Origin of the sequence: Nonomuraea sp. ZG12 (genome assembly GCF_052068115.1) — a bacterium.
Taxonomy (GTDB): domain Bacteria; phylum Actinomycetota; class Actinomycetes; order Streptosporangiales; family Streptosporangiaceae; genus Nonomuraea.
On record NZ_JBQHCW010000016.1, the window covers coordinates 1 to 54187 of the forward strand.

60 protein-coding genes, 2 tRNA genes and 1 other RNA gene (1 of these 63 cut by a window edge) are annotated in these 54187 nt (G+C 69.1%); 38 read left to right on the forward strand and 25 right to left on the reverse strand.

Features of this window, described 5'->3' with window-relative positions; genetic code table 11:
- Nucleotides 1-105 precede the first annotated feature (105 nt).
- Nucleotides 106-690: a PadR family transcriptional regulator gene (locus ACTMTF_RS32720; RefSeq protein ID WP_189137536.1), complete on the reverse strand. Its 585-nt coding sequence runs from the start codon at nucleotides 688-690 to the stop codon at nucleotides 106-108.
- A gap of 254 nt (nucleotides 691-944) precedes the next feature.
- On the opposite strand from ACTMTF_RS32720, the gene ACTMTF_RS32725 reads away from it, so the two are divergent.
- The 4 genes from ACTMTF_RS32725 (at nucleotide 945) to ACTMTF_RS32740 (ending at nucleotide 6254) form a co-directional block, all read left to right on the forward strand.
- The gene (locus ACTMTF_RS32725; protein WP_441114294.1) at nucleotides 945-1037 is read left to right on the forward strand and encodes a hypothetical protein; all 93 of its coding nucleotides are present in this window, start codon (nucleotides 945-947) and stop codon (nucleotides 1035-1037) included.
- Between the two features lie 150 nt (nucleotides 1038-1187).
- A complete protein-coding gene (locus tag ACTMTF_RS32730) occupies nucleotides 1188-3866 on the forward strand; it encodes a transglycosylase domain-containing protein (protein ID WP_441114155.1) in 2679 nt (892 codons plus the stop codon).
- Nucleotides 3863-5185, forward strand: coding sequence for a glycosyltransferase family 87 protein (locus ACTMTF_RS32735; protein WP_441114156.1), 1323 nt, complete (start codon nucleotides 3863-3865; stop codon nucleotides 5183-5185). Before ACTMTF_RS32730 ends, ACTMTF_RS32735 begins: the two co-directional genes overlap by 4 nt.
- Before the next feature lie 4 nt (nucleotides 5186-5189).
- On the forward strand, nucleotides 5190-6254 hold the full coding sequence (locus tag ACTMTF_RS32740; RefSeq protein WP_441114157.1) for a mannosyltransferase family protein: 1065 nt from the start codon (nucleotides 5190-5192) through the stop codon (nucleotides 6252-6254).
- 63 nt (nucleotides 6255-6317) lie between these two features.
- Here ACTMTF_RS32740 and ACTMTF_RS32745 read toward each other — a convergent pair whose 3' ends face one another.
- Nucleotides 6318-7061: a deoxyribonuclease IV gene (locus ACTMTF_RS32745; protein ID WP_441114158.1), complete on the reverse strand. Its 744-nt coding sequence runs from the start codon at nucleotides 7059-7061 to the stop codon at nucleotides 6318-6320.
- Between the two features lie 72 nt (nucleotides 7062-7133).
- Between ACTMTF_RS32745 and ACTMTF_RS32750 the strand changes: the two genes are divergently transcribed.
- The gene (locus ACTMTF_RS32750; RefSeq protein ID WP_397015610.1) at nucleotides 7134-7313 is read left to right on the forward strand and encodes a hypothetical protein; all 180 of its coding nucleotides are present in this window, start codon (nucleotides 7134-7136) and stop codon (nucleotides 7311-7313) included.
- Nucleotides 7314-7357: 44 nt separating this feature from the next.
- On the opposite strand, the gene ACTMTF_RS32755 is transcribed toward ACTMTF_RS32750, so the two are convergent.
- Nucleotides 7358-7669: a hypothetical protein gene (locus ACTMTF_RS32755; protein WP_441114159.1), complete on the reverse strand. Its 312-nt coding sequence runs from the start codon at nucleotides 7667-7669 to the stop codon at nucleotides 7358-7360.
- A 191-nt stretch (nucleotides 7670-7860) separates the two neighbouring features.
- On the opposite strand from ACTMTF_RS32755, the gene rpsF reads away from it, so the two are divergent.
- The 7 genes from rpsF to ACTMTF_RS32790 all read left to right on the forward strand — a co-directional run bounded on the left by rpsF (nucleotide 7861) and on the right by ACTMTF_RS32790 (nucleotide 12175).
- Entirely contained in the window at nucleotides 7861-8151 is a 291-nt protein-coding gene (gene rpsF / locus ACTMTF_RS32760; protein WP_106242878.1) for a 30S ribosomal protein S6, read from the forward strand.
- Nucleotides 8152-8240: 89 nt separating this feature from the next.
- Nucleotides 8241-8825: a single-stranded DNA-binding protein gene (locus tag ACTMTF_RS32765; protein ID WP_441114160.1), complete on the forward strand. Its 585-nt coding sequence runs from the start codon at nucleotides 8241-8243 to the stop codon at nucleotides 8823-8825.
- A 79-nt stretch (nucleotides 8826-8904) separates the two neighbouring features.
- Nucleotides 8905-9141, forward strand: coding sequence for a 30S ribosomal protein S18 (gene rpsR, locus ACTMTF_RS32770; protein WP_020543048.1), 237 nt, complete (start codon nucleotides 8905-8907; stop codon nucleotides 9139-9141).
- Between the two features lie 14 nt (nucleotides 9142-9155).
- Nucleotides 9156-9602: a 50S ribosomal protein L9 gene (gene rplI / locus ACTMTF_RS32775; RefSeq protein WP_397015614.1), complete on the forward strand. Its 447-nt coding sequence runs from the start codon at nucleotides 9156-9158 to the stop codon at nucleotides 9600-9602.
- 124 nt (nucleotides 9603-9726) lie between these two features.
- Complete coding sequence (locus ACTMTF_RS32780; RefSeq protein WP_441114161.1) at nucleotides 9727-10590, forward strand: ABC transporter substrate-binding protein; 864 nt, start codon at nucleotides 9727-9729, stop codon at nucleotides 10588-10590.
- Nucleotides 10587-11435 carry an amino acid ABC transporter permease gene (locus ACTMTF_RS32785; RefSeq protein WP_441114162.1) on the forward strand — a complete coding sequence of 283 codons (849 nt, stop codon included), beginning with the start codon at nucleotides 10587-10589 and terminating at the stop codon, nucleotides 11433-11435. Before ACTMTF_RS32780 ends, ACTMTF_RS32785 begins: the two co-directional genes overlap by 4 nt.
- Entirely contained in the window at nucleotides 11432-12175 is a 744-nt protein-coding gene (locus tag ACTMTF_RS32790) for an amino acid ABC transporter ATP-binding protein (protein WP_441114163.1), read from the forward strand. Before ACTMTF_RS32785 ends, ACTMTF_RS32790 begins: the two co-directional genes overlap by 4 nt.
- A 20-nt stretch (nucleotides 12176-12195) precedes the next feature.
- Here ACTMTF_RS32790 and ACTMTF_RS32795 read toward each other — a convergent pair whose 3' ends face one another.
- On the reverse strand, nucleotides 12196-13689 hold the full coding sequence (locus tag ACTMTF_RS32795) for an APC family permease (RefSeq protein ID WP_441114164.1): 1494 nt from the start codon (nucleotides 13687-13689) through the stop codon (nucleotides 12196-12198).
- 255 nt (nucleotides 13690-13944) lie between these two features.
- Here ACTMTF_RS32795 and ACTMTF_RS32800 point away from each other — a divergent pair, with 255 nt between their 5' ends.
- Nucleotides 13945-15195 carry an RNA-guided endonuclease InsQ/TnpB family protein gene (locus ACTMTF_RS32800; RefSeq protein WP_441114165.1) on the forward strand — a complete coding sequence of 417 codons (1251 nt, stop codon included), beginning with the start codon at nucleotides 13945-13947 and terminating at the stop codon, nucleotides 15193-15195.
- A gap of 62 nt (nucleotides 15196-15257) precedes the next feature.
- On the opposite strand, the gene ACTMTF_RS32805 is transcribed toward ACTMTF_RS32800, so the two are convergent.
- On the reverse strand, nucleotides 15258-16559 hold the full coding sequence (locus ACTMTF_RS32805; RefSeq protein ID WP_441114166.1) for an MATE family efflux transporter: 1302 nt from the start codon (nucleotides 16557-16559) through the stop codon (nucleotides 15258-15260).
- 375 nt (nucleotides 16560-16934) lie between these two features.
- On the opposite strand from ACTMTF_RS32805, the gene dnaB reads away from it, so the two are divergent.
- On the forward strand, nucleotides 16935-19430 hold the full coding sequence (gene dnaB / locus ACTMTF_RS32810; protein WP_441114295.1) for a replicative DNA helicase: 2496 nt from the start codon (nucleotides 16935-16937) through the stop codon (nucleotides 19428-19430).
- 31 nt (nucleotides 19431-19461) lie between these two features.
- Here dnaB and ACTMTF_RS32815 read toward each other — a convergent pair whose 3' ends face one another.
- Entirely contained in the window at nucleotides 19462-20397 is a 936-nt protein-coding gene (locus ACTMTF_RS32815; RefSeq protein ID WP_441114167.1) for a cupin domain-containing protein, read from the reverse strand.
- Nucleotides 20398-20526: 129 nt separating this feature from the next.
- On the opposite strand from ACTMTF_RS32815, the gene ACTMTF_RS32820 reads away from it, so the two are divergent.
- On the forward strand, nucleotides 20527-21270 hold the full coding sequence (locus tag ACTMTF_RS32820) for an SDR family oxidoreductase (RefSeq protein ID WP_441114168.1): 744 nt from the start codon (nucleotides 20527-20529) through the stop codon (nucleotides 21268-21270).
- Between the two features lie 124 nt (nucleotides 21271-21394).
- Entirely contained in the window at nucleotides 21395-21838 is a 444-nt protein-coding gene (locus tag ACTMTF_RS32825) for a universal stress protein (RefSeq protein ID WP_441114169.1), read from the forward strand.
- Here the strand turns inward: ACTMTF_RS32825 and soxR are convergent.
- From soxR to ACTMTF_RS32845, 4 genes are read right to left on the reverse strand one after another with little or no spacing between them, the layout of a single operon-like run.
- The gene (gene soxR / locus ACTMTF_RS32830) at nucleotides 21835-22317 is read right to left on the reverse strand and encodes a redox-sensitive transcriptional activator SoxR (protein ID WP_441114170.1); all 483 of its coding nucleotides are present in this window, start codon (nucleotides 22315-22317) and stop codon (nucleotides 21835-21837) included. The two genes, ACTMTF_RS32825 and soxR, sit on opposite strands and share 4 nt — an antisense overlap.
- Before the next feature lie 10 nt (nucleotides 22318-22327).
- Entirely contained in the window at nucleotides 22328-23047 is a 720-nt protein-coding gene (locus ACTMTF_RS32835) for a metallophosphoesterase (protein ID WP_441114171.1), read from the reverse strand.
- A gap of 24 nt (nucleotides 23048-23071) precedes the next feature.
- Complete coding sequence (locus ACTMTF_RS32840; protein ID WP_441114172.1) at nucleotides 23072-23806, reverse strand: ABC transporter permease; 735 nt, start codon at nucleotides 23804-23806, stop codon at nucleotides 23072-23074.
- Nucleotides 23803-24708: an ABC transporter ATP-binding protein gene (locus ACTMTF_RS32845; protein ID WP_441114173.1), complete on the reverse strand. Its 906-nt coding sequence runs from the start codon at nucleotides 24706-24708 to the stop codon at nucleotides 23803-23805. The genes ACTMTF_RS32840 and ACTMTF_RS32845 overlap by 4 nt, the downstream gene beginning before the upstream one ends.
- A 109-nt stretch (nucleotides 24709-24817) precedes the next feature.
- Between ACTMTF_RS32845 and ACTMTF_RS32850 the strand changes: the two genes are divergently transcribed.
- The 3 genes from ACTMTF_RS32850 (at nucleotide 24818) to dnaN (ending at nucleotide 28067) form a co-directional block, all read left to right on the forward strand.
- Complete coding sequence (locus ACTMTF_RS32850) at nucleotides 24818-26221, forward strand: sensor histidine kinase (RefSeq protein ID WP_441114174.1); 1404 nt, start codon at nucleotides 24818-24820, stop codon at nucleotides 26219-26221.
- A gap of 29 nt (nucleotides 26222-26250) precedes the next feature.
- Nucleotides 26251-26904 carry a response regulator gene (locus ACTMTF_RS32855; RefSeq protein ID WP_441114175.1) on the forward strand — a complete coding sequence of 218 codons (654 nt, stop codon included), beginning with the start codon at nucleotides 26251-26253 and terminating at the stop codon, nucleotides 26902-26904.
- Between the two features lie 65 nt (nucleotides 26905-26969).
- A complete protein-coding gene (dnaN, locus tag ACTMTF_RS32860; protein WP_441114176.1) occupies nucleotides 26970-28067 on the forward strand; it encodes a DNA polymerase III subunit beta in 1098 nt (365 codons plus the stop codon).
- Here dnaN and ACTMTF_RS32865 read toward each other — a convergent pair.
- On the reverse strand, nucleotides 28050-28502 hold the full coding sequence (locus ACTMTF_RS32865; RefSeq protein ID WP_441114177.1) for a MarR family winged helix-turn-helix transcriptional regulator: 453 nt from the start codon (nucleotides 28500-28502) through the stop codon (nucleotides 28050-28052). The two genes, dnaN and ACTMTF_RS32865, sit on opposite strands and share 18 nt — an antisense overlap.
- Nucleotides 28503-28565: 63 nt before the next feature.
- On the opposite strand from ACTMTF_RS32865, the gene ACTMTF_RS32870 reads away from it, so the two are divergent.
- Entirely contained in the window at nucleotides 28566-28865 is a 300-nt protein-coding gene (locus ACTMTF_RS32870; RefSeq protein ID WP_441114178.1) for an antibiotic biosynthesis monooxygenase family protein, read from the forward strand.
- Between the two features lies 1 nt (nucleotide 28866).
- A complete protein-coding gene (locus tag ACTMTF_RS32875; RefSeq protein ID WP_441114179.1) occupies nucleotides 28867-29703 on the forward strand; it encodes an SDR family oxidoreductase in 837 nt (278 codons plus the stop codon).
- Here ACTMTF_RS32875 and ACTMTF_RS32880 read toward each other — a convergent pair whose 3' ends face one another.
- The 5 genes from ACTMTF_RS32880 to upp form a co-directional block, all read right to left on the reverse strand.
- Nucleotides 29704-30378, reverse strand: coding sequence for a FadR/GntR family transcriptional regulator (locus tag ACTMTF_RS32880; protein WP_441114180.1), 675 nt, complete (start codon nucleotides 30376-30378; stop codon nucleotides 29704-29706).
- A gap of 103 nt (nucleotides 30379-30481) precedes the next feature.
- Nucleotides 30482-31825, reverse strand: coding sequence for a helix-turn-helix domain-containing protein (locus ACTMTF_RS32885; protein ID WP_441114181.1), 1344 nt, complete (start codon nucleotides 31823-31825; stop codon nucleotides 30482-30484).
- Between the two features lie 96 nt (nucleotides 31826-31921).
- Complete coding sequence (locus tag ACTMTF_RS32890; RefSeq protein WP_397015658.1) at nucleotides 31922-32455, reverse strand: PH domain-containing protein; 534 nt, start codon at nucleotides 32453-32455, stop codon at nucleotides 31922-31924.
- Between the two features lie 251 nt (nucleotides 32456-32706).
- Complete coding sequence (locus ACTMTF_RS32895) at nucleotides 32707-32931, reverse strand: hypothetical protein (RefSeq protein ID WP_189137508.1); 225 nt, start codon at nucleotides 32929-32931, stop codon at nucleotides 32707-32709.
- Between the two features lie 132 nt (nucleotides 32932-33063).
- Entirely contained in the window at nucleotides 33064-33702 is a 639-nt protein-coding gene (gene upp, locus ACTMTF_RS32900) for a uracil phosphoribosyltransferase (RefSeq protein WP_441114182.1), read from the reverse strand.
- 156 nt (nucleotides 33703-33858) lie between these two features.
- Here upp and ACTMTF_RS32905 point away from each other — a divergent pair, with 156 nt between their 5' ends.
- The 4 genes from ACTMTF_RS32905 (at nucleotide 33859) to ACTMTF_RS32920 (ending at nucleotide 35409) form a co-directional block, all read left to right on the forward strand.
- On the forward strand, nucleotides 33859-34368 hold the full coding sequence (locus ACTMTF_RS32905) for a tRNA adenosine deaminase-associated protein (protein WP_441114296.1): 510 nt from the start codon (nucleotides 33859-33861) through the stop codon (nucleotides 34366-34368).
- 15 nt (nucleotides 34369-34383) lie between these two features.
- Complete coding sequence (locus tag ACTMTF_RS32910; RefSeq protein WP_441114183.1) at nucleotides 34384-34857, forward strand: tRNA adenosine deaminase-associated protein; 474 nt, start codon at nucleotides 34384-34386, stop codon at nucleotides 34855-34857.
- Nucleotides 34854-35309, forward strand: a complete 456-nt coding sequence (gene tadA / locus ACTMTF_RS32915; RefSeq protein WP_441114184.1) for a tRNA adenosine(34) deaminase TadA — start codon at nucleotides 34854-34856, stop codon at nucleotides 35307-35309. The genes ACTMTF_RS32910 and tadA overlap by 4 nt, the downstream gene beginning before the upstream one ends.
- Before the next feature lie 10 nt (nucleotides 35310-35319).
- Nucleotides 35320-35409: transfer RNA gene (locus ACTMTF_RS32920), tRNA-Ser, on the forward strand.
- Nucleotides 35410-35447: 38 nt separating this feature from the next.
- Here the strand turns inward: ACTMTF_RS32920 and ACTMTF_RS32925 are convergent.
- Genes ACTMTF_RS32925 through ypfJ form a run of 3 tightly spaced genes read right to left on the reverse strand, consistent with a single transcriptional unit; the run spans nucleotide 35448 to nucleotide 37049 of the window.
- Nucleotides 35448-35849, reverse strand: coding sequence for a TIGR03668 family PPOX class F420-dependent oxidoreductase (locus ACTMTF_RS32925; RefSeq protein WP_441114185.1), 402 nt, complete (start codon nucleotides 35847-35849; stop codon nucleotides 35448-35450).
- 30 nt (nucleotides 35850-35879) lie between these two features.
- A complete protein-coding gene (locus tag ACTMTF_RS32930; RefSeq protein WP_189137501.1) occupies nucleotides 35880-36176 on the reverse strand; it encodes a type II toxin-antitoxin system VapB family antitoxin in 297 nt (98 codons plus the stop codon).
- Between the two features lie 48 nt (nucleotides 36177-36224).
- Complete coding sequence (ypfJ, locus tag ACTMTF_RS32935) at nucleotides 36225-37049, reverse strand: KPN_02809 family neutral zinc metallopeptidase (RefSeq protein WP_441114186.1); 825 nt, start codon at nucleotides 37047-37049, stop codon at nucleotides 36225-36227.
- Nucleotides 37050-37202: 153 nt separating this feature from the next.
- Here ypfJ and ACTMTF_RS32940 point away from each other — a divergent pair, with 153 nt between their 5' ends.
- The 3 genes from ACTMTF_RS32940 to ACTMTF_RS32950 all read left to right on the forward strand — a co-directional run bounded on the left by ACTMTF_RS32940 (nucleotide 37203) and on the right by ACTMTF_RS32950 (nucleotide 39431).
- Nucleotides 37203-37802, forward strand: a complete 600-nt coding sequence (locus ACTMTF_RS32940) for a LysE family translocator (protein ID WP_441114187.1) — start codon at nucleotides 37203-37205, stop codon at nucleotides 37800-37802.
- Nucleotides 37803-37880: 78 nt separating this feature from the next.
- Complete coding sequence (locus tag ACTMTF_RS32945; RefSeq protein ID WP_441114188.1) at nucleotides 37881-38633, forward strand: DUF4097 family beta strand repeat-containing protein; 753 nt, start codon at nucleotides 37881-37883, stop codon at nucleotides 38631-38633.
- Nucleotides 38634-38663: 30 nt separating this feature from the next.
- Nucleotides 38664-39431, forward strand: a complete 768-nt coding sequence (locus tag ACTMTF_RS32950) for a phosphotransferase family protein (RefSeq protein ID WP_441114189.1) — start codon at nucleotides 38664-38666, stop codon at nucleotides 39429-39431.
- Between the two features lie 34 nt (nucleotides 39432-39465).
- On the opposite strand, the gene ACTMTF_RS32955 is transcribed toward ACTMTF_RS32950, so the two are convergent.
- The 3 genes from ACTMTF_RS32955 to ACTMTF_RS32965 all read right to left on the reverse strand — a co-directional run bounded on the left by ACTMTF_RS32955 (nucleotide 39466) and on the right by ACTMTF_RS32965 (nucleotide 41537).
- Nucleotides 39466-40305 (reverse strand): class I SAM-dependent methyltransferase, encoded by an 840-nt coding sequence (locus ACTMTF_RS32955; RefSeq protein ID WP_441114190.1) that lies wholly within the window; start codon nucleotides 40303-40305, stop codon nucleotides 39466-39468.
- A gap of 74 nt (nucleotides 40306-40379) precedes the next feature.
- The gene (locus ACTMTF_RS32960) at nucleotides 40380-41438 is read right to left on the reverse strand and encodes a hypothetical protein (protein ID WP_441114191.1); all 1059 of its coding nucleotides are present in this window, start codon (nucleotides 41436-41438) and stop codon (nucleotides 40380-40382) included.
- A gap of 11 nt (nucleotides 41439-41449) precedes the next feature.
- Nucleotides 41450-41537 (reverse strand) — tRNA-Ser (locus ACTMTF_RS32965).
- A gap of 118 nt (nucleotides 41538-41655) precedes the next feature.
- On the opposite strand from ACTMTF_RS32965, the gene ffs reads away from it, so the two are divergent.
- Both ffs and ACTMTF_RS32975 read left to right on the forward strand, forming a co-directional pair.
- Nucleotides 41656-41751, forward strand: an RNA gene (gene ffs / locus ACTMTF_RS32970) — signal recognition particle sRNA small type.
- A gap of 30 nt (nucleotides 41752-41781) precedes the next feature.
- Nucleotides 41782-44430, forward strand: coding sequence for a DNA polymerase III subunit gamma and tau (locus tag ACTMTF_RS32975; protein ID WP_441114192.1), 2649 nt, complete (start codon nucleotides 41782-41784; stop codon nucleotides 44428-44430).
- Nucleotides 44431-44754: 324 nt separating this feature from the next.
- Here ACTMTF_RS32975 and ACTMTF_RS32980 read toward each other — a convergent pair whose 3' ends face one another.
- A complete protein-coding gene (locus tag ACTMTF_RS32980; RefSeq protein ID WP_441114193.1) occupies nucleotides 44755-45675 on the reverse strand; it encodes a helix-turn-helix domain-containing protein in 921 nt (306 codons plus the stop codon).
- Nucleotides 45676-45801: 126 nt separating this feature from the next.
- Between ACTMTF_RS32980 and ACTMTF_RS32985 the strand changes: the two genes are divergently transcribed.
- Nucleotides 45802-46527, forward strand: a complete 726-nt coding sequence (locus tag ACTMTF_RS32985) for an alpha/beta fold hydrolase (RefSeq protein WP_441114194.1) — start codon at nucleotides 45802-45804, stop codon at nucleotides 46525-46527.
- Between the two features lie 16 nt (nucleotides 46528-46543).
- Here ACTMTF_RS32985 and ACTMTF_RS32990 read toward each other — a convergent pair whose 3' ends face one another.
- Entirely contained in the window at nucleotides 46544-47974 is a 1431-nt protein-coding gene (locus tag ACTMTF_RS32990) for a GAF domain-containing protein (RefSeq protein ID WP_441114195.1), read from the reverse strand.
- A gap of 321 nt (nucleotides 47975-48295) precedes the next feature.
- Here ACTMTF_RS32990 and ACTMTF_RS32995 point away from each other — a divergent pair, with 321 nt between their 5' ends.
- From ACTMTF_RS32995 to ACTMTF_RS33015, 5 genes are all read left to right on the forward strand, one after another.
- Nucleotides 48296-48646: a YbaB/EbfC family nucleoid-associated protein gene (locus ACTMTF_RS32995; protein WP_101787598.1), complete on the forward strand. Its 351-nt coding sequence runs from the start codon at nucleotides 48296-48298 to the stop codon at nucleotides 48644-48646.
- A 3-nt stretch (nucleotides 48647-48649) separates the two neighbouring features.
- The gene (recR, locus tag ACTMTF_RS33000; protein WP_441114196.1) at nucleotides 48650-49249 is read left to right on the forward strand and encodes a recombination mediator RecR; all 600 of its coding nucleotides are present in this window, start codon (nucleotides 48650-48652) and stop codon (nucleotides 49247-49249) included.
- Nucleotides 49242-49772, forward strand: coding sequence for a DUF5063 domain-containing protein (locus ACTMTF_RS33005; RefSeq protein WP_397015692.1), 531 nt, complete (start codon nucleotides 49242-49244; stop codon nucleotides 49770-49772). The genes recR and ACTMTF_RS33005 overlap by 8 nt, the downstream gene beginning before the upstream one ends.
- An 85-nt stretch (nucleotides 49773-49857) precedes the next feature.
- The gene (locus ACTMTF_RS33010; protein ID WP_397015694.1) at nucleotides 49858-51132 is read left to right on the forward strand and encodes an aspartate kinase; all 1275 of its coding nucleotides are present in this window, start codon (nucleotides 49858-49860) and stop codon (nucleotides 51130-51132) included.
- Nucleotides 51129-52187, forward strand: a complete 1059-nt coding sequence (locus ACTMTF_RS33015; protein WP_441114197.1) for an aspartate-semialdehyde dehydrogenase — start codon at nucleotides 51129-51131, stop codon at nucleotides 52185-52187. The genes ACTMTF_RS33010 and ACTMTF_RS33015 overlap by 4 nt, the downstream gene beginning before the upstream one ends.
- A gap of 21 nt (nucleotides 52188-52208) precedes the next feature.
- Here the strand turns inward: ACTMTF_RS33015 and ACTMTF_RS33020 are convergent, their stop codons facing one another.
- Nucleotides 52209-53108, reverse strand: coding sequence for a hypothetical protein (locus tag ACTMTF_RS33020; RefSeq protein WP_441114198.1), 900 nt, complete (start codon nucleotides 53106-53108; stop codon nucleotides 52209-52211).
- A gap of 35 nt (nucleotides 53109-53143) precedes the next feature.
- Between ACTMTF_RS33020 and ACTMTF_RS33025 the strand changes: the two genes are divergently transcribed.
- Together ACTMTF_RS33025 and ACTMTF_RS33030 are read left to right on the forward strand one after the other, a co-directional pair.
- Nucleotides 53144-53812 (forward strand): TetR/AcrR family transcriptional regulator, encoded by a 669-nt coding sequence (locus ACTMTF_RS33025; RefSeq protein WP_397015700.1) that lies wholly within the window; start codon nucleotides 53144-53146, stop codon nucleotides 53810-53812.
- Between the two features lie 32 nt (nucleotides 53813-53844).
- Nucleotides 53845-54187, forward strand: partial view of an LLM class F420-dependent oxidoreductase gene (locus ACTMTF_RS33030; protein WP_441114199.1) — the 5' end (the start) only. It continues 620 nt past the right edge of the window; 343 of the gene's 963 nt are visible here — the first part of the coding sequence; the start codon lies at nucleotides 53845-53847; its stop codon lies off the right edge, out of view.

The following is a 54187-nucleotide window of genomic DNA, read 5'->3' on the forward strand; positions in this document are numbered from 1 at the left end:
GCCGGGTCGGCGTCCCTGTAATAGTGAACGCCCTGGACCAGCGACGACGCGCAGTTGCCGACACCGACAATGGCCACGCGAACCGAACCCATCGCACTCGCTCCCTTACTCATCACTTGACGTGGTATCTCTCTCAGGCCCTTGTGAGGCCTTTCTCTCCGTTGCGATCAACTCGTTCAGCCACCGGACCTCGCGCTCGACGGATTCGAGCCCGTGACGTTGCAGCTCGAGCGTGTAGCTGTCGAGCCGCTCCCTGGTGCGGGCCAGGGCGGTGCGGACGCTGTCGAGGCGCTCTTCGAGGCGGCTACGGCGGCCTTCGAGGATGCGCAGGCGGACTTCGGCCTCGGTGTGCCTGAAGAACGCGAAGTGGACGCCGAAGCTCTCGTCCTCCCAGGCTGAGGGACCGGCCTGGGTGAGCATGTCCTGGAGGCGCTCCTTGCCCTCCGCCGTGAGCTTGTAGACGATCTTCGATCTGCCGCCCACGATCGTGGTGGGAGCCGGCTGCTCCTCCGCGATGAGCCCTTGCTCCAGCAGCGACCGCAGGCAGGGGTAGAGCGAACCGTAGGAGAACGCACGGAACATGCCCAGCAGGGCGTTGAGCCGTTTGCGCAGCTCATAGCCGTGTAGCGGCGTCTCGTGCAGCGACCCGAGCACGGCCAGTTCCAGCACTCTGCCCTGTCCGCTGGCCAATGGAACCGCCCCCTCTCGCGTCGATGTATCGAGCCGATACATCTTGAGGATACGTCGCGCCGCTATATGCCGCAATCGACGACTTCCCCAAGTCGTTGGGATGAATCCGTAAAAAGCCGTAGTCTGGCGCTCATGTGGTCACAGAGAAGGGTGGTGGACGACGGCCTGACGAGGCAGGCGGTGGTCCGATCCACCCGTTCACGTGGTGACTCTCTGGCGACATGGCGCAGGATTACGAAGAGTTCCGGGTGAACATGGTCGAGGTCTGCCAAGGTTGTTCCTGGAATCGCTTGACGGCCTCGTTCGTCCTCGGTAACGGGCCGCGATCAGTTGCCAGCCTTCAGTAGGCGCGACACAGCAGTCACCGAGGACGGCGAGGAGTCACACCCCAGAACCGCCGTGCTATTCCGACGACGATGTGAGGACGTGTGAGTTACAGCAGCAATGAGGGGGCGGCCCGCCCGGGAAGGCGCCGCCGCTCCAACTCATCCCGCTCCATGCCCCAGGCGCCGCAGACAGGCGAGTCCGGCTGGGGTGAGGCGCCGCCGCCCTCCCGTCGTCCCGAGGCCGCCTACGAGCAGACCGGCGCGATGGCCGCCCACGCGTACAACGAGCCGACCCCGTACAACGAGGCGACCTCGCGCAACGAGCCTCCCCGACGCAACGAGCCGACGCCGTACAACGAGCCCGGGCCGCGCGGAAATCCGCGCCCGCCGGGCCCGGTGCCGTCCCACGGCCCGGCGCCCTCCCCTGGGCCCTCGCCGGAGCACGAGCCCCGCAGGCGCGCCCCCCAGGGCTCCCGTCGGCGCGGCAGCGGTGAGCAGGAGACCCGCTCGCGCAGCAACCAGGAGACCATGGTCAGCGACGGCCCCCGGCGCGCGCGCAGGAGCGGAGGCGGCCCCGGCGGGCCGGCCGAGCCGCCACGCCCGCCCGAGGACGGCGACAGGCCCAGGTGGCGGCGGTTCATCCCCAGTTGGAAGATCGTCGTGGCCAGCTTCGTCGTGCTCTCCGCCGGCATCTTCGGCATGATCGCGGTCGCCTACGCCAACACGCCCGTGCCGACGCAGAGCCAGGTGCAGGACGGCGTCAAGGACCAAGAGAGCATCATCTACGACGCGCACGGCAAGGAGCTGGCCAGGCTCGGCACCAAGCGCGTCCCCCTCGAACTCCAGCAGGTGCCGCGCGCGGTCCAGGACGCCGTCATCGCCGCCGAGAACGACACCTTCCGCGAGGACGCCGGCATCTCCTTCAGCGGCATGGTGCGCTCGCTCTGGAGCACCGTCTCCGGCGAGCAGGTGCAGGGCGCCTCCACGATCACCCAGCAGATGGCGCGGGCCTACTACGACGGCCTCTCCCAGGAGCGCACCATCCAGCGCAAGGTCAAGGAGATCTTCGTCGCGGTCAAGCTGAACAAGCAACTGCCCAAGGAGCAGATCCTCGAGCAGTACCTCAACACCATCTACTTCGGCCGGGGCGCCTACGGCATCGGCGCGGCGGCCGACGCCTTCTTCAACAAGAAGGTAGAGAAGCTCACCCCGGAGCAGGGCGCCTACCTCGCGGGCCGGATCCAGAACCCCGACGCCTTCGACCTGGCCGAGAAAGCGGGCAAGCTCGAGGCGACCGAGTTCCGCTACGACTACGTGATCCGCCAGATGGCCAAGCTCAACCCGCAGGCCTACGGCGGCCTGGCCGCGAAGACCCCCACGGCGCCCAAGCGGATCAAGTACAAGCCCAAGGACTACTTCCAGGGGCTCAGGGGCTACATGGTCGAGGCGGTGCTCAACGAGCTCGAAGCGCGCAGCATCAGCAGGGAAGACGTCGACAAGGGCGGCTACCGGATCTACTCGACGCTGGACATGAAGCTCATGCGGGCCGCCAAGGCCGCGGTGAACCAGCACACGGGCAGCCTCACCCCCGAGATCAACGCCATGCTGGCGGCCGTCAACCCGACCAACGGCCGGATCCTGGCCTTCTACGGGGGTGACGACTACGCCAAGGACGCGTGGAACGACGCCTTCCTGTCGCAGAAGCAGGCGGCCTCGGCGTTCAAGCCGTACGTCCTGGCCGCGTGGCTGGACGTCGGCTACAGCCTGCGCAGCTGGGTGCCCACCAAGGGCCCGGTCAAGCTGCCCGGCACCACGCCCATCGACAACGACCACTCCATGAAGTCCTCGGCCGTGGACGTCGTCGCCGCCACGGCCAGCTCCGTCAACACCGCCTATGCGAAGATGGGGGAGAAGGTCGGGCTGGACAAGGTGATCGACATCGCCTCCAAGGCCGGGCTCAGCGAGACCAGGCTCAAGGACGCCGAGTCCCGTCACCACTACCTGATCACCATCGGCAGTAGCCAGGTGACGGCCGTGGAGCAGGCGGGCGGCTACTCGATCTTCGCCAACGGCGGCAAGCACTTCGACAACCACGTCATCATCAAGGTCGAGGACAAGTCCGGAAATATCGTCTTCACCGAGGACAAGACGGCCACGCAGGTCATCTCGCCCGAGGCCGCCGCCGACGCCACCGCAGCGCTCCAGGCCGTGGTCAAGTCCGGCACCGGCCGCAGCGCCGCGCTGTACGATCGGCCGACGGGCGGCAAGACCGGCACCAACAACGAGAACAAGGAAGCCTGGTACGTCGGTTTCACCCCGCAGATCTCCACCGCGGTCGGCATGTTCCGCCAGGAGTGCAGGACCAAGGGCGGCAAGATCGTCAAGCCGGTGAACGACACCTGCCCGTGGGCCAGGGGCAAGAGCAAGAAGTACACCATGCAGAACCCGTACAGCACCGCGTTCGAGGTCACGCTGGGCGCCGGATTCCAGGGCGCCACCTACCCGGCGGCCATCTGGAAGACCTTCATGACCGAGGCCACCAAGGGCCAGAAGGTCGTGCCGTTCCCGCCGCGCGCCGACACCGGCATCTCCGAGGACCTGGTCCCCAAGCCGGAGCCCACCTCGACGCCGACCCCGACGCCGGACCCGGACAACCTCGACCAGGGACCCGACGAGTCGTGCGGCTTCGTCGAGCCGTGTGACGAGGACAGCAACGTCTCCGTCGACCCCAACGTGGACGACTTCCCCGAGAACGGCGAGGAGGACACCGGCTTCCTGGGTGACCAGGACGGTGCCGGCCAGGCGACCATGCCCGAATCGTCGATGCCGAGCAGGCGCGAGCAGCAGTGACCACGACGACGCGGGCGCGCCTGCCCTTCATCGCGCGCGCCGTGCCGTATCTCCCCCTGGGGCTGTTCGCGGCCCTGGGGGCGACGCTCGCCTACCTGGTGCGGCTGCCCTGCCGCAGCGGCGGCTGGAACGACCAGGTCACCACCTACACCAACTTCTGCTACTCCGACATCTACCCGCTCTACTTCGACAGGCAGCTCGCCACCCAGAACCCGTACTTCGCCGACGTCCCGTTCGACAAGCACGTCGAGTATCCGGTGGTGCTCGGCGAGGTCATGCAGGCGATCGGCTGGCTCGTCCGCAACCTGGAGCCGTCGGTGCCGGCGCAGGGGGTCCTGTTCTACGACCTCACCGTCATCCTGATGGGCGTCAGCCTTGTGGCCGGCGTGCTGCTGATGGCCGCGGTGGCAGGCCCGACCAGGCGCTGGGACGCCGCGTGGTACGCGCTCGCGCCCGCCGTGATCCTTGCCGCCTACATCAACTGGGACCTGGTCGCGGGCGCGCTGAGCATGGGCATGCTGCTGGCCTGGGCCAGGCAGCGGCAGGTGCTGGCCGGGGTGTTGCTGGGGCTGGCGATCGCCACCAAGTTCTACCCGCTGATGTTCGTCGGCGCGCTGTTCCTGCTGACGCTGCGCACCGCGCGCTGGCGGCCGTTCCTCGTCACGATGGGCTCGGCCGCGGCGGCGTGGCTCGTGGTCAACCTGCCGTTCATGATCTTCGCCTGGGACGGCTGGCGGCGGTTCTACGTCTTCTCCCAGGAGCGCGGCGTCGACTGGGGCTCGCCCTGGCTGTTCTTCCAGACCAAGGGCTGGCCGGTGCTCGGCACCTCGGACGTCAGCCTGCTGGGCATGGTCTCGCTGGCGCTGCTCTGCCTCGGCATCGCGGTCCTCACCCTGGCGGCGCCACGCCGGCCGCGCCTGGCGCAGATCTGCTTCCTCGCGCTGGCCGCCTTCATGATGACGAACAAGGTGTGGTCGCCGCAGTTCGTGCTGTGGCTGGTGCCCCTCGCCGTGCTGGCCAGGCCCAACTGGAAGCCGCTGGCGCTGTGGCAGATGGCCGAGGTGTGGTACTTCTTCGCCATCTGGCTCTACCTGCTGGGCCAGCCGCCGGTCAGCCGGGCGGACCTCGGCATCGGCGACGACACCTACTTCACCGCCGTCTGGGGGCGCATCATCACGATCGCCATCATGATGGCCTTCGTGGTGCGCGACATCCTGCGACCGGACAAGGACGTGGTACGGCAGGCCGGTGTGGACGACCAGGTCGGCGGGGTCTTCGACGAGGCTCCTGACCGGTTCACGCTGAGGGCCGCCACCTAGCCGCATGCTCACCCGTTCCCCGGCCAGGGACGCTCTGGTGGTCTGGCTCGGCTCGCGTGCCGGGCTGCTGCTGATGACGTTGCTCGGCGTGTCCTTCGGCCAATACCTGCACAGGTGGAGGCAGTGGGACGCCGGGCTGTTCGTCACGATCGCGGAGTACGGCTACGACGGCGAGCCCGGCCGGCAGCCGGACGCGGGGCTGCCCGCCTTCTTCCCGGGCATGCCGCTGGTGCTGCGGGCGGTCCACCTCGTGGTGCCGGACTGGTCGGCCGCCGGGCTGATCGTCTCGCTGGTCGCCGGGGCGGTGGCCATGGTCGCGCTGGCCAGGCTGGCGGAGCTGGAGGGCGCGCGCGGCTGGGCCGCGGTGCTGGCGCTGGTGCTCTTCCCGGTGGCCGTGTTCCTCACCGCGGGCTACAGCGAGTCGCTCTTCCTGGCGTTCGCGATCCCCGCCTGGCTGGCCGCCCGCCGGGAACGCTGGGCGGCGGCCGCCGTGCTGGCGGCGGGCGCGTCGTGCGTGCGGATCACGGGGCTGTTCCTGGCGGCGGCCCTGATCGTGGAGTTCTGGAGGAGCGGTCAGCCGGTACGCCGGGCGCCCTGGCTGGTGGTGCCGTTCCTGCCGCTGGCGGCGTACTCCTTCTATCACTTCACCCGTACCGGGGACTGGCTGGCGTGGAAGAGCGCTCAGGAGGCCGGTTGGGGGCGGGAGCTGGTGTGGCCGTGGGACGCCTGGACGATTACCTGGCAGGCGGCCATGGGCGAGGGCGAGGCGGCGGCGCCCTTCCGCATGGAGATCGCCGGGGCGGTGGTCGCGGTGGCGGCCCTGGTCTGGCTGCTGGTCCTGCGCAGGTGGAGCGAGGCGGTCTACGTGGGGCTGCAGGCGGCGGCGCTGATGACGTCGGCCTACTATCTGTCGCTGCCACGCTCGCTGCTGCTGTGGTTTCCGCTCTGGGTGGCGATCGCCGGGCTCGCGACCAGGCGGCCGTGGGTGATCGTCGTCTACGCGCTGGTGTCGGGGCCGCTGATGGTGCTCAACACCGTCCGGTTCCTGTCGGGCGCCTGGGCGGGGTAAGGCCTCTACCCACTTTCGGTCATCGGTAATCCAGGGAAGTTATCCACAGGCTGTGTGTATTGGCTAGAGGTTCTTCCGCAGGAAGGCGATGTCGTCCGCCTGGCCCTCCGCCGGGGTCTCCACCACGATCGGCGCCCCCGCCGCCCGGCACACCTCCAGGATCAGCTCCGGGTCGATCCTGCCCTTGCCCAGATTGGCGTGGCGGTCGGCGCCCGTGCCGAAGTCGTCGCGCGAGTCGTTGCAGTGGACCAGGTCGATCCGGCCGGTGATGGCCTTGACCCGGTCGACGATGCCGGACAGGTCCTCGCCGCTGGCGTGCGCGTGACAGGTGTCGAGGCAGAAGCCCACGTCGAAGCCGTCGAGGGCGTCCCAGAGCCGGGCGAGCCGCTCCAGGCTGCGGGCCATCGCGTTGTCGCCGCCCGCGGTGTTCTCGATCAGCACCGGGATGGGGCACTCCAGGCGCTCGAAGACCTTGCGCCAGTTGTCGAAGCCCGCCTGCGGGTCGTCGCCGGCGTTGAGGTGGCCGCCGTGCACGATCAGACCCTTGGCGCCGATGCCCGCCGCCGCCTCCAGATGCTGGGCGAGCAGCTTGCGGCTGGGGATTCTGATGCGGTTGTTGGTCGAGGCCACGTTCACCAGGTAGGGGGCGTGGATGAAGATGTCGACGCCCTCGACCGGCACGGTGGGCAACTCCGGCTTCTTGTAGCCCTGCGGGTTGCCGAGGAAGAACTGCACCACCTCGGCGCCGATCGCCGCGGCGTGGGCGGCGGGGTCGTCCTGACCGACGTGAGCTCCGATGCGCACCATGCCAGGAGCCTATCCGTTTGCCGGCCCCGTGCTCGGGAAGTCGCCTTGCACCCCCTACGCGAGGAGAACGATATGAGCCGCTGGCGGCTGCGCTCCTTAATCATCCTGATCTACGTGGTCATCGGCCTGTACGTGGCCTGGGTGTACGACTACATCACGCCGGCGATCCTCAAGGACATCGCCGAGGCGCTGCTCGCGGTCTTCCTCTGGTTCCTGGTCCTGCTCGGCGTGGACCTGCGCATCGGCGGTTGACCGATATCCCGGACGGCCCCGGGCGACGACCGGGGCCGCCGGTGTCACGGCAGGAAGCCGCCTCTGGCGATGCCCAGGGCGGCACCCACGAACGACGCCACGAGACCGATGATGTTGAGCGAGCGCTGCGGCGTGGTGGCCGAGACGTACTGGGAGTAGAGCCCGATGCCGAAGCCGAGCGCGCCGAACCAGGACGAGACGACGTGACCCCCGGGGAAGAAGGTCCCCGCGAAGGCGGCGAGTCCGCAGACCAGCGTGCTGATCGCGAGGATGTTCTCGACCGGGTGGGATCTGCCGTCGGTGTTGAGTGTGAGCCTGAACCGCTCGTTCTGTGAGGGTTGGAGCAGGTGCGGCACAGCGAAAGCACCCCCTAGGTTTCCTAGGTGCCTTCCCACCTTTGCGCGACTGGTAACCTGGACACGCTGCGTTGTGATGGATGATCCGTCACCCCGAGGGGCCGAAATAGGCGCCCCGGGATCCGCGCAGCGTCCTCCTGTCACGGCAGAGTGTCGTGACCGCAAAAGTCCAGAGGAGGTTGGAGTCCCGCATGCGTCGTTACGAAGTAATGGTCATTTTGGACCCTTCGCTCGATGAGCGCACCGTGGCGCCGTCCCTCGACCAGTTCCTCACCGTGGTCCGCAATGACGGCGGCACTGTGGAGAAGGTCGACGTCTGGGGCCGTCGCCGTCTTGCCTACGACATCGACAAGAAGTCCGAAGGCATCTACGCCGTCATCGACCTGTCCGCGCAGCCCGCGACGGTCAAGGAGCTCGACCGCCAGATGAACCTCAACGAGGGCATTCTGCGCACCAAGGTCCTGCGTCCCGACGTGCACTAAGCAGTTCGTTGCCCGGCTTTTTGTCGGGCGGCGGCCGTACTCTGAGCCGTAACCGAAGACGAAGGCGTGCAGGAAGGCGAGCGCTAGCCATGGCAGCAGGCGACACCGTAATCACCATCGTCGGCAACCTTGTCGACGACCCGGAGCTGCGCTTCACCCCCACGGGGCAAGCGGTGGCTCGATTCCGCATCGCGTCCACTCCGCGGTTCATGGATCGTCAGACCAACGAGTGGAAGGACGGCGAGAGCCTCTTCCTGACCTGCAACGTGTGGCGGCAGGCGGCGGAGAACGCCGCCGAGAGCCTCCAGCGCGGCATGCGGGTCATCGTTCAGGGGCGGCTCAAGCAACGGTCTTACGAGACCAAGGAAGGCGAGAAGCGCACCGTCTACGAGGTCGAGGTCGACGAGGTCGGCCCGTCTCTGCGTAACGCCACGGCCAAGGTCAACCGCACCTCCCGTCAGGGCGGCGGCGGCGGCGGTGGTGGCGGCGGCTTCGGCGGCGGTCCGGCCGACGACCCGTGGGCCTCTGCCACGCCTGCCTCGCCCCAGGGGGGCGGCGGCTTCGGCGGCGGTGGCGGCGGTTTCCAGGGGGGCGGCGGCGGCCAGCAGCAGGGCGGGTCCTCGTCCGGCGGCTTCGGCGGCGGCGGCGACTTCAGCGACGAACCGCCTTTCTAACCGGAAGATCCCTTTCCGATCCACCTGTCCACCTCGGCCCATTCCCGCTTGACGGCGGGGCTCTGAAAGGAGCACCACGATGGCAAAGCCGGCACTGCGCAAGCCGAAGAAGAAGGTTTGCCTGTTCTGCCACGACAAGATCTCCTACGTCGACTACAAGGACACCGCGCTGCTGCGGAAGTTCATCTCCGACCGCGGCAAGATCCGTGCGCGTCGGGTGACGGGCAACTGCACCCAGCACCAGCGCGACGTGGCGACCGCGATCAAGAATGCCCGTGAGGTGGCTCTGCTGCCCTACACGAGCACCGCGCGCTAAGGAGGCCTGTCGATATGAAGCTCATCCTCACCAACGAGGTCTCCGGCCTCGGCACCCCTGGCGACGTCGTCGAGGTCAAGGACGGTTTCGGCCGTAACTACCTCATCCCGCGCGGCTACGCCATGCGCTGGACGCGTGGCGCCGAGAAGCAGATCGAGTCCATCAAGAAGGCTCGTGACGCCCGCGAGATCCGCGACATGGGCACGGCCAAGGAGGTCGCCGGCCAGATCGGCGCGCTCCGCGTCCGGCTGACCACCCGCGCGGGCGACTCCGGCCGCCTGTTCGGCTCGATCACCACGGGCGACATCGCCGAGGCCGTCAAGGCCGCCGGCGGTCCGACCCTCGACCGCCGCCGCATCGAGATCGTCAACCCGATCAAGAGCGTCGGCTCCCACAAGGTGACCGTCAAGCTGCACCCCGAGGTCTCGGCGTCCGTTGACGTCGAGGTCGTCGCCGGCTGACGATTTCCGGCTTGGCCGCGGCCCGCCTCCCTTTCACGGGGAGGCGGGCCGCCGCACTTCACCCGCAGGTCGGAGCGTACAATTCCTACGTTCTTCCCCTGTATTTCCCCCTGGAGGCTCAGCCATGGCCCGTCCCTCGATGCTGCTCGCGCTAGGCGCGCTCGCGGCGGCGGCCGTCGCGTGTGCGCCCGCCGACAACACGGCGAGCACCTCGGCCGCCCCGGCGGCGTCCACCGCCTGCACCAAGGAGCAGCTCAAGCTGATCACCCCGGGGAAGCTGACGATCGGCACGGACAAGCCGGCCTTCGAGCCGTGGTTCAAGGACGACGACCCGGCCAACGGCCAGGGCTTCGAGAGCGCGGTGGCGCACGCGGTGGCGGGGGAGCTCGGCTTCGACCGCACCGAGGTGCAGTGGAACACGGTCAAGTTCGACACGGCCTTCGCGCCCGGCCCCAAGCAGTTCGACTTCGACATCAACCAGGTCTCCATCACCCCTGACCGGGCCAAGGCCGTCGACTTCAGCCACGGCTACTACACCGTCAAGCAGGCCGTCGTGGCCCTCGACGGTGGCAAGGCCGCGTCCGCCACGTCGCTGGCCGAGCTCAAGGACGCCAAGATCGGCGTGCAGGTCGGCACCACCGCGTTCAACGCCGTGCGTGAGGTGATCAAGCCCGACAAGGACCCGAACGTCTACAACGAGCAGATCGACAGCATCAGCGCGCTGAAGAACAAGCAGATCGACGCGCTGGTCCTGGACCTGCCGACGGCGTTCTACGTCACGGCCGCGCAGGTCGAGGACGCCAAGATCATCGGGCAGTTCAGCGCGACGGGCGGCACGCCCGAGGAGTTCGGCCTGGTCATGGAGCGGGGCAGCGCCCTCAAGTCGTGCGTCGACAAGGCCGTCGACGCCCTCAAGACCAAGGGTGAGCTGGCCAAGATCGAGCAGCAGTGGCTGAGCGAGGCGGCGGGCGCGCCGGAGCTGAAGTGAGCCCCGGCCCCACCCGGGTCAAGAGCGAGCGGCAGCACGAGCGGGAGCGGATCCGCAGGTCCCAGGGGCGCCGCATGGCCTCGATCGCCACCGCCTCGACGTTCGTCTTCGTCGTCCTGGTCGTGTGGATCGTCACCAACGCGCCCGGCTGGCCCCGGGTGCGGGAGAAGTTCTTCGACGGGGAGATGTTCGTCAGGGCGCTGCCGGACGTGCTGGACGGCTTCCTGCTCAACATCAAGATGTTCCTGATCGCCGAGCCGCTGATCCTGGTGGTCGGTCTGCTGGTCGCGCTGGCCCGCAACATCCGCACGCCCGCCTTCTTCCCGGTCCGGGCGCTGGCCACGCTCTACACCGACGTCTTCCGCGGCGTGCCGACGATCCTGGTCATCTACCTGGTCGGCTTCGGGCTGCCCGCGCTCAACCTGCAGGGCGCCCCCACCGACCTGGCGACCCTGGGCATCATCGCGCTGACCCTGTCGTACGGCGCGTACGTGGCGGAGGTGTTCCGGTCCGGCATCGAGTCCATCCACCCGAGCCAGGTGGCCGCCGCCCGCTCGCTCGGCCTGAGCCACGTCAAGACGATGCGGTTCGTGGTGCTGCCGCAGGCCACCCGCCGGGTGGTGCCGCCGCTGCTGAACGACTTCATCTCGCTGCAGAAGGACACCGCGCTGGTGGCCACCATCGGGCCGCTGGAGGCGCTCCGGCAGGCGCAGATCCACACGATGGACACCTTCAACTACACCCCCTACCTGGTCACGTCGTTGCTGTTCATCCTGCTGACGATCCCGATGGCCCGGTTCACCGACCATCTGGCCGAGCGCACACGGAGGAGGCGGGGGGCATGAGCTTGCTGACCATCGACGGGGTGTGGAAGGACTTCGGCGACCACAGCGTGCTGCGCGGCATCGACCTGGAGGTCCGCCCGCACGAGGTGGTGAGCCTGATCGGCGCGTCCGGGTCGGGCAAGTCGACGCTGCTGCGCTGCGTGAACCTGCTGGAGACGGTCGACGACGGCGCCATCCACCTCGACGGCCAGGAGATCACCGACCCGCGGGTGAACGCGGACGACGTGCGCAAGCGGCTCGGCATGGTCTTCCAGGCGTTCAACCTGTTCCCGCACATGAACGTGCTGGACAACATCACCCTGGCCCCCCGGCAGGTGCACAAGGTCGCCAAGGAGCAGGCCGAGGAGCAAGCCGTCGAGCTGCTGGGCAGGTTCGGGCTGGCGGACAAGGCCCGTGCCTATCCCGACCAGCTCTCCGGCGGCCAGCAGCAGCGGGTGGCCATCATCCGGGCCCTGGCCACCGGGCCCAGGCTGATGCTGCTGGACGAGGTCACCTCCGCGCTCGACCCCGAGCTGGTCGTCGAGGTGATCGCGCTGATCAGGGAGCTCAAGGAGTCGGGCATGACGATGATCGTGACGACCCACGAGATGTCCATCTGCCGCGACATCTCCGACACCGTGTGCTTCCTCGACGACGGGGTCCTGCTGGAGAAGGGTCCGCCGGAGAAGATCTTCACCGAGCCGGAGCACGACCGCACCCGCAGCTTCCTGCGCAGCGTGCTCGGCTCGGGCCGCCTCTGAGGCTTCGGCGCCGCAACGCGCTAACGCCGATGCCGGCCCCGGCCACCGGCCTCCGGCGGGGGCCGTTCGGCCAGGGACAGCAGGCTGCGCCGCCTGCCGTACACGAGATAGACCACCAGGCCGAAGGCCATCCACAGGGCGAACCACGCCCAGGTGAGCAGTTGCAGGTTGACCATGAGCCAGAGGGTGGCGACGAGCGAGGCGATGGGCAGCAGCGGTGAGAGCGGCACCCGGAAGCCCCGCTCCAGGTCCGGCATCGTCCGGCGCATCGCGATCACCCCGGCCGCCACGAACAGGAACGCGAACAGCGTGCCCATCACCACGAGCTCCTGCATGGTGAGCACCGGCACGAACACCGCCAGCACGATCGCGACCGCGCCGATCACCAGCGTCGCCCGCTGCGGCGTGTGGTAGGCGCGGCTGATCGCGCCCAGCTGCCTGGGAAGCAGCCCGTCGCGGGCCATCGAGAACAGCACGCGCGTCTGGCCCACGATCAGCACCAGGATCACGGTCGTCAGGCCGAGCACCGCGCCGACGTCGATGACGTGCCCCATCCAGTCCACGCCGACGTCCTGGAAGGCGCTGGACAGCGGGGCGTCCAGGGAGATGCTGGTGTACGGGATCATGCCGACCATGACCACGGCCACCGCGATGTAGATCACCGTGGCCACCACCAGGCTGCGGATCATGCCCTTCGGCACCATGGCGCGAGGGTTGACGGTCTCCTCGGCGGCGGTGGCGACGATGTCGAAGCCGATGTAGGCGAAGGCGATGACGGGCGCCGCCGCGAACACGCCGATCCAGCCGAACGCCTGGTCCTGACCGATGAAGAAGTCGAGCACGGTCGTCTTCGTGCCGCTGACCGGCTGCGGCTCGGCGTAGAGGTCGCCGAAGTTGGCCACGTCGATGTGCATGGCTCCGACGACGATGACGGCCCCGATGGCCAGCAGTTTGGCCGCGACCATGACCCACAGGGCCCGCAGGCCGATCCGCGCGCCGACCGCCACGACCCCGGTCAGCAGCACCAGGATGACCACCACGAGGACGGTGGCGACCACGTCGGGGTACGGCACCCGTACCCCGAAGTTGGTGATGGCGCCGACGGTGATCTGCGACCAGGCCCGCGCCACCACGGCGGCGGCGAGCTGGAGCTCCAGAATGAGCGCCCAGCCGATGATCCACGCCCACACCTCGCCGAAGATGACGTAGGCGAAGGTGTAGGCGCTGCCGGATCTCGGCATCGTGGACGACAGCTCGGCGTAGCACAGGCAGGCGAGCAGGCAGGCGATCCCGGCGATCATGAACGACAGGATCACGCCCGGCCCGGCCGTGGTCTTGGCCTGCTGGCCGGCGATGCTGAAGATGCCGGCGCCGATCATGACGCCGAGTCCGAGCACCACGAGGTCGGCCGTGCGATAGACCTGGGCCAGCGCATGCCGGGCACCGGTGCGCAGCTCGGTCGCCTCAGCAGGTGGCAGGCGCCGGGTGATGGAGGATCGCGTGATAGTGGACAAGACACACCCCGCTCATGGGACTCGCCCACACTGCCTTACCACTACGACAACGGCAAGCACGGGAGGATTACCGAAGGGCCGCAGAAAATCTTCAGGTCGAGGATGGTCCGCCGGCGGGGCGGCCGGGAGCGCGTGGCGTGGATTCATCGCCGATCGCGTTGGTCGCGTTTGCTGGTGTGGTCGTGGATGAGGCGTTACTATGTTCGAGTTCGCAGAGCGTGCTCGATTAATTGCATAGGGTGAGGGTGGTGTTCGGTGAAGCTGCGCTACAACTATCGGCTTTATCCGGATGTGTCCCAGCGGGAATCCTTGGCCCGGCTGTTCGGCTGTGTCCGCGCGGTGTGGAACGACGCGCTCGCCCGCCGCAAAGCCGCGTGGAAGAACGATCGGATGCGAATCAGCGGCGCGTTGTTGCAGCAGATGTGCATCACCGCCGCCAAGCGGACTCCTGAGCGGGAGTGGCTTGGGCAGGTGTCGCCGGTGCCGTTGCAGCAGTCGCTGCGGGACCTGGACGTGGCCTACGGCAACTTCTTCGCCTCGGTATCGGGCAAGCGTAAAGGCCCGAAGATGGGCCTGCCGGTGTTCAAGTCACGACGTGATCATCGGCAGTCGGCACGGTTCAACAGCAACGCGTTCAAGATCCGCCCAGGCGGCACTCTGTATCTGGCGAAGATCGGTGAGATCGAGGTGCGGTGGTCGCGCGAGCTGCCCGCCGCGCCTTCAAGTGTGACGGTCGTCAAGGACGCGGCGGGCCGATACTTCGCCTCCTTTGTCGTTGACGTGCCGGACGACATCCAGGCCTTCCCCCGCAGCGATGCGGAGGTTGGGATCGATCTCGGGCTGACCCACTACGCGATCCTCTCTGACGGTGAGAAGATCGCTAATCCGAAGTGGTTGCGCCGCAGGGAACGCAAGCTCAAGAAACTTCAGCGTGCCCTGGCACGTAAGCGGAAGGGCAGCGCCAATCGCACCAAAGCCCGCATCAAGCTCGCCCGTCAGCATGCCAAGGTCGGCGACGCGTGCCGGGACTTCCTGCACCAGGTCAGCACCACGATCGTCCGTAAGAACCAAACGGTGATGGTCGAGGGTCTGGCCGTGCGGGGGCTGGCCCGGGGCAGGCTGGCCAAGAGCGTCAACGATGCCTCCTGGGGCACCTTCCTGCGCCTGCTGGAAGACAAAGCGGCCCGCTACGGCCGCACGTTCATCACCATCGACCGCTGGTATACCTCCTCCAAGCTGTGCCCCTGCTGCGGCCACAGGATCGCGAAAATCGCCCTGGACGTCCGCACCTGGGACTGCCCCTCCTGCGGCGAACACCACGACCGTGACATCGCCGCAGCACTCAACATCCTGGCCGAAGGCATCCGCCTGAAGACCCAGGATGACCTGAACGACGTGGCCGCCGGGCTGGCGGACACCCGAAACGACTGTGAAGGGCAGGTAAGACCAGGCAAGGCGATCCCAACCCTGGCACCGCCCGAAACCTCCACCGCGCAAGCGGCGTAGAAGCAGCAGTAAACACCCCGCCGCGAGGCGGGAGAATCCCCGTTGTTCATGGCGAGGAAAAGTCAAGCCCCTGTTACCAGCCAGGCGCTGCCCATGGCCCGCCGGCCCAGCGTGACGAGCCGGGCGGCCATCCACACCCCCAGCGCGCACCACAGGGCGACGATGCCGTGCTCGGCGGCGACGAAGGCGGCGGGCAGGTAGGCCAGCGTCGTCCACACGCCGGCCCACGCCAGATAGCGCTGGTCGCCCGCGCCGATGAGCACGCCGTCGAGCACGAACACCACGCCGCAGATCGGCTGGAACAGCGCCACCGGCCAGAGCACGGCCAGCAACTGCGCGGTCACCTGTGGATCGGCGTCGAACAGGCCTGGCAGCAGCGGGCGCACCGCCAGCACGACCAGGGTCAGCACCGTCCCCGACCACACGCCCCAGACGACCATTCGCCGGGTCGCGGCCCTGGTCGCGACGGTGTCTCCGGCGCCCAGCGCCCGCCCGGTGATGGCCTGCCCCGCGATGGCGATGGCGTCCAGGGTGAAGGCCATCATGGTCCAGATCTGGGTGGCGATGGCGTAGGCGGCCAGCTCGGCCTGCCCCATCCTGGTGGCGATCGTTATCGCGACCAGGAGCACGATCCGCAGGCAGATGGTCCGGATGAGCAGGGCGAGGCCGGCCGTGCCCGCCTGCCTGACCCCGGACGGATCGGGTCTGAGCGGGGTACGCAGCCGCCTCGCCGCGCGTACCACCACGCTCACGTACACGGCGGCGCCCAGCGTCTGCGCGAGCACCGTCCCCCAGGCCGATCCCGCGATGCCCCAGCCGAGGCCGAGCACGAACCAGGCGTTCAGCACCGCGTTGAGCGCGAAGGAGCCCACCGCCACCAGCAGCGGCGTGGCGGTGTCCTGCAGCCCGCGCAGCACGCCGGTGCCCGCCAGCACGACCAGCATCCCGGGCGTGCCGAGCAGGCTGATCCGCAGGTACGTCACCGCCTGCTCGGCCTGGTGAGGCACGGCTCCGAACAGGTCCACGACGGCCGGGGCGAGCGGCCAGCAGACCACGATCACCGCCGCGCCGATGGCCAGCGCCAGCCAGATGCCGTCCACGCCGCTGCGCATGGCCCGGTCGTGGTTGCCCGCCCCCGTCTGCCGTGCCACGGAGGCCGTCGTACCGTAGGCGAGGAACACGCACAGGTTCACCAGTGTCGTCAGGACCGCCCCCGCGACGCCCAGCGCGCCCACGGCGGTGGTGCCCAGCCCATGGCCGACGATGGCGTAGTCGGCGAGCAGGAAGAGCGGCTCGGCGACCAGCGCCCCGAACGCGGGCACGGCCAGCCGGAGTATCTCCCGGTCCTGGGTGGTAATGGGCATCCGTCTATTATGCCCCTTACCCGGCGTGGCGGTCCAACTTTCTTCCCTCCACAGCCGGTGGACACTGTTGTGCCAGGTCAGAGCGGTTTCGGTGGATGTCTTTCATAGTTATCCCCAGGCTGGTCCACAGGCCTTTCACATCTTCGGCCCGTTCGTCCACAGCTTGACCACAGGGTTATCCACAGGCTGCGTTGCCCTCGGCCCGGTGAGCCGGGAAACTGTCTCACCGGTCGACTACAAGTGGGGGTGGTGCGACCGCCTGCAAGCTGTTGAGGGGGCGCGGTGAGCATTGACGACGAAGAGGTGGGCGCTGGCCCAGGTTTCGAGCGCACACCACCCAACAACATCGACGCGGAGCAGTCCGTCCTCGGCGGCATGCTGCTGTCCAAGGACGCCATCGCCGACGTGGTCGAGGTCCTGCGGTCCGACGACTTCTACCGGCCCGCCCATCAGATGATCTACGACGTCGTCACCGACCTCTACGGCCGGGGCGAGCCGGCCGACGCGGTCACGGTCTTCGACGAGCTGCAGAAACGCGGCGAGATGGCCAGGGTCGGCGGCGCCGCCTACCTCCACACCCTGACGGCCGTGGTCCCGACGGCCGCCAACGCCGGCTACTACGCCAAGATCGTCCGTGAGCAGGCGATCCTCCGCCGCCTCATCGAGGCCGGCACCCGCATCGTCTCCTTCGGCTACGGCGGCCAGAACGAAGAGGTCGACGACCTCGTCGACCGCGCCCAGGCGGAGATCTACAAGGTCACCGAGCGCCGCACCTCGGAGGACTACGCGGCCCTGGCCGACATCATGCCGGGCGCCCTGGACGAGCTGGAGGCCATCGGCAGCCGGAGCGGCCAGATGGTCGGCGTCCCCACCGGCTTCCAGGACCTCGACCAGCTCACCAACGGCCTCCACCCGGGCCAGATGATCGTCGTGGCCGCCCGGCCCGCCATCGGCAAGGCGCTCGCCCTGGACACGCCACTTCCGACGCCGGCCGGGTGGACGACGATGGGCGAGGTGCAGGTCGGCGATCACCTCATCGGCGCCGACGGCAAGCCGACACGCGTCGTCGCGGCCACCGAGGTCATGCACGGCAGGCCCTGCTACGAGGTCGAGTTCAGCGATGGCACGGTCATCGTGGCCGACGCCCAGCACCAGTGGCGCACCACCACACGAGCCGCCAGGAGAGCCGCTGACGATCTGCGGTCGTTCCAGTGGCCCGCCGACTCCGTCCGTCGTGTCAGGGACGCATACCACGGCTCGCTCGCCGCTCGTGACCAGCGGATCACCCACCGAGAGGCCGTGGCCACCGTCGGGCAGGAGTTCCGTTACGTCCTGCACACGGTGGAGAAGGCAATGGGGACGGTCGGCAAGGTGCCGGCCGCCGTCGGCGGCCCGGTCCGGAGCTACTCCTGGCAAACACCCGCCTATCCTGCGGCTCAACTCTTCGGAGCTCTGTACGAGAGGGTGACGAGGCCGAAGAACGTCGCCACGACGGCTAGGCACAGGAGTGTGGTGACCACGGAGGAGATCGCCGCCACGTTGAGGTGCTCGTCCGCGGATCGGCGGCCCAACCATGCCGTCGCGGTTTCGACTGCCTTCCAGCTCGATGAGCAGGATTTCCCGCTTTCCCCTTACCTGCTAGGGATCTGGCTCGGCGACGGCCGGAGCGAGAGCGCGCGAGTCACCACGCTCGACCCTGAGATCATCGCCGATCTGCGAGCCGAGGGATGCCGCACTTCGGGTGTGCCGGGCGACAAGCGCATTCCCGTCGATTATCTGCGTGGCTCGGAGAGTCAGCGGCGCGAGCTGCTGGCAGGTCTGCTCGATTCCGATGGGTACGTGAACGCGGACGGGCAGATTCAGTTCGCGGTGACGAACCGGCAGCTGGCCCATGACGTGCACGAGCTGGTCCTCAGCCTCGGTTACCAAGCGACGATTCACACCGAACCGGTGAAGGGGCGCACCGAGGCATCTGCCACCCGCTACGTGATCGAGTTCACCACGCCGGACAAGGTCTTCCGCCTGCCTCGTAAGGCGGCCAGGCAGGTGGATCGGGCGCATCCGTCGACGCTGGTGCGCTACATCGTGGACGTGCGTCCCGTCCCGTCGCGGCCGGTCAGATGCGTCGAGGTGGACAACGCCGATCACATGTACCTGGCCGGCCGGACCTGCATCCCCACGCACAACAGCACCCTGGGGTTGGATTTCGCCCGGTCTGCGGCGATCAAGCATGGGATGACCACCGTCATCTTCTCCCTGGAAATGTCGCGCAACGAGATCACGATGCGTCTGCTGTCGGCCGAGGCCCGGGTGTCCCTGCAGTCGATGCGGTCGGGCATGATGGGCGACGACGACTGGACCCGGCTGGCACGGCGGATGAGCGAGGTGGCCGAGGCGCCGCTGTTCATCGACGACTCGCCCAACATGTCGATGATGGAGATCAGGGCCAAGTGCCGCCGCCTCAAGCAGCGTAACGATCTGCGGTTCGTGATCATCGACTACCTCCAGCTGATGAGCTCGCCGAAGAAGACCGAGAGCCGTCAGAACGAGGTCTCGGAGATCTCGCGTGCCATCAAGCTGCTGGCCAAGGAGCTGGAGGTGCCGGTCATCGCGATCTCGCAGCTCAACCGTGGTCCCGAGCAGCGCACGGACAAACGCCCTATGGTGAGCGACCTGCGCGAATCTGGATCTATCGAGCAGGATGCGGACATGGTCATCCTTTTGCACCGTGAGGATGCGTACGAGCGCGAGTCCCCCAGAGCGGGTGAGGCGGACCTGATCGTGGCCAAGCACCGTAACGGCCCCACGGCGACGGTCACCGTGGCGTTCCAGGGCCACTACAGCCGGTTCGTCGACATGGCGCAGCACTGACGGCCGTAGCGGACGCGCGGCCGGTCGTCGGTCATCGGGCGGGCGCCCGGGTGCGGGCGTCGATGCGGTAGCGGCCCGGGGTCCGGCCGCGGGCGCGGGTGAAGGCGCGGTTGAAGGCGGGGACGGAGCCGTATCCCACGGCGGCGGCGACGTCCTCGACGGAGTCGTGGGTGTCGCGGAGCCGGATGGCGGCCAGGTCCATCCGCCACTGGGCCAGGTAGGCGGCGGGGCTCTGCCCGATGGCCGCCGGGAAGCGCCGTGACAGCGTCGCGCGCGACACCGCGATCGCGGACGCGAGCGTCGCGGTCGTCCACGGCCGCGCGGGGTCCTGGTGGATACGCTCCAGCGCCTCGCGGACGATCGGATCGTCGAGCATGCCCAGCCAGGTCCCGCGCTGCTCGGCCGGACGGGTGGCCAGCCAGGCTCGCAGCAGCTGGATCAGCATGATGTCGACCAGGCTGTTGAGGACGGCCGTCGTCGCGATCTGCGGGTTGGCCAGTTCGCGGCCGAGCATGCGCACGGCGTCGTCGAAGCAGTCCGCCCCCACCTCGGCGCCGACGTGCACGAGGTCGGGAAGCCTGGTCAGCACCTGCGTGCGTGTCGCCGGATCGCAGCTGTAGTGGATGGTGACGATGTGCGTACGCACGGGTGGCGCACCGAGCCGGACCACCTCGCCGCTCTCGCGGGCGCGTGCCGCCTCCGCCTGGTCGCACGGCCCGGCCCGGGTGCCGGGGGCGTCGCCCAGGTCGTGCCGCGTCCCGGCCGGGAGCAGGACGACGTCGCCCGCGGTCAGCTCCACCGGCTCACGGCCCGCGACGGTGAGCCACGCGCCGCCCGCGGTGACGGCGTGCATCGCCGCGCCGGGATAGTCGTCCAGGACCATCGCCCAGCTTCCGCCCGCCTCGATCCGGGTGCCGAGAGTGCCTTGGACGCCGGACACCTGGAGCACGTCTGTCAGGAGATCCATGAGGTGATCGTACGTCAGGGTGAGGCAATCGGATAATTATCTGAGCCAGACGGGTATCGACTGACGCACCTGGTGCTCCGTACGGTTCATTACGCCCGGCTGTACCGGGCTGGAACCCCAAGGAGAGACATGCGACTGCACGGAGCCACCGCCCTCGTCACCGGCGCCAACCGCGACCTCGGCCGCCACTTCGCCGAGCAACTGCTGCACCGGGGCGCGGCCAAGGTGTACGCCACCGCCCGCCGTCCGGAGCTCGTGGACCTTCCCGGCGCCGAGGTGCTGCCGCTCGACGTCACCGACCCGGCGTCCGTCGCGGCGGCAGCGGCGGCCGCCGGCGACGTCGACGTGCTGATCAACAACGCCGGGGTCTCCCTGGGGGTGAACCTCGTCGGCGGTGACCTCGACAAGATCCGGCTGACGCTCGACACCCACTTCTACGGCACCCTCGCCATGATCCGGGCCTTCGCCCCCGTCCTCGCCGGGAACGGCGGCGGCGCCATCCTCAACGTCCTGTCGGTCCTGTCCTTCCAGAGTCTCGTCGGCAACAACGCCTACGCCGTCGCCAAGTCCGCACAGTGGGCCCTGACCAACGGGGTCCGGCTCGAACTCGCCGATCAGGGCACCCTCGTCACCGGCCTGGTGTTCGGGCCGACGGCCACCGAGACCATGAAGGCCTACGCGGACAAGGCCCTGGAGGGCGGCACACTTCCGGACGGCGTGCTGAACGACCCGGTCGACATCGTCCGCACCGCCCTCGACGGGGTCGAGGCCGGGAAGATCGAGATCCTCGCCGACGACTTCGGCGTCGCGGCGAAGGCCTCACTCACCGGCGACCCCAGCGGCTTCGTCCTGGAGACGGCTTCCGCCGGTTGACAGGTCCTGACGCCCGAGGACGCCGGCCTGATCTCCGTGCGGCGCGCCGACGCTCCCTCGCTGACCTGCGCGTGTGACCCCGGGAAGTGCTCTACTGGTGAGTAGGAGCGAAGGGAAGCGCGCCATGACCATTCTCATCGCCTACGACGGCTCGCCGGACGCCCGGGCCGCCGTCGAGTTCGCCGGTCGGGCCCTCGCCGGTCAGGCCGCCATCGTCGTCACCGTGTGGGAGCCGCTGCTCGTGCGGATGCGCCGGTTCCCGCTGGGGGCCGTCATGATCGCGGAGGACCTGGGGGAGGCCCGGAGCCAGGCGGAGCAGGTGGCCAAGGAGGGGGCCGAGCTGGCCGCCGCCGCGGGGTTCGCCGAGGTGACGTCCAGGGTGGTCGCCGAGACCGAGTCGATCTGGCGGACGATCGTGGAGGTGGCGGACGAGCTGGACGTCACGCTGGTCGTGATGGGGTCGCGTGGTCTGGCCGGGCTGCGCTCGGTGCTGCTGGGCAGCGTCTCCAACCACGTGCTGCACCACATCCACCGCCCGATCCTGATCGTGCCGCCTGCCAGGGGCTAACGGCACGGGGAGGCGGGAGGGCAGATGCGGGTGTCGATGCGCCGGGCGCCCGGCCCTTCGGTGCCCAGCCGGTCGTAGGGGTTGGCCAGCGCGCACCGGTCCAGCGACAGGCAGCCGCAGCCGATGCAGTCGGTGAGGTCGTCCCGCAGGCGCTGGAGCTGCTCGATCCGGTCGTCGAGCTCCCTGCGCCAGGCTCCTGACAGGCGCGCCCAGTCGTCGCGGGTGGGGGTGCGCTCCTCGGGCAGCTCGGCGAGGGCGTCCTTGATGGTCTTGAGGGGGATGCCGAGCCGCTGCGCCAGCCGCACGAACGCCACCCTGCGCAGGGTGTCACGGGTGTAGCGGCGCTGGTTGCCGGCCGTGCGGCGGCTGGAGATCAGGCCCTTGGTCTCGTAGAAGTGCAGGGCGGACACGGCGACGCCGCTGCGCTCGGCGAGTTGGCCGACGGTCAGCTCCCGGGAGTTCCATGCCACGTTCGTCACATCCTCAAGGTTACTTGAGGATGACCGGCCGGAAATGGGTCACCAGCCGCTCGCCATCGAAGAAGTGCAGGGCGAAGGCGGGCGGCAGGTCGTAGTCGAGGGGAAAGCCGTCGGTCTCGACGTGGGTCAGGCAGGTGGAGATGACGCCGGGGGCGACGACGAGCGGCACACCGGCGAACGTGCTCGACACCCCGGTGTGCGCGTGGCCGACGAACACGCCCGCCACGTTCGGGTGCCTGCGCACGACCGCTTCGAGCCGTTCAGGAGCGGTGAGCCTGATCCGGTCCACGTACGGAATCCCGAGGTCGATCGGCTGATGGTGCAGGCCCACGAAGGCCGGCACCCCGGGCCGCTCGGCGAGGATCTCGTCGAGCCAGGCCAGCGTCTCGTCCGCGAGATGGCCGTGCGGCTCGCCCGGCACGCTGGAGTCGGCCAGCGCGATCGTGACCTCGTCGAGCCTGAGCACCTGGTTCGCGGGCCCGATCAGCTTCTCGAACGGCGGCACCGCGTCATGGTTGCCGGGGCAGACGATCAGCGGCACGTCGCCGCCGAGGAGGAGCCCGGCGGCGATCTCGTACTCCTCCACCAGCGCGTGGTCGGCGATGTCACCGGTGACGACCACGGCGTCGAGCCGGAGCGTCGCGAGATGGCGCATGACGCCCCGGGCCCGGTCCACACTGGCCGCGGATCCGCCGATGTGGAGGTCGCTGATGTGCGCGATAGTCGCCATTTCGTCACCTTACGCCAGGTCGCGCTACTCCCAGCGGAAGAGCTTGACGGCCAGCACGCTGAACAGCGCCAGCCCGACGGCGATCACGATCAGGTGCGGGAGCTGGGGCAGCTGGCCCGCCCAGGTGTCGCGCATGGCGTTGATGAGCGGCCCGACCACCGAGTAGTCGCTGACCGTGCGCAGCGTCTCCGGCATGGTCTCGCGCGGGATCCACATGCCTCCCACGAACATCAGCGGGAACATCGCGATCGACCCGATGCCGGGCGCGGACTTGCTGTTGGGCGCGATCGAGGCGATCACCAGCCCCATGGCGAGCATCGCCGCGGTGCCGAACAGGACCACGAGGACGAAGGTGAAGATGTTCGCGGGGATCTGCGAGCCGAGCACCAGACGCCCGGCCACGATGATCAACACCACCGCCACCAGGGCCACACTCAGGTTGATCAGCAGCTGTGCGGCCAGCAGCCGTGCCGGGTGCACCGGCGTCGTCGACATCCTGCGCAGGACCCCCCGCTCCCGGTAGGTGGTCAGCACGCTGGGCAGCGAGGTGAAGGAGATCGTCAGCAACGCCAGCAGGACCATCTGGGCGGGCAACTGGGCGTCGATGAACCGCTGACCGCCGAATGTCGGGTCGGGCGTCCGCAACGTCGGGATCTGCCCCAGGGAAACCAGCAGCACGACGGGCAACGCGATGCTGATGACGACGCTCGGCCAGTCACGCAGCATCAGCTTGGTCTCGACAAGGAGGATTTTCTTCATACCAGTTTCCTTCCGGTGAGCGCGAGGAACGCGTCGTCCAGAGAGGCCTGCTCGATGCGCAGGTCACCGGGGACGATCTGCTTCTGGGCCAGGGCGAGGGTGACCACGTGCGCCAGGTTCCCGGTGCCGGACACCGTCACCTGGTCGCCGCTGTGGCTGACGTCCGTCACACCGGGCAGCTCTGTCAGTACGGAGTCCGCCACGGGAGCCGACGGCCGGAACCGCACCCGCTGCTCGGCGCCCACCTGGGCGATCAGGCCGGCGGGTGAGTCGGTGGCGACGACGCGTCCGGCGTCGATGAGCGCGATCCGGTCGCAGAGCCGTTCGGCCTCCTCCATGAAGTGCGTGACGAGCACGATCGTCACGCCGGAGTCGCGCACACTCTCGACCAGCTCCCAGGTGTCGCGCCTGGCCTGCGGGTCGAGCCCGGTGGTGAGCTCGTCGAGCACCGCGATGCGCGGCTTGCCGACCAGCGCGAGCGCGACGGACAGGCGCTGCCGCTGGCCGCCGGAGAGCTTGGCGAAGGCGGTGTCCCGCTTGGCGGACAGTCCGACCTGCTCCAGCAGCGCCTGCCAGTCGGCCGGTTCGGGGTAGAAGGAGGCGTACAGGTCCATCGCCTCCCAGACCTTGATCTTCTCCGGCAGGGCCGCACTCTGCAGCTGCGCGCCGAGCACCCGGCGCAGCGCGGCCCGGTCACGGGACGGGTCGATGCCGGTGACCCGCACCTTGCCGCCGTCAGGGACGCGGATGCCGGACACGCATTCCACGGTGGTGGTCTTGCCTGCGCCGTTCGGCCCGAGGATGCCGAAGATCTCCCCGGCCCGCACCTCGAACGAAACGTCGTCCACCGCCACATGGTTGGGGTAGCGCTTGTGGAGGTTCTCGACCTCGATGACGTTCATGGCCTTGAGCCTAGGAACGGGCCGTACGCAGGAGAATCGTGCTGGTTGCCCGGGCAAGGTGTATCTAGATGCAGTGTGCGTATCGCCTTCCATCACGCACACTGAGGGGATGCTGCGGAAGTTCGGTCATGTCCTGGCGCTGCTGGCGCTGCTCGTCGCCGAAGTGATCGCGCTCGCCTCGTCGGTGCTCACGCTGATGCTGACCTTCGGCCTGGGCATGGTCTTCCTCTTCCCGCCGCAGGTCCGGATGATCCGGTGGGTGACGAGGACGACCAGGCGCGTGGTGCACGCCTCCACCGGGGTCACGATCGAGCCTCCGTACCTGCCCAAGCCGCCGCCTCCCCAGCCGCAGCCCGACGGCATGTACCGGTCGAACCGCACGCTCTACAAGACGCCGCGGATGCCGGCCTGGAACGACCGCTGGAAGTGGCTGCTCACCGACCCGGCGACCTGGCGCGACGGCCTGTGGCTGGCGCTGGACCCGATGGTCAAGGTGCTGCTGGTGCCGCTGTTCATCCTGCTTCCGGGCCGCGGCCTGCGGGTGTACGCGCTGTGGTGCGAGGTGCTGCTGGCCGCGACCGCGGCCAGCCGCCTGGCCGGCCAGGTCAACCACCTCAGCAGGGTACGCAACCTCGCCGTGGACACGCAGGCGGCCGAGATGCGCAGGATCGAGCGTGACCTGCATGACGGCACCCAGGCCAGGCTGGTGGCGATCGGCATGACGATCGGCGCCGCCGAGCAGCTCATGGCCGCCGACGCCACCGCGGCCAAGGCGCTGATGGCCAAGGCCAGGGAGGCGTCCGCGGAGACGCTGACGGAGCTGCGCCGGATCATCCGCGGCATCCACCCGCCGGTGCTGGCCGAGCGCGGGCTCGCGGACGCCGTGCGGGCGCTGGCGATGGACAGCCCGCTGCGGGTGACGGTGGAGGCGGACCTGCCGAACAGGCCGGAGTCCCCGGTGGAAGCGGCTGCCTACTTCGCGATCAGCGAGCTGCTGGCCAACGCCGCCCGGCACGGCAAGGCCAAGACGGTGGCGATCGACATCAGCTGCAACGGCCCCAACCTGCGCATCACGGTGGCCGACGACGGCTGGGGAGGCGCCGACCCGGCGAAGGGCAGCGGGCTGGTCGGCATCGAGCGCAGACTGGCGGCCTTCGACGGGGTGTTAGCGATCAACAGCCCGCCCGGCGGCCCCACCACGGTCACCATGGAGCTGCCGCGGGTGCTGCCCGAATACTGGGCAGGCGAGTTGTCCAAGCTGCCGCGCTGGAAGCTGGTGACCGTGGTGGCCCTGCACTCGACGGCCTGGTGCCCGATGTTCCCGCAGGGGATCGTGGCCGCCATCTTCAAGATCTTCGGTGTTGACGAGAAGACCTGGTTCCTCGCCCTGCACCTGCCGGGGCCCTGGCAGTGGCCGGTCATCGCGCTCATGATCGCGCTCGGCACGACCATGTACGTGGTGGCCATGGCGATACCCGCGCTGCACGAGAAGAAGGGGGGCCCGGCGTGCTAGACGGCACCGAGCCGCCTATGGTGCACGACGTGCCCCTCCGCGTGCTCATCGCCGAGGACCTCTACCTGCTCAGAGAAGGGCTGGTCCACCTGCTGCAGGCGCACGGCTTCCAGGTGGTCGCGGCCGTGGAGAGCGGCCCGGAGCTCCTCAGGGGCCTGCTGGAGCTCCGCCCCGACGTCTCCATCGTGGACGTACGGCTGCCGCCCACGTTGACCGACGAAGGGCTGCAGGCCGCGCTGGCCGCCCGCAAGGTGGTGCCCGGCCTGCCGATCCTGGTGCTCTCCCAGCATGTCCAGCAGCTCTACGCCCGCGAGTTGCTGGCCGACGGCTCCGGCGCGATCGGCTACCTGCTCAAGGACCGGGTGTTCAACGCCGAGCAGTTCATCGACGCGGTCCGGCGGGTCGCCGCGGGCGGCACCGCGATGGACCCGGAGGTGATCGCGAAGCTGCTGGCCAGCAACGCCGCGCACGAGCCGCTGGCCGCGCTCACGCCGCGCGAGCGGGAGGTGCTTGAAGCCATGGCGGAAGGGCGCTCCAACGCCGCCATCTCGCAGCGCCTCTACCTCAGCGAGAGCGCCGTGGCCAAGCACACGGCCAGCATCTTCGGCAAGCTCCGCCTGGCCCCCTCCGACGACGACAACCGCCGGGTGCTGGCCGTTCTCGCCTACCTCAACAGTCGCTGAGGAGGACTCTTGTCGGTGCTCTCGGCTATTTTCTAGAGGGCACGCCGAGAGAAAGGGTGGATCAGGTGAAAATCCGGGTTAACCGCGATGTCCTGGCCGAGGCGGTCGCGTGGGCCGCCAGGGTCCTGCCCAGCCGCCCTGTGACGCCGGTGCTGTCCGGGTTGCTGTTGGAGGCGGGCGAGGAGCTGAGCCTGTCCGCGTTCGACTACGACGTCTCGGCCCGCGCCACGGTCGACGCCGACGTGGCCGAGACGGGCAGCGTGCTGATCCCCGGCCGGCTGCTCGCGGAGATCAGCCGGAGCCTGCCGGCCGATGACGTCGAGATCGTCACCGAAGGGTCCGAGGCGGTGCTCACCTGCGGCAGCGCCGAGTTCGGCCTGATCACCATGCCCGTCGAGGACTTCCCGACCATGCCCACGATGCCGCCGAGCATCGGCGCGATCGGCGGCGGCGTCTTCGCCCTGGCCGTCGGGCAGGTCGCGCCGGCGTCCAGCCGCGACGACACCCTCCCCATGCTCACCGGCATCAGGGTCGACATCGACGGCGACTCGATCACGATGGCCGCGACCGACCGCTATCGCATCGCCGCCCGCGACTTCGCCTGGCGTCCGGTCGGCCCCGACACCTCGATCTCCGCCATGGTGCCCGCCCGGGTGCTGGTGGAGGTGGCCAAGTCACTGCGTGGCGGCGAGGTGTCGGTGGCGCTGGGCGACGGTGTGGCCGGGTTCGAGAGCGTCGGCCGCAGCACCACGGTCCGGCTGCTCGACGAGCAGTTCATCGACTACCGCACCCGGCTGACCGCCGACTGGTCGATCAGGGCCGACGTGCGGGTGGCGCCGTTCGTGGCCGCCATCAAGCGGGTGGCGCTGGTGGCCGAGCGCAACACCGCCATCAGGCTGTCGTTCAGCCAGGGGCAGGTGCTGATCCAGGCGGGCGGTGGCGACATCGGCCGCGGCGCCGAGGTGGTCGAGTGCGAGCTGCGCGGCGACGACATCCAGATCGCCTTCCAGTCGCAGTTCCTCCTCGACGGCCTGACCGGCATCGACAGCGAGCTGGCCCGCCTCAACATGGAGTCGCCGACCAGGCCGGCCCTGATCCAGGACGTTCCCGGCGACGCCGAGCCGGCCTTCCGCTATCTGGTGATGTCACTGCGGCTGAGCTGACCGCCCCGCCACCAGCCTGTAGACCCGCTTGAACTCCGCGTAGGCCTCCTCGCCCACGGCCCGCGCGTGCCGCTCCTCGATGGCGGCCACGATGGCGTCCGAGCGGGCCATCTCGTCGAGCCCTTTCGCCGTGGGCACGACCAGCTTGGCCCGGCGGTCGGCCGGGTCCGGCTGCCGCTCCACGTAGCCCAGCGCGACCAACTCGTCCACCAGCGTCCCGATGACCTGCTTGTGCTGGCCTGACTGCGCGGCCAGATCGGTGGCCCTGCTGCCCTGCTCGTCCAGATAGGCGAGCACGGCCCCATGGCGCGGCCTGAGCTCCGGATGCCCCTGCTCGGCGAGGGTGGTGAACAGCTCCTTCTGCAGGCCGAACAGCGTGCGGCCGCTCAGGATGCCGAGGTCGGGATCGGCTTGCTTACGTTCACTGCGGCGCACGGCCACGTCCTCCAAATGGTCACTAATTTTGACTGTCACTATTTCTTACCATATTCTGCTCGTATGACGACAACGGTAGAACTCACCCGCTTCCGGGTGCCTCCCGAGCGCGCTGACCAGCTACTGGCGGCACGACCGGGCATGATCGCGGACTTCCGGGCCGACCGCGCCGGCTTCCTCGGCGCCCGGCTGGTCCGCCTGCCCGACGGCGAGTGGCTCGACGTCGTGGAGTGGCGATCGCCGGACGACTTCACCGCCTCCCGGGCCAAGGGGGCCAACCTGCCGGGTATCCGCGCCTTCTTCGACCTGATCGCCGAGGTGGTGTCCACGGAAGAGGGCACCACGCATGAGAGCGAGATCTGACATGACCACCTTGATCACCGGTGCCACCGGGAACGTCTCCGGCGCACTCCTGCGCGCCCTGCCCAGCACGGACGACGTCCGGGTGCTGGTCCGCGATGCCGCAAAAGCGCCCGCCGGCGTCGAGGTCGCGGTCGGCGACCTGGACCGGCCACAGACGTTGCGGGAGGCGTTCAAGGGCGTGGACGTGCTGTGGTTGCTGACCGCGATGGGCCCCCAGGCGCCGCATGCGAGCATGAACGCCGTATGGGCGGCCCGCCAGGCCGGCGTGCGGCACATCGTGCGCATGTCGGCGATCGGCGCCGCCCACGACGCCCCCACACGCAACGGCCGCCTGCACGCGCTGTCAGACGCCGAACTCGCCGCCTCCGGGCTCGGCTGGACCATCATCCGACCGGCGTTCTTCATGCAGAACCTCTTCGGCTCGGTGAGCGGCGACACGCTCTACGGCCCCACCGGAGAGGGCCGGATCGGCTTCATCGATGTCCGCGACATCGCCGAGTTCGCCGCCGAGGTGCTGAGCGATCCGGCGGTTCACCACGGCAGGACCTACACCATCACCGGCCCGCAGAGCATCTCCCTGCGCGAGGCGGCCGCCCGGCTGACCCGCGTCCACGGCACGCCCATCGGCTACGAGCCGGTGTCGCCGGAGGCGGCTCACCAGGCGATGCTCACGGCGGGCCTCCCGGAGTGGCAGGCGGAGGTCAACGTCGAGTACGCCCAGGCGTACGCGTCCGGTTGGGGCGACTACACCACCCCCGACTTCGCGCAGGTGGTCGGCCACCAGGCCCGCACGTTCGAGGACTTCGCCGCCGACCACGCCGAGCGGCTGCGCTCGTGACTAGGCGTCGGTCAGGGCGATGAGGATGTGCTCCATGCACGCGTGGCCGGCCCGCTCCGCGGCGGTGGCGTCGCCGGCGGCGATGGCGCGGGCTATCGCGTCGTGCGGGATGTAGCTCTTGTTGAGCGAGGTGCCCGCCGCGGTGATGCTGGCCCGCAGCGCGGCCGAGAAGTCCTCGTACAGGTCGATGAGCACGAAGTTGTGCGTGGCGTGCGCGACGGCCATGTGGAAGGCCAGGTCGGCCTCGACGAAGAGGTCGGGGTCGTCGGCCTCCCAGGCCTTGTCCCGCTGGGCGAGCGCGGCCTCGATGAGGACGATGTCCTCGTCGGTGCGCCGGGTGGCGGCCAGGCGAGCGGCCTCGATCTCAAGAGCCCGCCGCACCTCCAGGATCTCCAACTGCTCGGCCTGCCGCAGCCGCCTGAGCATGGCCCCCGAGAGCTCGCTCGTGGCGCGGACGTAGGTGCCGTCACCCTGCCGGCACTCCAGGAGCCCGGCATGAGTGAGCGCGCGCACGGCCTCGCGAACGGTGTTACGTCCGACCCCTAGCTGCTCCGCGAGCACGGTCTCGGTCGGGATCTTGCCGTTCATCGGCCACGACGCTGAGGTGATCTGCTCCTTGAGCTGGTCGATCACTTGATCAACCAGCGAAGCCCGCTGCGCTGTACGCAGACTCACAGTCGCGCCTCCTCCGGGGGAAACCAATCATCCTATGAGTCAATGACTGGAGAACCCTAGTCTACTCCAGGCATGAAGAAGACGGCCTGGAGCCCCCCGGAGGTCAGTGGGAAAGTGGGGCGTCGACCGTGAGCCCGGCCATCGTCGAGCGGACCCCGGCGGCTTCGAGGGCCTTGCGATAGGCGGCCGTCTGCTGGGTGCGATCTCCCACCTGGCCGTACAGGTCGCCGAGCTCGCGCCAGCAGCGGGCGGCCGGCCGGTCGGAGCCGAACACCTGCCGGTCGCGGTCGGCCAGCAGGGTGCGGGCCTTGCCGAGGTGCGTGGCCGGGTCGCCGCCCAGACCGAGCGCGACCGTGGCGAGCACCAGGTTGGCCTCGGCCGGGGCCGTGCCGGGAGCGTCGGGCAGCAGGGCGAGGGCCTCGCCCGCGAGCTTGCCCGCGAGCGCGGCGTCGCCGGCCCGCAGCTGGACCCTGGCGCGCACGATGAGGCTCTCGCCGTGCTCGCGCTCCCTGCCCGTGGCCGTGGCGAACGTGTGCGCCGCGGCGCCGGACAGCCGCTCCGCCTCACTCAGGGGAGCGCTCTCCAGTCGGGCCCAGTGCATCGCGGTCCTGGCCAGCTGTAGCGCGAGCCGCTCCTGACGGCCGGCGTTGACGGCGTCGTCGGCCAGCCGCACGGCCAGCGCGGAGTCGTCGCCCGCGGCCGCCGCGCTGCTCGCCTGCCAGAGCGCGTGAATCTCTCCGGAACGGTCCACAATTTCAGGAACCCCGGCGACGTCCAGCACCTTCTTGACATACGCGAGCTCGGCGGACTGCCCCTCACGGTCGCCGCGCGCCACGACCAGCGCGGCGGCCAGGTCGATGGCGATCTCGCCCTGGGTGATGGACATCTGCTCGGCCTGCTCCAGCGCCTTGCAGGCTAGGTCACGGGCCCGCAGCCGGTCGCCGGCCCGCTGGTAGCAGCGGCTCAGCGCGACGGTGAGCGGCAGGTCCGCCAGGCGCTCGGGGTGCGCGGCGGCCTCCCTGCGCAGGCGCTCGAACGCCTCGACCGCCTGGCCGAGCCGCCCCTGCGCCTCCAGGGCACGCGCTCTGCCCAGTCGCGCGTGCGCCGTGAGCATGGCGTTGTCCTCGTCGGCCGCCTTCACGATCTCCGTGTAGCGCTCGGCGGCCACGCCGGGATCGCCGTGCTGTAGCTCAAGCTCCGCGTGACGCAGGCCGAGCTCGGTGTCGATGCGCTGCCGAGGCTCGATCCCGTGCAGGAGGAACTCGGTGGTGCACCCCAGCCTTTCGGCGAGGAGCCGTGCGACGACGGGAGTCGGTGTGCGCTTACCCGACTCAATGAGCGAGACATAACTGTCCGACAGGTCGGGTCCGGCCAGCTGGGCCTGCGACATGCGCCTGTTCAGCCGCAATCCTCGGACGCGGTCACCGATGGTTCCCTGACTCGGCATCTCATCTCTCAAGGCGGGGAAGGGTCAACAACACGCAATGATTGCATGAAGTAGCCGAATCGGGTATCCCCGCGTGAAGAATTCTCCAAGCGGAGATTAATCGTCGCCGTCGTCCTTGCCTGGGAAAAGCATCTGGCAGACCTCCAGGTAGAGGGTCTCCGGATACGGAATGTACTCGACGTTCGACAGGGCCTGGTCCTGACCCGCGGACTCGAGGATGAACTCTCCGTAACCGAGCATGCGCCCAACCAGAGATCTTTGGAAGCTCATGTCGGTGACTTTTCCGATCGGCATCATCGCGACCTTGCGCGTGATGAGGCCCGTGGTCAAGAGCATCCGTTTCGAGGTAACCACAAAGTAGTCGACCGACCACTCCGCGACTTTCCAGACAAAACGGATCAATAGCAGCAACCAGAGCCACCACACGACCACGAGAGCCGTGCCACCCCCCGCGCTTCCGCCGAAGAACCTGCTGAGCAGTCCGGCGATGATCAGGCCGCCGAACACCTCGGCGATCGGACGCAGCAGCACGGCGGGGTGACGCCGCACCATGATGACCTGTTGTTCGTGGGGGAGGAGGTAACGGTTGACCGACGACGGAGCAGAGTCCCCGTGGGTCACAAGTCTCATGCGAGTTGGTTCACGAATTGAGCCAGTGAGTCTGCCGCGTTGAACACGGTGTCGAACGCCCCTCTGACCGCGTCAGCGGCATCAGATGGTCGTGCGAACAGGTAGTACGCGACAAACGCGACACCACCGTATGTCAGGACTTTTTTGACCTGCACTGTCGCCTCCGTACACTTACCCACTCCGCCCGCCATATACATTACCCACCCTGGAGCCCGGGTAAAGGTGGCATCGCGAGCTAGTTTCGATCTTGCCTAGCCACGTTCGCTGGCCACCAGGGCCAGAACGTGGAGATGCTTGCGCGCGATCCGCTCGACGAGACTCGGATGCGCGTAGCCTGTGACCTCCAGCGCGCCGTAGTGCGCCGCGTCCACGCAGCGCGTTACGGTGGCAGCGGAGTGGACGCCCGCGAACTCCTCGCGAAGCGCCGTCTCCACTTCCGCGTACGGATTCGGATCCGCCTCGGTGCGATCGTTCACGAGAACACCCCGGCGATCGGACAAACGCTCATCCTGCTCCCCCACCAGCGGAAGTTGCCTTCCTCGCTCTTCGTACCCATGCAAACACAGTATGTAACGAAGAGGGTGCTCCGCGTGATGGAAAAGGGCCTGTCAGGCCACGCCGTAGAGGCGGTCCCCCGCGTCGCCGAGGCCCGGCACGATGTAGCCGTTCTCGTTGAGCCGCTCGTCGAGCGCGGCCGTCACCACCCGGATCGGCTTGCCGCTGTTGGCGAACACCTCGTCCATGTGCGCCAGGCCCTCAGGCGCGGCGAGCAGGCACAGGGCGGTGACGTCGACCGCCCCCCGGTCGAACAGGAACTGCACCGCCGCCGACAACGTGCCGCCCGTGGCCAGCATCGGGTCCACGACGTAGCACTGCCGCCCCGACAGGTCGTCCGGCAGCCGGGTGGCGTACGTCTCGGCCTGCAGCGTCGACTCGTTGCGCACCATGCCCAGGAACCCGACCTCCGCCTTGGGCAGCAGCCGGGTCATGCCGTCGAGCATGCCCAGCCCGGCACGCAGGATCGGGACGACCAGTGGGTACGGCTTGGCCATCCGCACGCCGTTGGCCGTGGCCACCGGGGTCTCCACGGTCACGTCGGCGACCCGTACATCTCGCGTGGCCTCGTACGCCAGCAGCGTCACCAACTCGTCCGCCAACCGGCGGAAAGTGGGCGAGTCGGTGCGGACATCGCGCAGCGCGGTGAGCTTGTGAGCCACGAGCGGATGGTCGACGACGAGGGTTTCCATAAAGGACAACGCTATCTTGTGTGGAACGTACCGACACGATGCGTCCGCTGTTTTGATCACAATTTGGTCGGAGGGGCACGCGCCGGCCGGTCAGGTCTGGAACGATTGGAAACCGAAGAGGCTCTGTACTGACAGGGTCGGGTGTGGGGGATCGCGATGACAGACGAAGACGCACTTGATTTCGCCATCGTGGTCTATCTCGAGGACGACTGCTGGGACGCCGAGCTGCTGCCTGCCGCGCTCACGTCCGATCTGCACGGGCTGATCAAGGCCCTGCGTCAGCAGCCGAGCGAGAGCGGCACGATTGGCCTGGTCGCCGTGGGGGATGAGTTCTTCGTGGCGCTGCGCGTACTCGGCGAACGGGTCGATGTCTTCCTCTCCGACATCGCCGCGTCGTGGGATTTCCCGCTGGCCGAACAGGTTCTCGACTACCTCGACGTGCCAATTCCCGACGAGGACGAGCTCGACGAGATCCTCCAGGACGAGGACACCGCGCTGCCCGCCGGCGACCTGTCGATCTTCGCTGACCTCGGACTGGACGAGATGGAGCTGGGCATTCTCTCCGGCGACGTCGATCTGCTGCCCGACGAGGTGCTGTCCAGCATCGCCGCACGGCTCGGCTTCTCCGAGCCGTTCGAGCGGGCCATCGAATCGGTCTTCGACTGACCCCCTGGAGCGCACATGGCGAACACCTTCTCCGCGGCCTTCGTCAAGACCTCCGGCGGCTGGAGCGGCGCCGAGGTCGACCTGCGTGATTCCGAGATCGTCGACGACTTCGGCGACGCCGTGGTCGAGGCGCTCGGCCTGGCCGGCGACGAGCTCGCGCTGCTCTGCGTCGAGGTGGAGGACGAGTGGTTCTCCATCGTCCGCTACCGCGGCGACGACGAGCCCCGCGTGTTCCTCTCCGACGCCCACGCGATCCTCTCCGACCACCTCGGCGAGCTGTTCGCCGAGTTCGCGGGCGTGGCTCCCGACAAGGAGGCCACCGAGCTCGGCGTGCGCCCGGCAGGCGACTTCGAGCTGCTCAGCGACCTGGGCGTGACCTCCGAGGAGCTGCTGGAGCTGAGCATGGAGGAAGGGATGCTGCCGGCCGACATCCTCTCGGTGCTGGCCGAGCGGCTGTCCTTCGCCGACGAGCTCGACCGCTTGCGGTGAACCACGCGGACGCGATGCGTCTCGCCCTGGACGAGGCCGCCGCCGCGGGAGCCAGGGGCGAGGTGCCCGTCGGCGCCGTGGTGCTCGGCCCGCTCGGCGAGGTCCTCGCCGCCGCCGGCAACGACCGCGAGAGCGCCGCCGACCCCACCGCGCACGCCGAGGTGCTCGCCCTCAGGCAGGCCGCCCGGCGGCGCGGCCAGTGGCGGCTGACCGGCTGCACGCTCGTCGTCACGCTCGAACCCTGCACCATGTGCGCGGGAGCCGCCGTCCAGTCGAGGATCGACAGGATCGTGTACGGCGCGGTCGACGACAAGGCGGGAGCCGTCGGCTCGCTCTGGGACGTCGTCAGGGACCGCAGGCTCAACCACCGCCCCGAGGTCGTCATGGGCGTGCTGGCCGAGGAGAGCTCCGCGGTTCTCAAGAAGTTCTTCGCCACTCGGCGGATCCGGTAAGCTCGTCGACGGTGGTGTCGCCTAGTGGCCGAGGGCGCACGCCTCGAAAGCGTGTGATGGGGCAACTCATCCGTGGGTTCAAATCCCACCACCACCGCCACCCGAAAGGGCCCCCGATCTCTCGGGGGCCCTTTTCGTTCACTGAGCCGACCATCCTCGCCACCTGTCGACCGTGATGGTGACGACAGGCCCCTCCGGCGGCCGGTCCCGATACTGCTCATAACGATCCGCCAGCCGCTCGATCCATCGAGCGGGATCCCCGGCGATGGCGGCCCGGCCGTCGGCTCTGACCCACCACAGGCGTGACCAGTCGTCGTCGTAGTGGTCGACCAGCAGGCAGACGCGGTCGTTCTCGGCGATGTTTCGCAGCCGCCGGAGGTGCGTGGTGGTCTTCGGCTTGTGGTCGACGGCGAACGCGATCACGTCCCCGTCCACGGCGAACACGATCGGCACGAGATGCGGGGTCCCGGCCGTGTCCGCGGTGGCGAGCGTGGCCGTCCGCGCCGCTACGAAACGTTCGCGAGCGGTTGCCTGGTCCATGGATGCCATTGAACCGCGAGCGGTTTCGGGTCAGCTCGGCAGTTCGAGAACTCTGGCGTGCAGGATCGAGCGCTGGTGCAGGGCCGCGCGCAGTGCCCGGTGCAGGCCGTCCTCAAGGTAGAGCTCGCCCCGCCACTGGACGACGTGGGGGAACAGGTCGCCGTAGAAGGTGGAGTCGGCGGCGAGCAGCGAGTGCAGGTCCAGCATGGCCTTGGTGGTGATCAGGGAGTCGAGCCGGACCTGCCGCGGGGGTATCTGGGCCCACTCGCGGTTGGACGTGCCGTGTTCGGGATAAGGGCGTCCGTCGCCGACGAGCTTGAAGATCACCCCACTGATTTTAGGCGTGATTTCGATTACTTGCGTTCTCGGCGGAGATCAAACCAGCTCGTCGGCCGTGCATCCGGCGGAATTTCCGGTTGCGTATCCGCGCTGGAAGGCGGCCACGCGCTGTTTCGAGCTGCCGTGCGTGAACGACTCGGGATCGACCCTGCCACCGCTGCGCCCCTGAATCCGGTCGTCGCCCACGGCGGCCGCCGCGTCGAGCGCCTCGGCGATCTCGGTGTCGGTGAACGGCTTTTCGTAGAAACCGCCTTCGTAGGCGTTCTTGGCCCACACGCCCGCGTAGCAGTCGGCCTGCAGCTCGACCGCCACCGAACTGCCGCCTTCCAGGGCGCCGAGCAGGTTCTGCACATGGTGGCCGTACTCGTGGGCGATCACGTACGCCTGCGCGAAGGGGCCGCCCTGGGCGCCGAACCGGCTCCGCAGCTGGTCGAAGAAGCTCAGGTCCAGGTAGACGCGCCGGTCGCCGGGGCAGTAGAAGGGGCCGACGGAGGAGTCGGCGGCCCCGCACGCGGTGCGCACGCCGCCCGAGTACAGCACGGTCTTGGCCGGGCGGTAGGTCGGCAGCTCGGTCTTCCAGTAGTCCTGGATGCTGTTGACCACGCCCACGACCTGGCACTTCTCCGTCTGGTCGGCGTCCTTGCCCGTCTGGCACCGCTCGGCCAGGTTCGCCGGGGGCTGTCGCTGGGCGGGTTCGACGCCGCCGCCCACGTTGTTCAGGACGAAGACCAGGACGAGCGCGATCAGGCTGACGATGCCTCCGCCACCCATGATCACGCCGCGCGGGAACCTGCCGCCGCCTCCTCCGCCGGCATCCTCGACCTGTGAGGAGTCGAGGTTGACGTCGTCCCTGAAGTCCATGGCGTGTCCCTTCCGCTGGGGTTGCCAGGTGGCGACTTCCCCGAAAGGGAGGTCGGAATGCCTCTGGCCCCGGCCAAGGGCTCAGTCAAGGCTTGCCCTTAATATGCCGATATGACGGGTGGAATGTTAGGGATCGCCCTGGTCTCTCTGGGCATGGTTCTCACACCAGGGCCGAACATGATCTACCTGGTCTCCAGGTCGATCACCCAAGGCCGCAAGGCGGGGCTCATCTCGCTCATGGGCGTCTTCCTGGGTTTCACCACCTATTTGACGGCCACCTGCCTGGGCCTGACGGCCATCTTCGCCTACGTGCCGGCCGCGTACACCGCACTGAAGCTCGCCGGCGCCGCCTACCTGCTCTGGCTCGCCTGGAACGCGGTCAAGCCGGGCGGCACCTCGGCGTTCGAGACCCGCGAGCTGCCTGTCGAGCCGGCCCGCAGGCTGTTCGCCATGGGCCTGTTCACCTGCCTGCTGAACCCCAAGATCGCAATTCTGTACCTGTCTTTGCTGCCGCAGTTCATCGACCCCGCCATGGGCCATGTCCTGCTGCAGAGCCTGGTGCTCGGCTCGGCGCAGATCGCCGTCGGCACCCTGGTCAACGGCCTGATCGTCATCTCGGCGGGTGGCCTGGCCGCCTTCCTCGCCAGCAGGCCGCTGTGGGTGCGCGCGCAGCGCTACTTCATGGGCACCGTGCTCGGCGGCATGGCCGTCCACCTCGCCACCGACCGCTCCAAGGCCCTCACGACGGCCTAGCCCTCTGGATAGGCACTCAGGGAGGTTTCAGGGTCGTCCCGGACGCTGCTCCGGCCGCCTTGCAGGAGACTCGGTGCCATGAGCATTCGGAGATCAGGTGTGGTCGCGGGATCGCTGGCGCTCGCGGCGCTGTTGACGGGATGCGGTCTCGCCGGGCCCGTCAACAGTGACACGGCGTCCTACGACGTCGCGGACAAGGTGACCGCGATCGAGGTCGAGACCGACTCGGGCCAGATCGAGGTGATCGAGTCCGCCCGGGCGGGCATCCACGTGACCGAGCACCTCACCTGGCAGAAGAGGAAGCCCACCACCACCCACGAGACGCGGGGCGGCACCCTGGTGCTCACCTTCACCTGCCCCGGTGGCTGGATGGCCGGCAACTGCGACGTCGGCTACCAGGTCGAGATCCCCCGGGGGCTGCGCGTCAAGACCGTCAGCGACTCGGGCAAGGTGACGCTGCGGGATCTGTCCGGCGACGTCGAGGCAACCACCGACTCGGCCGCGATCGAGGCCGACGGGCTCATGGGCAAGCAGGTCGTCTCCAAGACCGACTCGGGCGCCGTCACCCTCGCCTTCGCCGCCCGGCCCGGCAAGGTGGAGACGTCGACGGACTCGGGCGCCATCACCCTCGCCTTCGCCGCCCCGCCCGACAAGGTCGAGACGTCGACGGACTCGGGCAAGACCGTGGTACGGGTGCCCGAAGGCCCGTACAACGTCGTGTCCACCACCGACTCCGGCAACGAGCAACTGAACACCGTTCACGACCCCTCGGCCCCGCGCTCGCTCACCCTGACCAGTGACTCCGGCGACATCGCCATCCTGCCTTCCTGATCCCGGGGTCTCGGCAAGAGAGGAAAGCGTGTGGGAGATCATGAGATCGAGCTGCGGCAGGATGTGGTGATCAAGCGATACGGATCGACCGGCCATGACCAGCCCGAGCGGGAATGGCGAGCCCTGGAGCTGCTCCACGCGTACGTGCCTGGGCTGGCGCCCGCCCCGGTGAGCGCCGAGCCGGACGCCGACCCGCCGACCGTGGTGATGTCCAGGCTCGCCGGCGCCGCCGTACGTGGACCGATCGGCGGGCACATGGCCGACGCCCTGGCCGGGGCCGTGACGAGAGTCCAACACGCGATTCCTCGGCCCGTGCTGGAGCGGGTGCCGGCGCGTGCCGGACATCCGGTCGAACTCCTCCGGCAAGTACGAACCTGGTCCGCGACGGTTCATCCCGACGGAGACCCTGCGGTCGCTGACGTGCTCGGCCAGGCTGCGAGCTGGGTGGAACAGCCGAGGCTGGAGGAGCTGCTGGCGCGGCCCGGCACTCCGGTGTTCGGCACCGGCGACGGGAACCTGGCCAACTACCTGTGGGACGGAACCGATGTCCGCGTCATCGACTTCGAGTACTCCGGCCGCAGCGACCGTGCCTTCGAACTGGCCGAGGTCATCGAGCACATCTCGGTCTGGCGCGACGGCCCCGCCGGCATGACCGCCGTACTGGAGCGCCTGGACCTGACCGCTGAGGAGGCTGGCAGACTCACCGAGTGCCGTCGCCTGCTCGCGCTGTACTGGCTGCTGCGGACTCGCGGGGACACCCGGGCCGATCAGGCGAAGCGGATGTCGGCTCTGCTGTAGATGCCTCCCTCCAGCTCTGCAATACCTCACCTGGCTACTGAGCAGGGCGAGGACCGCGAGCAGGTAGCTGGGCGTCCGAGCCCGCAGCAGACGGCGGCACTTCGGCAACGAAGAACAGGAAGCTGAGTTTTCCCGAGAAGTCATCGAATTCGTCGGGGAACAGCTCACGGACGGCCGGGTCGAGTTGCGGCTCGCTGATGACGGCAAGGCGGAACCCGGCGGTGGTGAAGGCATCGGTCATCGCGTGCAACGGCCTGCGCCAGAAGGTCATCGGGAAGGACCGTCCGTTGAACGTCCATGCGTCGGTGTAGCTGGTGGTCGCGAAATAGTCGGGCCGAGGACTCTGGATCATGTAGTCCACGAAAGGATGGTGCACCGACGCGATCAGTCGGCCGCCGGGCCTGAGCACGCGCCGCATCTCGGCCAGCGTCGGCGCCCAGTCCTCCAGGTAGTGCAGCACCAGCGACGCGACCACGTCGTCGAACGCCCCGTCGGCGAACGGCAGGCGGTCGCCGAGGTCGACCACGCGCAGGTCCGTGTCGTCACCGAGCCGCCGCCTGGCCAACGCCAGCATCCCGGCGCTGGCGTCGACGCCGGTGACGACGGCACCGCGGTCGCGTAGGGCAGCGGACAGGGGGCCTGAGCCGCAACCGGCGTCCAGGATCCGGCGACCGGTCACATCCCCGGCGAGCGTGACGATCGCGGGCCGGGCGTAGTGCGCGTTCAAGATGTTGTTCTCGGTCTCCGCGGAGTACGCCTCGGCGAAGCCGTCGTAGTCATTCACCCGGGCCGGATCCGCAGCGCGGGTCGCGGCCGAACCCCGGGCAGAACGCCGTGTCGCAGAATCTTCGGGCACCTCGGTCACGCGGTCCATCGTCGTAGCCTAGCGATCTGGCGAAGCGATGCCCTGATCATTTCCAGCGGCGTGATCGCCTATCCGGCGGGGCGTCAGGCAGGCGGCGCCAGTCGCCGTACCCGATCAAGAAGTGCGTCGTCCAGATCCCCTACCAGCGCCCCGTTGTTCACCGAAGGCCGGCAATGGGAAAGGATGCGCACCCAGGCCGGCGGTCCCTCCGCATAGCCGAATTGCAGAAGGAACGGCTCCCGTCGTCCACCGCCGACTTCCTGGCACGTGTTCCCGCCCGGTTCGGCGTCCAGCGAGTTCAGCCCCGCTGCCAGCTCGCGCGCCTGCTGCTCTCCATGCTCCAGCCCGCGAGATGGGCGGGGTGTGGAGTTCCCATTGAGGCCATCTCGACAGATCAGCACCTTGATCGCCCCATCGGGCACCATCTGCTCATTCTGTCCCCGCCGTCGGGTCGCCGGGTCGCAAGGGTCCTTCGGCGGGAGGAGTGCCCAGGTGCCGGTGCGGTAGGCAGCGGTGATGCTGGGCCCGACGTACGAATCGCTGACGACCGTGCCATTGGTGGTCGTGACGCAGGAGTTGACCTCTTCGGCGCTGCCCACCCACAACGCCTGGCCGTCGGGGTAGGCGAACCGGATGAGGTAGTTGGTCATCTGCCCGCCCACCACGGTGCAGAGTTTCTCGAGGCGATCGGTGGTGACCGGAAGGTAGCCCAGGTCGTAGGCCATCGACTTGGCCTGGTCGGTCAAGATCCGTGATCCGGCGAGTGACTCCCCGCCCGGATTCGAGTTCAGCCCGGGGTAGGCGCAGATCAACGCGCTCGTGGGCGTACCGGGGACGAGCGAGTCCTCGACTCCGTCGAGGCCGGCGGCGGCCGGCACCCAGTGGCCGATCTCGTCGCTGTCCCATCGCTGCGGACACGAAGCAGGCACCGGCGGCGCGGGCTCGCCGACCATGCCCGGAACCAGGACGACCGCGGCGAGAAGCAGGACCGCCGCCAGGACGATGCCGCTCCAATGAAGGGGCTTCACACGTTGATGACGTTGCCCGCCTACCCTCCGGTTCACCGAACGGAAGCTCGAAGCCGAGCAGTTCATCCGTTGAGACCAGAACGCCAGCAGGGGTGCGCCGTGATCACGGCGCACCCCTGCTGAACTGGCGGAGGATGGGGGATTTGAACCCCCGAAAGGTTGCCCTTTACACGCTTTCCAAGCGTGCGCCCTCGGCCACTAGGCGAATCCTCCGTCGATGAGCTTACCGGACTTCCAGAGGTGTGGTGACCATCATTTCCCGCCGCAAGCCGTACGAGATTCCCGTCGCGAAGGGCTGGAGCGAGCACTGCCGTGTCCCGCTAGACTGTGGAAGGACCCCTCGCGCGGCGTCATCCTGTGAACCTCCCCAGGGCCGGAAGGCAGCAAGGATAAGCGGGCTCTGGCGGGTGTGCGAGGGGTCTCTTCGTTGGGAGCCCCTCGCAGGCGGGATGGTCGCATGAGCCTTGCGCTTTACCGCAAGTACCGGCCCGGGACCTTCGCGGAGGTCAAGGGCCAGGAACACGTCACCGACCCGCTGCGGCAGGCGTTGCGCACGGGCCGCATCAACCACGCCTACCTGTTCAGCGGTCCCCGCGGATGTGGCAAGACCTCCAGCGCCCGCATCCTGGCCCGCTCGCTCAACTGTGAGCAGGGCCCCACGCCCGACCCCTGCGGCGTCTGCGAGTCCTGTGTCGCGCTCGGCCCGACCGGGCCCGGCCACCTCGACGTGATCGAGATCGACGCCGCCTCCCACGGTGGTGTCGACGACGCGCGTGACCTGCGGGAGCGGGCCTTCTTCGCGCCGGTGTCCGCGCGCTACAAGATCTACATCATCGACGAGGCGCACATGGTGACCCGCGAGGGTTTCAACGCGCTGCTCAAGCTCGTCGAGGAGCCCCCGCCGCACCTGAAGTTCATCTTCGCGACGACCGAGCCGGAAAAGGTCATCGGCACCATCAAGTCGCGGACCCACCACTACCCGTTCCGGCTGATGCCGCCCGCGACGCTCCGCGCGCTGCTGGAGGAGATCCTTTCCTCGGAGAGCGTCCCGTTCGAGCCGCCCGCGCTGCCGCTCGTCGTCCGGGCCGGCGCCGGATCCGCGCGTGACTCGCTGTCCATCCTGGACCAGCTCCTCGCCGGGGCCGACGACGAGGGCATCACCTACGCCAAGGCCGTCTCGCTGCTCGGCTACACCGACGGCGACCTGCTGGACGAGGTCGTCGCCGCCTTCGCCGCGCACGACGGCGCCCAGGTCTTCCACGCCGTCAACCGGGTCATCGAGGGCGGCCACGACCCTCGCCGCTTCGCCGCCGACCTCCTGGAGCGCTTCCGCGACCTGGTCATCCTCGCGAACGTCCCCGAGGCGGCCTCCAGCGGCCTGCTCGACCGCCCGGCCGACGAGCTGGAGCGGCTGGTCCAGCAGGCCGCCTCGATGGGGCCCGCCGAGCTCACCCGCGCCGCCGAGATCTTCAACAACGGCCTCACCGAGATGCGCGGCGCCACCTCGCCGCGCCTCCTGCTGGAGCTCATGTGCGCCCGCGTCCTGCTCCCGGCGGCCGCGCAGGGCGAGGCCGCCCTGCTCGTCCGCCTGGAGCGCCTCGAACGCGGCGGCGCCGTGGCGCACATGGCCGCCCGCTCAGCCGCCGCACAGGCAGGTCCCGGTACGCGAGCCGTGCAGGCAGGTCCTGGTACGCCTGCCGCTCAGGATGGTCCCGGTACGCGAGCCGTACAGGATGCTTCTGGTGCGCAGGCCGGTTCCGGCGCGCCTGCCGGACAGGATGGCCAGGCCGCGGCTGCCCACGGTGCCACCGTCAACACCCCGAGCGGGCAGGCGTTCGACCCCTCGGGGGCGGACACCCAGGCGCGGCGGGCGGCTGACGACTGGCCCGAGACGGCTCGTCCCGGGGCTCCGGCGGCGCAGCCGGCCCCTGCCGCGCCACCCGCTCACGCCCCGTCCGGTGTCACGGCGGGTGGTACGGCCACGATCCAGCAGCAGTGGCCGGTGGTTCTGGCCGCGCTGAAGCAGCGCAGCATCGCGGCCTGGTCTAACGTGAGCACCAACGCCCAGGTGGTGGGCGTCGAAGGCAACGTGGTCACGCTCGGCTTCCTGCAGGTCGGCGCGATGAAGAACTTCACCGGCGGCGGCAAGGACGCCGTGGTGGCCAGTGCGCTGGGCGACGTGCTCGGCGGCACCTGGCGGGTCGAGGCGGTGGTGGGCGGAGGTTCCGCGCCGCAGCAGATCTCACGCGGTCCCCAGTCCGGGCCGCACTCCGGGGGGCCTTCGGGCGGTCTGTCGGGTCCGCACTCGGGCGGGCCCGCGGGGCCGCATCCCGGTGGACCTTCGGGTACGCATCCGGGCGGTCCGGCCGGGCCGCATTCGGGTGGTTCCGTACGCTCATCCTCGGATGCCCATGCGGGCCAGGGTGGTGCGGCAGACGGCCACACGGGCGCTTCGGCAGACCCGCAAGGAGAGCAGCCCGGCGCGGGGTCTGGCTGGGGTGCGGGGCCATCCGGTGCGGGGCCCGGTTCGGGGCTGTCCGGTACGGCGTCCGGTTCGGGGGAGTCCGGCAGCGTGGGGACGCAGGCCGATGGTGGCGTCGCGGTGCAGACGCCTCAGGGTGTCGCCGTTCAAGCCGACGGTGCGGCGTCGCCGGCGCGGAGCCGTACGGCGATGGACGAGGCTCGTTCGACCGGTCCTTCGTCGTCGGGCGGCCCTCAGACGACGGACGAGTCCTGGCCGTCCGCCCCTGACGATCCCGGGCCGGGGTCGCCTCCCACACCCGACCCCACCCAGGCGTCGGCGGGTGCGGGGCCCCGAGGGGGAGCGGCGCCGGGCACCGGCCTGGCCGCCGCCCGTTCGGCCGCCAGAGCCGCCGCCCAGGCGGGTCCCCGCGTGGCCGGCGCACGCAAGGCACCCTCCCAGACCCCCCAGGGCTCCCAGGGCTCTCCGGCCTGGCCGGACGCCGTCCCGGGCCGTGGCAAGAACGCCTACGCCGACGACGTCGACCCGCTGAACGACGCGGGCGCCGATGTCGACGCGGCATCGGGCATGGCCCTTCTCCAGCGTGAGCTGGGTGCCCAGGTGATCGGCGAAATCGACCACTGACGCCTCACGGCAATACGGACGATTCCTGACACCTCTGGGCACTGCGGGATCGCCGATCTCCGATCACGGCGAGTGGGACGACCCCACTCGCGCCTCATGTCAGGGCGAGATCGACCACGCCTGACGCCGCACGCTGCGGCGAGATCGTTGATCTCGGACGCTTTTCGCCATGGACGGTTCTTCGGGTGAAGGTGCGAGCGCATGGCGTTGACCGGAGGTGCCGGACGGCTCGGGTGGGCATGCAGGTCCCCGGTTCGTATCGCCCGCTGCTGTCGGGCTTGCCGACGACCTCGTTTCTGCTCGGAACCGCGCTGAAGGTCCTCGTCACCGTCCGGGAGCCGGCTGCGGCTTGTCCTCGGCCGCCGGCTCGTCCCGGTCGGCCGCTCCCGCCTGGTCGTGGGGGGTCGTGCGCTGAGGTGTGGGCGGTGTCTGGGTGATGGAGGCGAGGAGGGCTAGTTTGTCGGCGTTGTCGGTGCCGGGGCCCGGGTGGTAGATGACGAGCGTCCGGCCGGGCGCGCCGCCGATGCCCAGCCTCTCCCGGTGCAGGTGCAGGCCACCGACCTGGGGGTGGTCGATGCGCTTGGGGGCGCCTTCGCACGCCTCTACGTCGTGGCGGGCCCAGAGGCGGCTGAAGCGGGGGCTGGCGAGGGAGAGCTCTCCGACGAGCTCGATGAATCGGGGGTCGTCCGTGTCGGTGCCGACGGAGTCGCGGAAGCCCGCGACCATGCCCCCGGTGGCGCTCTCCCAGTCGGGGTAGAGGGCCTGCTCGGCGGGGTCGAGGAAGATGTCCCGCAGGCGGTTGCCTCCCGCCACGAGGCGCGGTGACAGGGCGGTCGCCAGGGCGTTGGCGGCCAGGACGTCGAAGTAGCGGCCCTCGACGTAGGCGGGAAGCGGGAGCGTGGCGACGAGCTGGGTGATGCCGGGAGGGACGGTCTCCTTCCGGGGCCGGCGTCGGCGCCGGCGGGGTTTGTCGGCGCCCAGGCGTAGCAGGTACGCCGTCGCGTCGTCGTCGAGTCGCAGCACGCGGGCGAGGGACTCCAGGACCTGCACGGAGGGGTTGCGGTCGCGGCCCTGCTCCAGGCGCAGGTAGTAGTCGGCGCTGATGCCGGCGAGCATCGCGACCTCTTCCCTCCGCAGGCCCGGCACGCGCCGTAGCCCCAGAACGGGGATGCCGGCCTGCTCGGGGGTGACGAGCTCACGGCGGGCACGCACGTAGTCGCCCAGCGGGTTCGGTTCGTCGCGCATCTCTCCACCGTAGTTCGCGCGACCGGGTGGGTGCCTGGTCCTGTCACCCCCAGGATCGCGGGGGCTCTGGCTCCGGTGGAGCACGGGCGGCAGCGTGGTCTGCGGCCCATCGAAAAGGAGCGAATCATGTCAACATATCTGCTGGTCCACGGTGCCTGGCATAGCGGGCAGTGCTGGGAGCGGGTGGTCCCGTTGCTGGCGTCGGCCGGACATCGGGTGATCGCGCCGTCGCTGACCGGGTACGGCGACAAGGCGCATCTGCTCGGCCCCGAGGTGGGGCTCGACACCCACGTCGACGACATCGTCAGTCTGATCACCGAGGAGGACCTCACCGAGGTGGTCCTGGTGGGACACAGCTACGCCGGGCTGGTCATCTCGTCCGTGGCCAACCAGGTCCCGGATCGGATCGCACGCTTGGTCTACCTCGACGCGATGGTCCCGGAGGACGGCGAGAGCGCGGTCGATGCCCAGCCCGTGACCCAGACCCTGATCGACCTCGCCGTGAAGTCCGGCACCGGCTGGCGGGTGCCGCCGCTCCCCGAGAGGCCGCCGCCCTTCGGCCTGTTCGGGGTGACCGACCCGGCGGATGTCGCCTGGTTGCGCGCGATGCTGTCGGATCAGCCGGTGCGCTGCCTCCAGCAGCCGGTCCGGCTGGACAACCCGGCCGTGAACGCGATCCCACGGGCGCACATCCACTGCACCGCCGGCGTGCCGGAAGGCATCACCCGTCGGCCCGTGCCCGCGATCCAGCCCAACGGCGACCCGGCACAGGTGTGGGAGCTGGCGACCGGCCACGACTGCATGATCACTGTGCCGGCCGAGCTCACCGACCTCCTGCTCAAGCTGGGCTGACCGGCCGGGCGAGCCGCTAGCTGGTGCGGAGGCGGGCGCGGGCGGCGGCGGCCCGGGGATCGGCCGGGGGGAGGGCCCTGATGATGCGTTCGAGGACCTGGAAGTCCTCGCGGCCGTTGGCGGTCTGGGCGTAGGCCCACAGGTCCTGGGGGGAGCCCCGCTGGAGGAGGCAGGTGCGGACCTGGACTTCGAGCTCGTCCCGTTCGCGGCGGATCTCGGGGGACTCTGAGCGGGGCAGCAGGGGGCCGGGGTAGGCGCGGGCCAGGGAGGCGGGGTCGTTGGCCGTCAGCAGGCGGCGTAGGTCCAGGAAGTCCGCTTCCACGGGAGAGGTCAGGTGGTACGGCTTGGCGTCGATCGCGGCGCCGAGCTGGGCGCGCAGGCGGTGGATCTCGGCTCGGATGGTGACCGGGTTGCCGTCGTCGCCGTACAGGTGGAAGGAGAGCTGCTCGGCGGTCAGGCCGCGCGGGTGGAGGGCGAGCAGGGCGAGGATCTCGGCGTGGCGGAGGGAGAGCGGGAGCTTGCGACCGCTGAGGACGGCCGAAGGCGGGCCGTCGCCGAGGAGGCTGAGGGTGAGCGGGGGCGGCGGGGCGTCGGGGGTGGGGCACAGGAGGTAGCCGTCGGAGTAGGGCTCCAGGAGCGCCACGCGGCCGTCGCGGAGGATCATGCGCTCGCCGGTGGCGGGCAGTTCGATGCGGTCGCCCAGGTGGCCGGCCGGGTCGCCGGCGATGACGCGGCCGCTGGGGGAGAGCAGGATGGCCGAGCCGCAGCGCGCGGACTCGTAGCGGCGGCGCAGGGACTCGTCGCGCTCGTGCATGTGCAAGGTGAGCTGGGTCTCGGCCAGCCTGGCCGTGGCGCCCACCAGGGCGATGGTGGCGGGGTGGAGGCTGGGGGCGGTGCCGCTGACGTCGACGCAGCCGAGGATCCGACCGGTCTCCGGGTCGGTGATCGGGGCGGCGCTGCACGACCAGATGTGCAGCACACGCATGAGGTGCTCTTCGGAGTAGACGTGCACCGGCCGCCGGGTGGCGAGGGCGGTGCCGATGCCGTTGGTGCCGACGGTGTCCTCGGACCAGCGGTGCCCATCGGCGAGGCCCACGCGGTCGGCGCGGCTCAGGGTGGTGGGGTGGCCGTCGCGCCACAGGACCAGGCCCTGGTCGTCGGTCACGACCATGATGTGCTCGCTGTCGTTGGCCGCCTGCTGGAGCGTCTGGGTGAGCAGGGGGAGCAGCGGCTGGAGCGGGTGGGACTCGCGTACCTGGTCAAGGTGGGCGGGGCCGTAGGCGAGGGGGGCGGCCGTGGCGTCGGGATCGATGCCGGCGGCCAAGGAGCGTCGCCAGGACGCGCTGATCAGCCTGCGGGGCACGGTGGGCGTCAGTGCCTCTGACGTCACCGTCTCGTGCGCCGTGCGCAGAAGGCGGGAGTATGCGTCAAGGTGAGCGTAACTCATCGGCCACTCCAAGTAATCAACGCCTATGGCGAGCATCCGTGGTGCGGGCCTGCCTGCGCAACCCGTTCGGGGGATTGCTTAGGGTGATTGAATCATCGCAACGTGTGTGCAACGTTCTCGTGGCTAGCGTTCCGGTGCAACGCGTCGGCGTGGTGCGGCCGCTCCGGTCGACGTGCGGCCGGGTCTCGGGCACTGGAGGGGGGCCGGGACCCGGCCAGACCGGAGCCGTGCGAAACACCTGTATGCCCCCAGTACATGACGAGGCACAAACACCGTAGGCTCGTGGCAGTCAAGAACCGGAGCCACGAGGAGCGCACGACGGTGAACCCAGGGGATGTCAACCTGCAGCAGCTGCTGGAGCAGGCACAGCTCATGCAGCAGCAGCTTGTGAGCGCCCAGCAGGAGCTCAACGACGCGCAGATCGAGGGCTCGGCCGGCGGCGGCCTGGTCACGGCCGTCGTCAACGGCTCGGGCGAGCTGCTCGAGCTCAAGATCGATCCGAGCGTCATCGACGCCGCCGACCCGCAGGACACGGCCGACACGATCGCCGATCTGGTGATCGCCGCCGTGCGCGACGCGGTCAGGGCGGCGGCCGATCTGCAGCAGGAGAAGCTCGGTCCGCTGGCCCAGGGCCTGGGCGGCGGCGGCCTCGGCCAGTTGCCAGGGTTTTAGACGATGTACGAAGGGGTCGTCCAGAACTTGATCGACGAGCTGGGCCTGTTGCCCGGCGTCGGTCCCAAGAGCGCGCAGCGAATCGCGTTCCACCTGCTGGCGGCCGATCCTGCCGACGTCAAGCGGCTGGCGCACGCGCTGTTGGAGGTCAAGGAGAAGGTCCGGTTCTGCCGGACGTGCGGCAACGTGGCGGCCGAGGAGGAGTGCCGCATCTGCCGCGATCCGCGCCGCGACACGCACGTGATCTGCGTGGTGGAGGAGTCCAAGGACGTCGTCGCGATCGAGAAGACGCGCGAGTTCCGCGGCACCTACCACGTCCTCGGCGGCGCGATCAGCCCGATCGACGGCGTCGGTCCCGAGGACCTGCGCATTCGTGAGCTCATGACCAGGCTGGCGGACGGCCGGATCACGGAGCTCATCCTCGCCACGGACCCCAACCTTGAGGGTGAGGCGACGGCTACTTACCTGGCCCGTCTGGTCAAACCGATGGGCATGAAAGTGACACGACTGGCCAGCGGTCTGCCTGTCGGCGGTGATCTCGAGTACGCCGACGAGGTGACCTTGGGCCGCGCGTTCGAGGGACGGAGGCTGCTGGATGTCTGACGAGTGGAGCGCCCTGGCGGAGGAGATCGCCGGACACGCCCAGAACTATGTGGACGGCCTGGCGAGGGTGGCCGGCGGCGAGGGGGGCGACGCCATCTGGTCGCTGCTCCTCGTCGAGGTGGCGCAGGTGAGCCTGGCGGGAGCCAAGCTCGGCGCCAACCAGGACGTGATCCTCTCCGGCAACTACGAGCCCCCGCTGGGCGAGGATCCCGACATCGACGGGGTGCGCACGGCGCTGGGCGAGTTGCTGGAGGCGGTGGACGACTACGCCGAGGTGTTCGATCCGTACAAGGACACCTCCGTGACGCCCTACCGGCTCTCGGACGACCTGACGGCGGTCGCCGCCGACCTCATCCACGGGCTGCGCCACTATCAGGCGGGCCGGCCGCACGAGGCCCTGTGGTGGTGGCAATACTCCTACTTCAACACCTGGGGCAACCACGCGGGCGCGGCCATGCGCGCGCTGCAGGCCCTGGCCGCGCATTCGCGGCTGGACGTGGCGGAGGAGGCCACCACCGCCTAGGGGCGTCCACATAGTGGTCTAGACCTGAGTGGCATGAGACAGCCCAAGTAGACTGGCAGCTCACAGTCCAGACCGGGAGACTCTCGTGGCCCTCGTTGTGCAAAAGTACGGTGGTTCGTCCGTTGCCGACGCGTCCTGCATCAAGCGGGTCGCGCAGCGCATCGTCGCGACGAAAAAAGCCGGCAACAGCGTGGTCGTCATCGTCTCCGCGATGGGCGACACCACCGACGAGCTGCTCGACCTGGCCGAGCAGGTGTCGCCGCTGCCTCCGGGCCGCGAGCTCGACATGCTGCTGACCTCCGGGGAGCGCATCTCGATGGCGCTGCTGGCGATGGCGATCGCCAATCTGGGCCACGAAGCCCGTTCGTTCACGGGCTCGCAGGCCGGGGTGATCACCGATTCGACACACGGCAAGGCGCGCATCATCGACGTGACGCCGAGCCGCATCCGTGAGGCGCTCGACCAGGGCCACATCGCGATCGTGGCCGGCTTCCAGGGCGTCTCGCAGGACACCAAGGACATCACCACGCTGGGCCGTGGCGGCTCCGACACCACCGCGGTCGCGCTGGCGGCGGCGCTGGAGGCGGATGTCTGCGAGATCTACACGGACGTGGACGGCATCTTCACCGCGGACCCGCGCATCGTGCCCGGGGCACGCCAGATCCCCAGGATCTCCTACGACGAGATGATGGAGATGGCGGCCTGCGGGGCGAAGATTCTGCACCTGCGGTGCGTCGAGTATGCTCGCCGCTTCGACCTGCCGATTCACGTACGAAGCTCTTTCAGCAACAGGGAAGGCACGTGGGTCGTCTCCGACCCTTACACCGAAGGAACCGAGATGGAGCAGCCGATCATCTCCGGCGTCGCGCACGACCGGAGCGAGGCCAAGATCACTGTTGTCGGGGTGCCCGACAAGGTCGGTGAGGCTGCCGCGATCTTCAAAACCCTGGCCGACGCCGGGGTCAACATCGACATGATCGTGCAGAACGTCTCGGCCGCGGCGACGGGCCGCACCGACATCTCCTTCACGCTGCCGACGACCGACAGTTCGACCGCGCTGACGTCGCTGAAGAAGATCCAGGGAGACATCGCCTTCGAGTCTGTGCTCTTCGACGACCAGATCGGGAAGGTGTCGCTGATCGGCGCGGGCATGCGCTCGCACCCCGGCGTCACGGCGACGTTCTTCGCGGCCCTCGCCGACGTGGGGGTCAACATCGAGATGATCTCCACCTCGGAGATCCGCATCTCCGTGATCGTCGAGCAGGACGGTGTCGACGCGGCCGTGGCCGCCGCGCACCGCGCCTTCGATCTCGAGTCCGACCAGGTCGAAGCCGTTGTGTATGGAGGTTCAGGACGATGAGCAGGCCCAATCTCGCACTGATCGGCGCCACCGGCGCCGTCGGCACCGTCATGCGGGACATCGTCTCGACGCGGGACGACATCTGGGGTGAGGTGCGCCTGGTGGCCTCCCCGCGCTCGGCGGGCAAGGTGCTCCAGGTCCGCGGCGAGGACGTGGTCGTGCAGGCGCTGGCGCCCGAGGTTTTCGACGGCATCGACATCGCCATCTTCGACGTGCCCGACGAGGTGTCGGCCGTCTGGGTGCCGATCGCGGCCGAGCGTGGCGCGATCGCCATCGACAAGTCCGGCACGTTCCGGATGGAGCCCGACGTCCCGCTGGTGGTGCCCGAGGTCAACCCTCAGGACGCGCGCGACCGGCCGCGTAACATCGTCTCCACGCCCAACTGCACCACGCTGTCGATGATGGCGGCCATCGGCGCGCTGCACGCGGAGTATGTGCTGACCGAGCTCGTCGTGGCCTCCTACCAGGCGGTGTCGGGTGCGGGCGTGGCGGGCTCGGCCCGGCTCTACGACGAGGTCGAGGCGCTGGCCGGTGACCGCACGATCGGCCAGGTGGCCGGTGACGTGCGCAAGGCGCTGGCCAACAAGCTCCCGGAGGAGTCGCCGTTCCCCGCGCCCGTCGCGTTCAACGTGGTGCCGTGGGCGGGATCCTACAAGGACGGTGGCTGGGCCTCTGAGGAGCTCAAGCTCCGTAACGAGTCCCGCAAGATCCTCGGCATTCCCGACCTGAAGGTCTCCGCGACCTGTGTCAGGGTGCCGGTGATCACCACCCACTCGCTGGCCGTGCACGCGCGCTTCGAGCGCGAGATCACGGTGGCCGACGCGCATCGGGTGCTGGAGGCGGCGCCCACGGTGGTGCTGAGGGACGACCCGGCCAACGGCGTCTACCCGATGCCCGCCGACGTGGTGGGCACCGATCCCACCTACGTGGGCCGGGTGCGTCAGGCGATCGACTTCCCCAACACGCTGGACCTGTTCGTCTGTGGCGACAACCTGCGCAAGGGGGCCGCCCTGAACGCGGCGGAAATCGCCGAACTGGTCGCCTCGGAGTTCTGACCGGATCCTGGGGCATCCTGTTCATCGGAAGAGGATGTCCCAGTGGTCGCCCTCGTCGGCGTAGATCGAGCCTGACGGGGTGCGGTACAGCGGGGAGCCATCACTCCGCATCCCGGTTCGATCGTAATTTTTGGTTATATAGCGATCGATGCACTGATTGTGTGAGATGTCAGCCTTGTAGCCCGCGCCATGGCTCAACGGGCCGGGCGCGTGGCCTGCTTCGGTGCCGCCGGTGACCATGACCGGACACCCGCTGCGCTGCTTGAGCTCGATGAGCCCCGAGACGGTCGACGTCCGGACCGCATCCAGCGAGGTGCAGTAGCGCAGCCGCTTGTTGCTGCAGTTGCCCGTCGATCGCCAGCGCAGGCCCGCCCCCTTGAGCCAGCGGGAGGCGCTGGCGTGGGACAACTGCACTGTCGCCTGCCTCGGCAGGGCGCGGTGCAGGTTCACCAGCGGCCGGTGGGCCTGCTTGGCCCGTGGCCGCGCCGACCACTTCCAGCCGGTCCCGGCCTGACCCGCGCGCGCTTCGGGGCGTCGCTCGCGAGGGGCCGCCTGCTGGGCGGGCCGCACGTTATAGGTCTCCTCCTGGGCTGTCGCGGCCTCGGCGGGCGCGGCGTGCCATCGAGGAGCCTTGTACGCCCCCCCGAGGTGATAGACGCGAACGATCGGGGCCGGCGCTTGTCGTGGCTCTTCCACTGGCGTGATCGGTGCGGCGGAGGCCGCGGACGCCAGTGCGATTATGGAGATTTCGAGAGCAAAGAGCGCGACCACGAGGAGCCGCACTGTCCTACGTATCCACATGTCGATGCCTTTTCGCGGAATAGCCCTTCCGCTGGAATCATCAATCCCACTGTTCACGCCGGATAACCCCTGCCACACCAGGATCTTTGCCTTGTGGCGCCGATCACCGTGCGGCTTCATGACCTAACCGCGCATTAAGCCGTAAAGTGACGAACGTGTCCGAAGCCCGAAACCGAGAATCGGAGAGCACCCGAGAGGTCATCGTCGAGACGGCCTTGCGCCTGTTCCGGGAGCGTGGCTTCGAGGCGACGACCATGCGCGCGATCGCCGCCGAGGCCGGGGTGTCCGTGGGGAACGCCTACTACTACTTCGCCGGCAAGGAGGCGCTGGTCCAGGCCTACTACGACCGCGCCCAGATGGAGCACGAGAGGGCCTGCCAGGAGCTGCTGACCACCGAGTTCACGCTGGCCGCCCGGCTGAGTGGGGTGCTGCGTGAGTGGGTACGGGTCTCGGAGCCGTACCACGAGTTCGCCGTCAAGTTCTTCAAGCACGCGGCCGAGCCGACGAACCCGCTGAGCCCGTTCAGCGCCCAGTCCTCGCCGGCCCGTGAGGCGTCCATCGGGATCTACCGGCAGGTGGTCGAGGGGGCGCGTGACCGGATGAACGCCGAGCTGCGTGAGGAGTTGCCGGAGCTGCTCTGGCTGCTGTCCATGGGCATGGTGCTGTTCTGGGTGCACGACACCTCGCCGGGGTGCGCGCGCACATACCGGCTGATCGAGGTCACGGTGCCGCTGGTGGACCGGCTGGTGAGCCTGTCGCATCTGCCGGGGCTGCGGGGGATCACCCAGGACTTCGTCGCCGCGGTGCACGAGCTGCGGGCATAGTGCGGAGACCGACCGGTTGGTACGGTCGGGGCATGACGCAGAACTGGGGCATGACGATCCCCTTCTACGACCGTTCGCTCGCCCAGTCGCAGGAGCTGATCGCGGAGCTGCCCGCACTCGGTTACACCGACGTGTGGTCGGCCGAGGTCAACGGCGTGGACGGGTTCACGCCGCTGGCGCTGGCCGCGCAGTGGGCCCCCGGGGTCAGGCTGGGCAGCGCCATCGTGCCCGTGTCGACCCGCGGCCCCGGACTGCTGGCGATGTCCGCCGCCACGCTGGCCGATCTCGCGCCCGAGAGGTTCGTGCTCGGCATCGGCTCGTCCTCCCCGGCGATCGTCGAGCGCTGGAACGCGGTCGAGTTCGTCAAGCCCTACG

Coding starts and splice junctions, on each gene's coding strand:
- ACTMTF_RS32725 (WP_441114294.1), top strand. CDS start 945: ATGGTCGAGGTCTGCCAAGGTTGTTCCTGGAATCGCTTGACGGCCTCG.
- ACTMTF_RS32905 (WP_441114296.1), top strand. CDS start 33,859: ATGACAGACGAAGACGCACTTGATTTCGCCATCGTGGTCTATCTCGAG.
- ACTMTF_RS32750 (WP_397015610.1), top strand. CDS start 7,134: ATGAGCCGCTGGCGGCTGCGCTCCTTAATCATCCTGATCTACGTGGTC.
- ACTMTF_RS32945 (WP_441114188.1), top strand. CDS start 37,881: ATGAGCATTCGGAGATCAGGTGTGGTCGCGGGATCGCTGGCGCTCGCG.
- ACTMTF_RS32890 (WP_397015658.1), bottom strand. CDS start 32,455: ATGAGACTTGTGACCCACGGGGACTCTGCTCCGTCGTCGGTCAACCGT.
- ACTMTF_RS32745 (WP_441114158.1), bottom strand. CDS start 7,061: ATGGTGCGCATCGGAGCTCACGTCGGTCAGGACGACCCCGCCGCCCAC.
- ACTMTF_RS32805 (WP_441114166.1), bottom strand. CDS start 16,559: ATGCCCATTACCACCCAGGACCGGGAGATACTCCGGCTGGCCGTGCCC.
- ACTMTF_RS32885 (WP_441114181.1), bottom strand. CDS start 31,825: ATGCCGAGTCAGGGAACCATCGGTGACCGCGTCCGAGGATTGCGGCTG.
- ACTMTF_RS32825 (WP_441114169.1), top strand. CDS start 21,395: ATGACCATTCTCATCGCCTACGACGGCTCGCCGGACGCCCGGGCCGCC.
- ACTMTF_RS32790 (WP_441114163.1), top strand. CDS start 11,432: ATGAGCTTGCTGACCATCGACGGGGTGTGGAAGGACTTCGGCGACCAC.
- ACTMTF_RS32780 (WP_441114161.1), top strand. CDS start 9,727: ATGGCCCGTCCCTCGATGCTGCTCGCGCTAGGCGCGCTCGCGGCGGCG.
- ACTMTF_RS33015 (WP_441114197.1), top strand. CDS start 51,129: ATGAGCAGGCCCAATCTCGCACTGATCGGCGCCACCGGCGCCGTCGGC.
- ACTMTF_RS32985 (WP_441114194.1), top strand. CDS start 45,802: ATGTCAACATATCTGCTGGTCCACGGTGCCTGGCATAGCGGGCAGTGC.
- ACTMTF_RS32990 (WP_441114195.1), bottom strand. CDS start 47,974: ATGAGTTACGCTCACCTTGACGCATACTCCCGCCTTCTGCGCACGGCG.
- ACTMTF_RS32870 (WP_441114178.1), top strand. CDS start 28,566: ATGACGACAACGGTAGAACTCACCCGCTTCCGGGTGCCTCCCGAGCGC.
- ACTMTF_RS32980 (WP_441114193.1), bottom strand. CDS start 45,675: ATGCGCGACGAACCGAACCCGCTGGGCGACTACGTGCGTGCCCGCCGT.
- ACTMTF_RS32845 (WP_441114173.1), bottom strand. CDS start 24,708: ATGAACGTCATCGAGGTCGAGAACCTCCACAAGCGCTACCCCAACCAT.
- ACTMTF_RS32955 (WP_441114190.1), bottom strand. CDS start 40,305: ATGGACCGCGTGACCGAGGTGCCCGAAGATTCTGCGACACGGCGTTCT.
- ACTMTF_RS32875 (WP_441114179.1), top strand. CDS start 28,867: ATGACCACCTTGATCACCGGTGCCACCGGGAACGTCTCCGGCGCACTC.
- ACTMTF_RS32765 (WP_441114160.1), top strand. CDS start 8,241: ATGGCAGCAGGCGACACCGTAATCACCATCGTCGGCAACCTTGTCGAC.
- ACTMTF_RS33005 (WP_397015692.1), top strand. CDS start 49,242: ATGTCTGACGAGTGGAGCGCCCTGGCGGAGGAGATCGCCGGACACGCC.
- recR (WP_441114196.1), top strand. CDS start 48,650: ATGTACGAAGGGGTCGTCCAGAACTTGATCGACGAGCTGGGCCTGTTG.
- ACTMTF_RS32910 (WP_441114183.1), top strand. CDS start 34,384: ATGGCGAACACCTTCTCCGCGGCCTTCGTCAAGACCTCCGGCGGCTGG.
- ACTMTF_RS32835 (WP_441114171.1), bottom strand. CDS start 23,047: ATGGCGACTATCGCGCACATCAGCGACCTCCACATCGGCGGATCCGCG.
- rpsF (WP_106242878.1), top strand. CDS start 7,861: ATGCGTCGTTACGAAGTAATGGTCATTTTGGACCCTTCGCTCGATGAG.
- ACTMTF_RS32940 (WP_441114187.1), top strand. CDS start 37,203: ATGGTTCTCACACCAGGGCCGAACATGATCTACCTGGTCTCCAGGTCG.
- ACTMTF_RS32850 (WP_441114174.1), top strand. CDS start 24,818: ATGCTGCGGAAGTTCGGTCATGTCCTGGCGCTGCTGGCGCTGCTCGTC.
- ypfJ (WP_441114186.1), bottom strand. CDS start 37,049: ATGGACTTCAGGGACGACGTCAACCTCGACTCCTCACAGGTCGAGGAT.
- dnaB (WP_441114295.1), top strand. CDS start 16,935: ATGCTGCTGTCCAAGGACGCCATCGCCGACGTGGTCGAGGTCCTGCGG.
- ACTMTF_RS32740 (WP_441114157.1), top strand. CDS start 5,190: ATGCTCACCCGTTCCCCGGCCAGGGACGCTCTGGTGGTCTGGCTCGGC.
- ACTMTF_RS32730 (WP_441114155.1), top strand. CDS start 1,188: ATGCCCCAGGCGCCGCAGACAGGCGAGTCCGGCTGGGGTGAGGCGCCG.
- upp (WP_441114182.1), bottom strand. CDS start 33,702: ATGGAAACCCTCGTCGTCGACCATCCGCTCGTGGCTCACAAGCTCACC.
- ACTMTF_RS32815 (WP_441114167.1), bottom strand. CDS start 20,397: ATGGATCTCCTGACAGACGTGCTCCAGGTGTCCGGCGTCCAAGGCACT.
- ACTMTF_RS32840 (WP_441114172.1), bottom strand. CDS start 23,806: ATGAAGAAAATCCTCCTTGTCGAGACCAAGCTGATGCTGCGTGACTGG.
- ACTMTF_RS32820 (WP_441114168.1), top strand. CDS start 20,527: ATGCGACTGCACGGAGCCACCGCCCTCGTCACCGGCGCCAACCGCGAC.
- rplI (WP_397015614.1), top strand. CDS start 9,156: ATGAAGCTCATCCTCACCAACGAGGTCTCCGGCCTCGGCACCCCTGGC.
- ACTMTF_RS32975 (WP_441114192.1), top strand. CDS start 41,782: ATGAGCCTTGCGCTTTACCGCAAGTACCGGCCCGGGACCTTCGCGGAG.
- ACTMTF_RS33020 (WP_441114198.1), bottom strand. CDS start 53,108: ATGAAGCCGCACGGTGATCGGCGCCACAAGGCAAAGATCCTGGTGTGG.
- ACTMTF_RS32925 (WP_441114185.1), bottom strand. CDS start 35,849: ATGGACCAGGCAACCGCTCGCGAACGTTTCGTAGCGGCGCGGACGGCC.
- rpsR (WP_020543048.1), top strand. CDS start 8,905: ATGGCAAAGCCGGCACTGCGCAAGCCGAAGAAGAAGGTTTGCCTGTTC.